Here is a 54,857-nt window from a genome sequence, read left to right on the forward strand (position 1 = left end):
GTCAGGCACAGACAGGGACAGGAAAAACCGCTGCGTTTGCCCTGCCCATGTTGGCAAATATCGATCCTGAGCAACGTAAGCCGCAATTACTGGTATTAGCCCCAACTCGTGAATTAGCTATTCAAGTTGCAGAGGCATTTCAGGTTTATGCGAGCTTTAGTCAAAAAATTAAAGTACTTCCAGTATACGGCGGTCAGTCTTACGACAACCAAATTCGTCAGCTTAAGCGCGGCGTTCAGGTTGTAGTAGGTACTCCAGGTCGTATCATTGACCATATTAAGCGCAAAACATTGGATTTAAGCGAACTTAAATTCCTTGTGCTTGACGAAGCTGATGAAATGCTTCGCATGGGCTTTATTGATGATGTAGAGCTTATTCTAAGCCATGCACCTGCCGAGCGGCAGACGGCGTTATTCTCAGCAACAATGCCTGGACCAATCAAAAAGATAACACAGCGTTATCTCAAGGATCCAAAACACGTAAAAATTGCGTCAAAAGTTAGCACGGCGAGCACCATTCGTCAGCGCTTTTGCCAAGTTGCTCCTCACCATAAACTTGAGGCGCTTACGCGTATTATGGAAGTCGAAAAATTCGACGGCATGATTATTTTTGTTCGCACCAAAACAGCCACTGTTGAATTAGCAGATAAGCTTTCAGCACGCGGTTTTGATGTAGAGCCACTGAATGGTGATATTCCACAGTCTGCCCGTGAGCGAACTGTTGATAAGCTAAAACAAGGCCAGATCGATATTTTAGTAGCTACTGATGTTGTTGCACGTGGTCTTGACGTTGAACGTGTTAGTCACGTTATTAACTATGACATCCCGTATGACAGTGAATCTTATGTTCACCGTATTGGTCGTACAGGTCGTGCTGGTCGTCAGGGTGATGCGATTCTGTTTATCTCTCACCGTGAAAAACGCTTGTTGTTCTCTATTGAGAAAACGACGAAGCAGGCTATTGAAGCAATGCCTATTCCTTCAATTAGCGAAATCAACCAGACCCGTCTTACGCGCTTTAAGCAGTCGGTAATGGAAGCAACGCAAGACGATAGCATTGAATCGTTGATGCCAATTGTTGAGATGGTTAAAGAAGAGAATGAAGCTTCTCCAGAAGTCCTTCTTGCTGCAATGATCAAAATCGCTCAGGGCGACGAGCCTCTGGTGCTTAAAGAATCTGATCGTCCAGACCTCAACAGCAAGCCGCCTCGCGATAGTCGTGAGCGCAATGATCGTGGTGGTCGTGAAAGTCGCGATAGAAAGCCAAGAGCGCCTCGTGGCAATCGCAAGCCAGATGAAGGTATGCAACGTTTTCGCATAGAAGTAGGCCATGTACACGGTGCTAAGCCGGGTAACATTGTTGGCGCTATTGCGAACGAAGCTAACATTGACTCGAAGAACATTGGTGCTATCGAGATATATGACAACTTCAGTACCGTTGACTTGCCAGGCGGCATGCCTAAAGAAACCCATTCTACGCTTCAAGCGACAAGAGTGGCGGGGCAACGCCTCAACCTTCGCGAATGGTCGGATACACCGCCACCAAAACGTGAGCGTGGTGAAAACCGCAGTCGTGATAATCGCGCACGTCGCAAGTCGTAAGATCGAAATAAAAGCAACTTCTGCCTTTATATAACGTTGTGGAATATAAAGGCTGATTTCGTTGTTTCTAATTAAAAAGAATTAGCGCAAAATAGCGCTAGTTCTTTTTTTTTATGTGCCCCTTGATGGATTACTTTCCCTTATTTTTAGATGCTCGTTCGCTTGACTGCCTTATTGTTGGTGCAGGTGAAGTAGCCGCCCGCAAACTTGAACTGATCATGAAAACGCCGGCAACCATTACCGTGGTATCGCCGTGGGTATGTGATACGGTAAAAGCCCTTGCCAAGAGTGACAAGGTGACTTTAATAGAACGTGAATTTATCGATAGTGACCTAGCGCATAAAGACATGGTGTTTATTGCTACCGATAAACCCGATGTAAACCAATACATTCACGACCTAGGACGCGAGCAGAAGGTACTGGTGAATGTGGTTGACAATACACCTTTATGCCAATTTATTACACCTTCCATCGTAGACCGTTCTCCTATTATTATTGCCATGAGTAGCGGTGGTGTTGCCCCTGTATTGTTACGTTATTTACGCCAGAAATTAGAAACCGTTTTGCCCGCCAATCTTAGTAGACTCGGTTCATTTTCTGAGAAGTTCAGAGACAAAGTGAAACAGGCGCTGGATGGCGTCACTGCCCGTCGGTATTTCTGGGAAGATGTGTTAGATGGCGACATTGCCGAGATGGTTGAAAAAGGGCAAGACGAAAAAGCAGACAACGCCTTTGAAATTGCCTTACAAGCAGCCGCAGAGAATAAGGAAGTGACTGGGCAAGTGTACCTTGTGGGAGCAGGTCCTGGCGATCCGGACCTACTCACTTTTCGCGCACTGCGTTTAATGCAAAAGGCTGACGTGGTGGTTTACGACCGCTTAGTGTCACCTCAGATTTTAGAACTGGTGCGCAGAGATGCTGAAAAAATCTATGTGGGAAAAGCCATGAGCAATCATACCCTCCCTCAAGATGACATTAATCAGTTGATGGTGGATGAAGCGAAAAAAGGCAACCGCGTTGTCAGATTAAAAGGCGGCGATCCGTTCATATTTGGGCGCGGCGGTGAAGAAATTCAAACCCTTATTGAGCATGGCATTGAGTTTCAGGTAGTACCGGGGATTACCGCGGCAAGTGGCGCTTCAAGTTATGCAGGCATTCCGCTTACTCACCGAGATCACGCGCAATCGGTGGTGTTTGCTACAGGTCACTTGCGAAACGGTACCATCGACTTGAATTGGTCTGCACTAGCCCACAAAAATCAAACCGCAGTGTTTTACATGGGGCTAACCGGGCTACCAATTATTTGCGAAAAACTCATAGAGCATGGCTTACCTGCTACTATGCCTATCGCCTTGGTACAGCAGGCAACAACCGATGACCAACGTGTGCTTATTGGCACACTAAGCGACATATGCGCTAAGCAAAAAGAAGCGCAGTTAAAGCCGCCTACACTGGTTATTGTAGGTAGCGTCGTAAATCTGCATGACGAGCTTAACTGGTTTCAACAGTAGTCAAAACGGGCGGCTACTCATTTAAATAGGCTTGTATTTTCTGGCATGAACGACATACTCAGTAAACGAGAGTAATACTCTGTTTCTTGAATATGTCTGTTATGGCGAAGAAATGACAAATTTATATGGCTTTTTATCTGTGTCTGTTTACCCCCGCGTGTTAGTCACGCTAAAGCTGCTCTTGCTGCTTGTTGTTTCAGTTGCCGTCGGTGTGAAAGCCAGCGCCGAGCAACTTGATTTTAGCATCACAAATAAACAAGACAGCGTGCGTTTTGACTACACATGGACAGACAGACAGCAAACCATTCACTCAATTAGCTTTGCACTTCCTCGAGAAACGATTAAACAAAACCCCACGCTGCAACCAAATTATAAGCCCAAAATAGCCCAGCGCTACGTAATGGTGGCCCTTTTAAAAGAAACCCAAAAATTAAACCCTAAAGAGGCCCGCGTTAACCTTAAACGCCAGCAAGATGCCATTAACATTGAAGTCAAATCATCAGACCCAGAGAAAGCTGCTGAGGTACTCGATAACTTAAAAACCGTGCAGCAAGCGGCGTTTGATGACTACCTTGCCACTCACTACTTTACCCGCTTCACCACCCTATTTAATCAAAGGGCGGTTAAACCCGACCATCTGCGCTACATCAACGAATCGGTGAAGCCAATGGTGCCCGTATCTCAAGCGTTTTATGAAAAGCTAGCACCGCAATCTAATTCACGAGACTACTTTGCGCTGCTGCTCAGTTGGATCCAAAGTATTCCTTATAACGCCATGGACAACAGAGCGGCCAGTAATGGTTCAGGCTTTGCGCCCCCCATCGGTTTATTAATGCAAAACCAAGGCGATTGCGACAGCAAAGCTGTGCTGGCATCGTCTATGGTGAGAGCCTTTCTACCCACAACGAAAATGATCATGGTGCTTTTGCCTGAACATGCTCTTCTTGGCGTAGCACTGACACCCATGGCTGATGACGAAACCATTGAGTTTGAGGGAAAAGAGTATGTGCTTTACGACCCCACAGGACCTGCTCTTATCCCTTTTGGTGAGGTATCACAAAGCACTAAACAGTTTATTGATACCGGTCGATTTCAAATAGAATTAGTGGAATAGCACACCGGTATCTCCGGTGCGCTCTTTATCTTTAAGTAGAAGTTTAGACAAGGTAACGGGTACGCTTGCCTCTAAGAAGACTAGCAACGTAAGCAGACTGGTATAATGCTACAAGTTCTCTTCCGCAAAACTTGCAAGACGGCTTCGTACCACACCATCAAGGTTAATGGTGGCGCTACCTGAGAAGTCTTTAAATTTCTCGACTAAATACGTTAAGCCTGACGTGACGGCGCTAAGGTAGTTACTGTCTATTTGCGCTAAATTTCCACCTACAATAAGTTTCGTTCCTTCACCACAACGGGTAATGATGGTTTTAAGCTGTGATGCCGTTAAGTTTTGCGACTCATCTAGAATAACGATGGCGTTTTGAATACTGCGGCCACGCATAAAATTCACCGATTTATACTGAATATTCGCCTTCTCCATAATGTAATTCATAGAGCCTTTCGTATTTTCATCATGCTTGTGCAGCACTTCTAATGAATCGGTAATAGCGGCCAGCCACGGCAGCATTTTCTCTTCTTCCGTCCCTGGTAAAAACCCAATAGATTCTGCAATTTCAGGGGTACTACGAGTAACGATGATTTTGTCATACATATTGCGCTCAACCACCATCTCAAGCGCAGCAGCTAGGGCTAAAAGCGTTTTACCACTGCCTGCAGGCCCGGTGAGAATACACATATCAATATGAGGGTCTAGCAAGGCATGCAGCGCCATACCTTGACCTATATTCTTCGGTGTTATACCCCATGCATGGCGACTCATGAGGCGTTCGTAACCGAGGTCGAGCACTTCCAAATGGTCATCAGAAATTTCTTCAACAAGGCCAGCAAACTCTTTACTGTCATCAAGTAAGAATTCGTTAATATAAGCTTCTGGCAATATTGATTTTGGCACGGTGTGAATGGTGTCCCGCCCCTCGGTTCGGCTATCCACGCTTTTAACGTTATCCCAAAAATTACCTTCAAAGGCGTGAAAGCCTCGAGACAAGTACTTAATATCAGTAATAAGTTGGTCGGTGCGATAGTCTTCAACATGCGCTAAACCGGCCCCTTTCGCCTTTAAGCGCATATTCAAATCTTTTGTCACTAACACCACTTTTTGCGGTGCGTAAGCCTTTTGAATATGAAGGGCAACGTTAATAATGCGATTGTCGTTTTCGTTGCTCGTAAAAACCTGCTGCGCCTCAGCCATATTCAAATCGGCAAATATCGATAGCTTTCCAGTAGGTGCGGTATCGCCCGCTCCTAGTCCCTCCATCGAAACACCTACAAGCATTTCTTCAGGCGTGGCCTCATGCAGCAAGTCTTCCATTGAACGAATGGAGACACGTGCGTCCCGTGCAACGTCTTTTTTACTGTCTTTGATGTAATCGAGTTCTTCAAGAACCGTCATGGGAATAACAACATCGTGTTCTTTAAAGGAAAGAAAAGCGTGGGGTTCGTGAAGCAAAATGTTGGTATCGAGGACGTATATTTTCGTTTCGGTAGAGTTTCTTCTTGGCATCCTTTACTCCGTAAAATAAAGCCAAACTAGCCGTTAATTGGTAATGGCTAGCGAGCTACAGCTGGGCAACTACAGGGATGCCGCTCGAAACAGGACATCTCCCCTACTCGCGTCGACTGAGAAGCAGCAATAACCCGCTGCTTCAAGCGTTTGATAACGACTTCCTAAACGCTAATTCCACCATAATCCAGAAATACAGATTTCGCACTGTTTTTATGGTTTTATTTTTTCAAAGAGTGCGACCAAGCCCTCCACACTTTCTCGGAGAATCTCTGTCCTCGCAACGCATAGTAAATTGAAAGCGTTGCTGCTCATTAACAGGTGCCATTCCCGCTGAATAAACAGAAAAGCGTGCCAAATAAGCTAGTATTAATGACTTATTATCATGCAATGCGTACAATACCGCCCCCGCAAAAAAGGTTAGTGATTTATGAGTTCAGACAGTCAATTTTCTATTGGTCAGCGTTGGTTAAGCAATACAGAAACCGAATTGGGATTAGGCGCCATTGTTGGCATTGATTTCCGTTCAGTTGAAGTGCTGTATCCCGCCACTGGCGAAGCGCGTATCTATACAAAAACAGAAGCGCCGCTAACGCGACTCACCTTTGAAATTGGCGACACCGTAAAAAGCCAAGACGGCTGGGAAATGACGGTGACTGAATCCGAAGAAAGCCAAGGGGTGTTCATCTATCACGGTCTGCGGGAAGATACGAAGGCGCAGGCAAGACTGCCAGAAACCATGCTAGACCATCACATTCGCTTGAACCAACCTGAAAAGCGTTTGTTTAGCCAACAGCTCGACCACCCAAAATGGTTTGATTTGCGAGAAAGCGCGTTGCGCTATCACTATGAATATCAGCGCTCTAATACGATTGGCGTGGCTGGAGCTCGAATTTCACTTATTCCCCACCAATTGCACATTGCCTCTGAAGTAGGTGGCCGCCACGCGCCGCGGGTACTTCTTGCCGATGAAGTCGGTTTGGGAAAAACCATTGAAGCTGCGCTAATCATTCACCAACAGATAAAGACTGGCCGAGCATCTCGCATTCTCATTTTAGTTCCAGATTCACTCATGCATCAGTGGTTGGTAGAAATGCTTCGTCGCGTTAACCTGCCTTTTGCTATTTTCGATGAGAGCCGCTGCGAAGCGCTGGACGAAGAAGATATAAACCCGTTTGACAGTGAGCAACTAGTTCTGTGCAGCATCGATTTTTTAAGCAGCAGTGAAAAACGACAGCAGCAGGTTCAGGCCGCAGATTGGGATTTAATGGTGGTTGATGAAGCACACCACCTGTCTTGGTCGCAAGAAGCACCGTCGCAAGAATACCTCTGTGTTGAGGGGCTTGCCCAAAATACGCCTGGGGTGCTTCTTCTAACGGCTACACCAGATCAGTTAGGTCACGAAAGTCATTTTGCTCGTCTGCGTTTACTCGACCCTGCACGCTTTCACAGTTACGAAGAGTTTCTAAGAGAAGAATCGCAATACAGTCAGCTTGCCGATGCGGTTGCTCCGTTATTGTCAGACGCTGAGCCGAACGAAAAACAGCGCGCTACCCTTTGCAACTTTGCACCTGACGTTATGGAACACGCTGGCGACCTCATCAGCTCTAAAAACAGACATGAACTGTTACACCAACTCATAGACTGCCACGGTACAGGCCGTATGCTGTTTAGAAACCGTCGCGCCAATATTGAAGGCTTCCCCGAGCGCAAACTGTCTGCCTACGAGCTTGCCATGCCACAAGAGTATGAAGCGGCCGTGAACAGCGACGATTTGCTCAACGCGCTTTATCCCGAACGTGTGCCAAGCTTGGTAAACAGTTGGACTAAACTAGACCCCCGCGTTAGCTGGCTTGTCGATTTCATGCAAGACGTTAAGCCAGAGAAAATATTGCTTATTTGCGCCAGCGCCCGCACGGCGCAAGAACTCGGTGAAGTTATCCGCACGCAAACGGGCATTAGACACAGTGTGTTTCACGAAGGCATGAGTATTGTTGAGCGCGACAAAGCCGCTCATTATTTTGCCGATGAAGAAGATGGCGCACAAATTTTGCTGTGTAGTGAAATAGGCAGTGAAGGGCGTAACTTCCAGTTTGCCCACCACCTAGTGCTGTTTGATTTACCCATTACACCTGATTTATTAGAACAGCGTATTGGTCGCTTAGACCGAATAGGTCAAACGCAAACCGTGAACATTCATGTTCCCTATCTCGCGAAAAGCTCGCAGCATGTGTTGCTCGACTGGTATCACGAAGGCTTAAATGCCTTCGAAAAAACCTGCCCCACAGGGTCTGGCGTATTTGAAGACGTTAAGCCATTATTGATGAGTGCATGCTTGCACCCCAGCGACATGACGGCAAGAGACGAACTGATTAATTTAAGTATTAAACTTAATAGTCAGCTGGTTGCTCAGCTTGAAGCAGGTAGAGATCGTCTACTTGAGCTAAATGCATCGGGTGAAGGCCGAGTTGAAGCACTATTAGAGGACATTATTACTCTTGATAGTGAGCAAGACCTTTCGCGCTTTATGGGCCGTGTTTTTGATGCCATTGGCGTTCAGCAAGATGAGAAAGGCAACGACTGCTTTATTCTTATGCCAACAGAGCAAATGGTGAGTCAATTACCTGGGTTAGACCCTGAGGGAATGACGGTAACCTACAGGCGCCGCGTAGCAACGACGTTAGAAAATGTGCAGTTTTTAAGTTGGGACCACCCTCTTGTTCACACCGCGATTGACGTTGTTCTTACTGATGTACACGGTAAAAGCAGCATGGGCTTTATTGCCGACCCCGACCTGCCTAAAGGCGCTTATTGGATAGAAGCATTGTTTGTGCTTCATGCTCAAGCACCGAAAGCCCTTCAGCTAGGCCGTTTTCTTCCGCAAACGCCGGTACGCATATGCCTTGACGCCCAAGGAAACCCTGTTGATTTAAGCTTCGATGTAAAACGAAAAGTAGGGCGAAAAATATCGTCACAATTGCTAAAAGCATTACAGCAGCCCCTTAGCATTGCGATAGAAAATACGCGCAAACTTGCACACCAGGCAGCAAATCAAAAGCTACACGATGCGCTTAACACTATGCACACTACGTTAAACGGTGAAATACAGCGATTAAAAGACTTACAGAAGCGCAACCCTGCCGTACGCGACAGTGAGATAGTGTTTATTGAGCAGCAAATGAGTGCGCTAGATAAAGTTATTCAAGGTGCCGATGTGCAGTTTGATGCCATTCGTATCATAGTGAATAATCCCTAATGGCCAATCCACCGTTTGTATACAACCCGCCTTACACGCCGTATCTCAACTTCCTGTACCGAGATGACTTTATGGTGGTTGCCCTTAAGCCAAGCGGGTTGTTGAGTGTACCAGGTAGAATAGAAGCGCATAAAGATGCGCTTATTACTCGGGTTAATAAAGTACTGCCTACTGCTACTGTGGTACACAGGTTAGATATGGCGACATCTGGCATTATGGTGATGGCACTGACTAAGTTTAGTCATCGCGCCATCAGCAAGCAGTTCGAGCTTAGAGAAACGAAAAAGCGCTATTTCGCCAGAGTATACGGCCATGTTGACGACGACAGCGGAGAGATAGATTTACCGCTTATTGTCGATTACCCGAATCGACCGAAGCAAATGGTTGACCACGAACGGGGAAAGCCATCGGTAACACACTTTGATGTGATAACCCGTGCACATGATAGCGAAAATAGGCCTTACTCTCTGGTTGCGCTACGCCCCATTACCGGGCGTTCTCATCAGCTACGCGTGCACATGCTCTCACTCGGCCACCCCATTTTAGGGGATAGGTTGTATGCTCACGACGCCGCATTAGCCATGGCCCTCCGCCTGCAGCTGCACGCGGAAAGCTTAAGTTTAAAACACCCAAAATCGAACAACTGGCTCAACTTTCAAAGCACTATTCCATTTAGTGACTACAAGCCAACGCCATTAACCACGTTTTCATCGGTAAAGCTTTTCGGGTAGAAGGCTTTTCAGGCAACAAGCTTTGTAGGAAGCAGTCTTTTTAGGAAATAGGTTATTTAGGAAGTAGGCGTTGTAGATAGAAAGCCTATTCAAAAGAGGCTTACTGAGTAAAGGACTGCCTAGACAACCAACTTGCTGGATAAAATACGCTTTGGTGTTTAGATTTTGATGGTTTTGCCGATACACTGATATCTAATTGCTATTGTGAGCCGAAAGGTTTTTTGAAACATGCGTAAATGTATTGCCTTCATATTGTGTCTGCTTGCACTGGGCTTTTCGCCTAAAGCGGTCTTTGGCGATTACTTTACCGATATCAGTCACGGGTTTGCGTTAGGCGAAGTACAAGAGCTTTTGGTGGGCGAACGCGTAGTACCTATTATCGAAGTTGAACCTCAAACCCCGTTATCACAAGGCGTTGCCGTTATACTGGTTGAGCCTTTTCTCTCCAGTTTTTCACTCTCTCAAAGCAAGGAGCTTGCGGGTTATCTCTCAGAGAAAGGATGGCGCGTCGTCATAAGCCCTTTTAACTTCAATATGCTGCCAACAAAATCTGGCATAGAATCAGCCAACACTTCTGGGCAAGGGGCTGATGATCAGGGGGGTAATAATCAAGGCACTGGTAATCAAAGCACCGATGCTCAGGCGGCAGCAGATCCATCAGCAGCAGAGCAAGCGCCTGCCAGCAGCGGGCAAAGTAGTAGCGTTATTCATCCGCGAAGTACAAACCTCACCCAATACTTTGATTTTGAACAAACGTCAGACAAGTTAACTGAGCAGCTTATTGCCTTAAATAACCGATTGCAGAACGTGCAAGGCTATCGGCTAGTTGTTGCGCAAGGTATGCTAGCTGCTACATTTTTGGACGCCACCAGCAATGATGTGGCATTTGAGCCAGATAGCTTAGTCACGATTTCTCCCTATTGGCCACAAGCCGATGTGAATAAAAGTATTAGCGACTTAGTGGCTAATTCTTCGTTCCCCGTACTCGACCTTTCTATAGACGGATTGAGCGATTGGGAACACAGTACAGTTGTGATGCGCAGAAATCGCGCTAAAACCAGCTTAAAACTGCATTACCGACAGGTGCTACTCCCCTCCTCTAATTCAGTCTTTAGTCTAAATCAAAATCAGAAAACCCCGTATATACAACTAGTTGCAAATAACACTATTGGATGGACTCGTTATTTGGGCTGGTAATTTTCAAAATCTACTATTAGTCTAAAAAAATCCGCATATCAGTTACATATCGATAACATCGTAAAAAGTAACCCTAACCTAGAGCAGTAGTAATGTAATGGGCTATAATACGCTGAGTAGTAAAAAAACGGTTGGCCCATTATGACTGTCAAAGATTTTGTTGATACTAAGTCAAAACAACTGTGTTTTTACCTAAATGCTTTTTGGAATGAAGGCTTACCGGTTGAAGAGATCGAACTCTTTTTTTGGGACTGCATGGAAGAATGGGGTCAGGTCAATTGCACACTTACGCAGCCTTACACGCAAAAAGAACGAGTATTCTGGCATGTGCTGCATCAAATTCACTATTGGAGCGAAGAAAAACTAAAAGACGACCGTATTTTAGTTGATGAGTTACGCACCTGTGTCAAGTTTCTCGAGGACGCAGGCACGTGTCCCATAGACTGTGTAGGCATAAGGCCCTAGCAAGGCCTTACCTCCTGTCGTTCTTTTAATTCTGTAAAAAAGCCTGCACACATCAAGCACAAACTATTTCGACCGTTCTGCTCCACATTTTCTCTTTCATAAGCACATACACATTTATAAAGGATCCATATCAAAATAAGGCACCTGCAAATACGACTCATATGTTGCCATTTCATTGATTACATGGCTCAATACCAAGCCTTGGAGCATCACTAGGCAGTATTTTGTTAAGCGCAATAAAAACATATAACGACAAACGCTTTTTGAGTATTTTCTGTTTCGGGATTGCCAGTGGCTTTCCTTGGATAATGATTGGCTCAGTGCTGTCTGCCTGGCTAAAAGATGACGGATTATCGCGCTCAGCAATCGGCTTGTTTGGCATTATCTTCGCCACCTATTCAATTAACTTTCTTTGGTCTCCGCTGGTAGATAAGTTAAAGCCACCAAGATTAGGTCAGCGCAAGGGATGGATTTTTTCCATGCAAATAGGCATCGTCTTGTGCTGCCTTGCGATGTCTCAGCTAACCACAACGTCTCATCTTTTCTATATTGCATTAGTCGGTTTACTCACCGCTATTTGCTCCGCCACGCAGGATATAGCCATTGATGGCTTTCGCATAGACTGTATTGCTGAAAACGATAAAGACGGAATGTCAGCTGCGTCTTCGGTAGCAACCGCGGGTTGGTGGACAGGCTATGGTGGCTTAGGTGCTATTCCTTTTTTTCTCGCCGACCTTACCGATTGGAGCTGGGCTAATATCTATCTATTGCTCGGCGTATTAATGGCCCTTCTTGCTATAGCCACGTTACTTGCCAAAGAGCCAGATATCGACAGGAGTGCGCTGCTTTACCACATGGATTCTGAGGGAACTGACGATGCCAATGCAAACGCCAGCGCTCAAGACAAGATTGCACGCTGGTTAAAGAGTACGTTAATCAGCCCATTTTCTGAATTTTTTGCCCGAAACGGCGTGAAGCTTGCGCTTTCCTTCTTGTTGTTTATTTTTCTATTTAAAATAGGTGAAGCCTTTCTCGGACGCATGAGTATTGTCTTTTATAAAGAAATTGGCTTTACCAACAGTGATATTGCTACCTATTCAAAGCTACTGAATTGGTGGGTAACTATTGTATTCTCGCTGTTGGGGGGAATTGTAAACATACGCTATGGCATTTATCGCGGCTTGATGGTAGCGGGCGTTGCTATGGCGGCGTCTAACCTGCTATTTGCAGTAATAGCACAAACAGGGCCTTCTACTTCTTTACTGGCCTTCACCGTGATTGTAGACGGTTTTACGGGCGCTTGGAGCACGGTAGCCATGGTAGCGTTCATATCGCTACTGTGTAATCGCGCCTTTAGCGCCACGCAGTACGCCCTAATGGCATCTTTAAGTGTGGCAGGAAGGACATTTGTCGCCTCTAGCAGCGGAATTGTTGTAGACAGTTTGAATGGAAACTGGAGTCTATTCTTTACACTCACTGCGGTGATGGTGATTCCAAGTCTCGTGTTCCTCTACAGCATTCGCGAACACATTAAAAACGTGCAGAATCCGCTAGCGCCGAAAACGTAAATCTTTTACTTACGAGGCGATTACTAGCACGACACATACTGACATTGTCGGTATAACCCATACCGCACAAGTTATGCAGAATCTGGCCTACGCTGCATTTTTAGCTAGAGTTCTGGCTAGGGCTCTGGCTACGACTCTAACTAAGACTCAACCTCATGAACGCAATACTGATTACGCCCGCTTTCCTTCGCGCGATAAAGTGCTTGGTCGGCCTGCTCTAGCCATTCCATAGGGCTTTTCACATTCTGCTCAAATTGTGCAAGGCCTAAGCTAACGGTGAACGTAATGGTTTGCCCATCGTGCTCCACTTCAAGACGCTCGGCTAGGGCTCGTATTCTCTCGGCAACATGAGTAGCACTTTCTGAGGTGGAGTCGGTGAGTATAATGGCAAATTCTTCGCCGCCGTAACGCCCTGCCAGGTCAGTTTCCCTTACGCAACGCTTGATAAGCGCGGCCAGCATTTTAATGACCTTATCACCCGCTTGGTGACCGTAGGTATCGTTGACCCGTTTGAAATGGTCGATATCTAACATCATTGCGGTACTGGGTTTGTTTCTGCGTTTTGAGAGCTTATAAAGCTCTTCAAACCGCTCTTGCCAGTAACGTCTGTTGTACAGCCCGGTTAAGCCATCTACCCGACTTGTAATTTTAAGCTCTTCATTAAGGTTTGCCATGCCTCGTTTACCAAGGGCCTGCTCTGTCACGTCGTAAACCAAAATACAGAACTTTTCTACACTGCCGTTATCGCCAACAAGAGGAAACATAGTGACGTTTTGATACATGTGCGACGCCGCACTCGTTACTGGCCTGCTGCAACCGAACTTAAATAAATACGGGCGCTGTTCCCAAATAATAAATACAGGGCTTTTAAGACTGAAAACCGGATCTACTTTTGCCGTTAGCCACTGCTTATCTATTTCGGGAAAGTGTTCAAATAGTGAGGTACCCAACAGCGACGATTCTCGTTTGCCGCTGTGGTTTGCCATAAATTTATTCCACACTTCAACTTCGAATTGCTTGTTGAGAATAACAATACCCACTTCGATAGAGTCTAGTAGTTCATCAACAACATTAGGCGTGGAAGAAAGAGTAACACTGCTATGCATCGCTATTGACGCTCCCTGTCGGTGTTCATTAATCGCGCATTAATTTGATTCATTGCATCGCCTGGAAACAGCAGTAATAAATCAAAAGAAATATCCTTGGCTTTTATGGCATAGCCAATTTCAACGGCCATGACTTTGCCCCATTGATGCACATTGTCACTTAACAGCGTAGAGAGGCCTTGATGCTGTCCTAGCAATACGGGATGAGTGTGACTAAATGCCACTGCCAGCTGTTCTGACAGACCGTTTAAACAGGCACCAATAAGAATATTAGACACATCCATGAGTGCCTCAAGCTCTAGGTTTTCAGATGATGCAGATGGAGCGTACTTCAGTAATTCAACGATATTCTGCGACTTCGTGTCGTTAAATATCACCAAGGCTTCGCCACTTATTCCCTCACTAACAAACCCTTTAGACACAGCAGAAACCCGATCGCTTCGGTTAATGTCTGCAACGGCCATAGAGAGTTCGTTGCTCTCTATTAAGTTAACATTGGGAATAGGTAAATCGATAAACTCACCTAGCAGCTTAGCAAGGTCTTCACCTGCTCGTCCCATGGCAACGTTCACCATCTCGCGATAGGCGTCTAACTTCTCTTCTTCAGTAACTACCGCTTCGCTTTTCGCTGTCGCACTTGCTTTACCAGTGTTATTTTGGCTTGCGCGACCAGTGGCAAGGCTGTCGCCGCTATAAATACCGTAGGAGGTAAGTATGTGCATAAGCTTAGCGTTATCAATGGGCTTACGGATAAAATCGATGGCGCCCAAAGCCAGCATTCGCTCTCGTGCTTTTTCCTGAACATCCCCTGACACCACAATAACCAAACAAGGTAGATCTTCTTTGCGAATGATCTCCATCGTCTCGTAACCGTCCATCACCGGCATATTCAAATCTAAAAAAAGCACATCGCCTTTTCCCTCTCGAATCTGGGTTAAGGCATCTTTTCCATGTTCGGCAAACGACACCTCAACATCCCAACTATCGGGAATACTGCGGGCCATTTGACGCCTTGCGAAACCGGAGTCGTCGCAAATCAATATGGGAGTACTCATTGCATCTCCTCAGATAGCGACGGGGGCTTTTATATGCGGATGAGATTGATAGTTTTTAAGTTCAAAGTCTTCGTATTTGAATCCAAAAATATCCTTAACGTCTGGATTGATTGCCATAGTCGGCCGTTCAAACGGTTCCCGGCTTAACTGCAATTCCACCTGTTCTAGGTGGTTTGAATAAAGGTGCGCATCGCCTAAGGTATGAATGAAATCACCAGGCTCTAGGTCACACACTTGTGCAATCATCATCGTTAACAACGCATAGCTTGCAATGTTAAACGGCACACCAAGAAAGATATCTCCACTGCGCTGATACAACTGACAGCTTAGCTTACCATTTAGCACATAAAACTGAAACATGGTGTGACAGGGCGGAAGTGCCTGTTTGCCCATTTCGGCATTTTCTTTTGGCGAATACTGCGTATCAGGTAGAGCGGCTGGGTTCCAACCACTGACAATAAGACGTCTTGAGTCGGGGTTATTTTTAATTTGTTCGACCACATCGGCAATTTGATCGATAGATGTGCCATCACCACAATCCCAGCTTCGCCATTGCTTGCCATATACCGGTCCAAGCTCGCCCTCATCAGTGGCCCACTCATCCCATATGCGAACGCCGTGTTCTTTGAGGTAGGCAATGTTGGTTTCGCCTTTAAGGAACCACAGCAATTCGTGAATAATAGACTTTAAATGACACTTTTTGGTCGTTACAAGAGGAAAGCCCTCTTGTAAATTAAAACGCATTTGATAACCAAAAACGCTGAGCGTTCCCGTGCCTGTGCGGTCTTCCTTTTTTACACCTGTATCGCGTACGTGGCGCATGAGAGCGAGATATTCTTTCATCGTTTCTTATATCTTCTTAGTTTTATCTTTATTTTTGGTGCCCATATAAGCACGTACAATCAATCCTAATCCTAAAGCAATCATAGGTAAACAGAGAAGTTGCCCCTGGCTAAGACCCATTTGATATAGACCAATGTGTGCATCGGGCTCTCTGAAAAACTCCACAATAAAACGGAAACTGCCATAGCCGAGCAAAAACAATCCGCTTACAGCACCAACAGGTCGTTTTTTCGCTGAGAAAAGCCACAGAATAATAAATAGAAGCACCCCTTCTAGGGCGAATTCATAAAGCTGAGAAGGATGGCGAGGCACATTGCCCGCGCTGGGGAAAATAACAGCCCACGGCACATCGGTTGTTCTCCCCCATAATTCGGCATTAAGGAAATTTCCAATGCGTCCGGCGCCAAGACCAATAGGCACAAGGGGCGCTACAAAATCTCCAAGCTCCAAGAACGTGGCTTTCATGCGCTTAGCCTGCCATGCGAGGGCAGCTAATACACCGATGAGACCGCCATGGAATGACATTCCACCAGCCCAAATTTTAAATAGATAGAGAGGGTCGTCTAGGAACAGATTAAACTGATAGAAGAATACGTAGCCAATACGCCCACCAAGAATAACGCCGACAAAGCTCCAAAACAGCAAGTCGCTTAGCTGATCTCTATTCCAAGGCGTTTGCGATAAACGCTTTTGTGCCAGTAAAAATGCGGCGATAAATCCAACGAGATACATTAAGCCATACCAGCGTACGCTCAATGGTCCCAAGCTAAAAATAATGGGGTCGATACTGGGGAAAACCAGATAACTGCTCTGTTCCATTTTATTATTCAATTCCTAAAATCATTCTAATACTTACCAGCACTAGCAGGCAGGCTAGCATGGCTTTCAATACGCGAACATTCACTTTTTGGCCGAGTTTAGCACCGATGTTCGCGGTAATCATCGACGTTGTTACAATTCCAGCCATTGCGGGCAAATATACGTACCCTAAGCTGTATTGAGGTACATCTGGCGCATCCCATCCAGTTATGACAAAGCTTGCAGTACCAAATAAGGCAATAACCAACCCGCATAACGCCGCACCGCCGATAGCTGAACGCACGTTTACTCGAAACCACACCAATGCAGGCACGAGTAAAGCGCCGCCCCCAATACCCATCAAAGCACTTATCAAACCGGTTCCACTGCCCACCGCGGCAAGAGAAAAACGAGTAGCGGTGTTATCAGACGTCTTCTGTTTGCCGAAGATCATTTGCGCCGCAATCAGCATGACAAGTACCGCAAAGATGTCTTTTAGCAGCTCACCAGATATACGACTGGCTATCTGCGCGCCCAATATGGCCCCAACGGCAATACCAATGCCGGTGAACAACACGATGTTTTTTTGGATATTGCCCAGCCGGTAGTGTGCAAATGCAGATGACATACTGGTAAATATAATGGTGGAGAGTGATGTGGCAATTGCCACCGGCATCACCGTCTCTGTCGTCATTCCCAGTGTATGCACCAGTAAATAAGACAACACAGGTACAATAATTAAGCCACCACCAATGCCCAACATACCCGCTAGTAAGCCCACTATTGCCCCTAATAATACGCAGCAAATTATGATGATAACGACGGGTTCCATTCAGTGTCCTTCACTTCTTTAACGTTGATGAGGGTAGCATAATTGCACCCTCCTTGAGCAGGTAAGCCAAAGCCCAATTCTGTGACTTCATGGAAAATGATTTTATTGTTGTAGTGCTGTTCTACCTAAGTAGCTGACTATCACAAGACATAGCTATCGAAACACTCGCTGTAGGCGTGTTAGTAACAAGCATCTTAGTTTCAGGTTTCATAAGGCACAGCTTTCATAAGGCATAGATTTCAAAAGCTAAAGGCCTGCTAGGCGCCCGCGCGAATGAGCCCAGCCAGTTCTTTTGTTTCTAGGTATTCATTAATGTGCGTGAATACCTCTTGCTGCGAGGACGACGTTAACGCGAGAGAAAGCAGCTGCTTACACTCTGATAGCGTTACTTTACGCAACAGCCAATTGATTTTACGTAAATTAAACCCGTTCATACTTAAACGGCGGTACCCCATTCCCATTAGCAATAAAGCGCCCGCTGGCTCACCGGCAATTTCTCCACAAATAGTGACCGGCGTTTGACTGGCATTCGCTTTTTGCACTATGTCGTAAAGCGCACCAAGCACCGATGGATGATAGCTATTATACAGGCTTGCTACCCGTGTGTTATTTCTATCAACGGCCAACAGGTATTGGGTAAGATCGTTACTTCCCACTGAGAAAAAGTCGACGTATTTAGCTAGCTGCGGCAACTGATACAGTACCGATGGCACCTCTAGCATAATGCCCAACTTAGGACGACTGATCACGTTATCAGTGCCTGAGGCTTCGTCAGACACTTCTAGAAACGCTTGGTTGATTAACCGCTTTGCTTCAACAACTTCAGATACCGTTGAGATCATGGGCAGCATAATTTGCAGGTTGTTAAGCCCAATATTGGCTCGCAGCATGGCACGTATTTGAACTAAGAAAATCTCTGGGTGATCAAGAGTGAGGCGAATGCCCCTCCAACCCAGAAACGGGTTTTCTTCGTTAATTGGAAAGTAAGGCAACGGCTTATCGCCGCCCACATCGAGAGTACGCATGGTAATGGGTAACTCAGGCGCGGCTTCGAGTATTTGTCGATATAAGGTAACTTGCTCTTGTTCTGACGGAAAGCGCTCGCGAAGCATAAAAGGAATTTCAGTACGATAAAGCCCTACGCCCGCACCTATTTGCCCGGCATCAAGTTCAACCTCTGCAGACAACCCCGCATTAATATACAAAGACATTCTGCAGCCATCGATACTTTCACACGGTTTATCGGCTTCAGCCTCAATCTTTTCTGTGATTGCTGACTCTTCTTCAATCAGCTGTATAAAGTCAGCTTTTACCTCGCGTGCTGGCGAAATGATGACCTCACCAGAGTAGCCATCGAGCAAGATTTCTTTATCTTCAAGCAGCGCTGGCGATACGCTCTGACACCCCATAACCGCCGGTACGCCCATGGCTCTGGCTAAAATAGCGGCATGGGAATTATTCGAGCCGCGAACAGAAATAATGCCCTGTAATTTATCTCGAGGGCACTCGGCTAACATGGTAGCTGACACTTCGTCTGCCACTAAAATGCACGGCCCCGAAATGGCTTTTTCCGCTATTTTATGACCGTTTTGCTCTTGAAGAATGTTAACCAGAATTCGGTCTGACAAATCAATAATATCAATGGCCCGCTCCTGCATGTACGGGTCTTCCATCGCGCGAAAGCGAGCAGCATAATCTTCTACTACCATTTTCAATGAAGAGGCGGCATCCCACCCTTGGCGTATTTTTTCTTCTACTTCGCGGCCAAGACTGTTTGCATCTAAAAGATGGTGATAAAGCTGGAAAATTGATTTTACGTCTTCAGGTAACCCATCATCTAAACGCTGAGAAAGCGTATCGACATGTCCACGGGTTACCTCAACACCTTTTCGATACAGGGCTATTTGCTCGGCCGGCGAGCGGGTTTGCTTTACTACCCAGTTTTTTAAGTTTATTGATTTGTCAGGTGAAAAGCCTGTGCCGATAGCTAGCCCAGGCGACCCCGCTATACCGCGAACATTCTTTTGCTGAGCAATATTACCCGCAGTATGGGATAAGGTGAGTGCACCACGAATATCTGCATTCGTGATTTCAAGAGCAAGCTGAGCCGCTAGCGTCACTAGGAATGCTTCTTCGTCTTCGCTGAAGCGTCGCAGGTCGGTTTGCTGCAGCGTAATAACGCCAAGCACTCGCCGCTGATTGGTAATTGGAGTGCCGAGAAACGCGTTGTAGTTGTCTTCTTTAACTTCAGGATAGTGCTTAAAGCGGGGGTGGTGCTGCGCATTAGCGATGTTAAGGGGTTCTTCGCGCTGCCCCACTAGGCCAATGAGGCCTTCGGTAAAACCAATGCGAACATTTTCAACCGCATCAGGGTGTAAACCATCGGTGGCCTTGAGTATAAAAGCTTTCGCTTCGTTGTCGGCGAGATAGATAGAACAGGAGTCGACATTTAATGTCTGCTTCACCCTAGATGCAAGTCGAAACAACGCGGTATCAAGTGCAGGAATTTGATTCATTTCCTGCACGATACGCTTAAGCGTGGTTAGCATTGCACCTGAGTTACTAGGGGTATTCACCGGTTACTCCTGTTTGTTTATCCACGTCTTCGTTTTTTGCCGCGTTTAGTCGAGACGTTGCCCTGACGCTGGGGAGCACGTTGTTGTGCAGACATAACAACAGGAGAAAACTCCTTCATTACTCTGCGATATACATCACGCTTGAACGACACAACATTTCTTATGGGGTACCAATAACTTACCCACCTCCAGTCATCAAATTCTGGGTGACCAGTCTTTAATACGTTGACATCACGATCCTGACAATCGAGTTGCAGTAAAAACCATTTTTGTTTTTGTCCTATACAAACAGGATTACTACCTTGTCGAATTAATCGCTTTGGCAGCTTATATCTAAGCCAATTACGGGTAACACTTAAAATAGTCACGTCTTTAGACGTTAATCCTACTTCTTCGTGCAGCTCGCGGAACATGGCTTGCTCGGCAGTTTCCCCTTCATCAATTCCGCCTTGAGGGAACTGCCATGAATGTTGGCCATAACGTCTTGCCCAAAATATTTGACCCATTTTGTTGCAAATCACTATACCCACATTCGCACGGAATCCATCGGCATCTATCACATAGACTCCCGGGTACGCAATACTGGTAATATGTTTTCATTCTTCCACAAACTATGCTCCAATCATAGTGTTAATATTCAATGACTCAGCTCAACGAAGGAATTTCTGATAACAATGCTGCCTCCTAAGTCGCCGCCTAACACTCCCGACGAATTACTCACTCGATGTCAGGCTATAGCGGGTCTTACTCTAGGTGAACTTGCTCGTATGGCAAATGTCGCTATTCCAGCCAACCTGCAGCGCCATAAAGGCTGGCCTGGAATGCTGATAGAAAAATGGCTAGGGGCTAGTGCAGGCTCTAAGCCGCAGCAGGATTTTCCAGAGCTTGGCATTGAGCTAAAAACCATTCCCATTGATGCCGCCTTTGCGCCTCTTGAAACCACGTACGTGTGCTTTGCTCCTTTACTAATGCAGCCGGGCATCACGTGGGAAACCTGTAATGTGCGCAACAAATTGCAGCAAGTTTTGTGGCTTCCTATCGAAGGGGACAGACGAATCCCCCTTTCAGATAGACGGGTCGCCACAGGATTTTATTGGCGACCTAGCGAAAAAGAAGACGAGATACTCAGGCAAGACTGGGAAGAGTTAACAGAACAAATAGTCACCGGGCATGTGGAATCGATAACGTCAAAGCAGGGCACGGCACTGCATATACGCCCAAAGGCAGCAAATGGTAGCGTACTCACTGAGGCCAGGGGAGTAGAGGGTGAGAAAATTAAAACTCGACCGCGGGGGTTTTATTTACGCAAAACCTTCACCCACCACATTCTTACTTCGGCGTTTGGTTACTAGAAGGCCAATTTACGCTGTTAATAGAGCAGTGCTTACCGCGCCCCTTATTGTCCGCTGCCGTTTTTGGTTAAATGTTTAACTAGGTAATCGCTTAAGAACTTTTCTGAATTCAAACCTAAGCGTTTCGCTACTGCTGCTACCTTGGTGTCGGTTCGCAATAGCACCTTCTTGGCGTACTCTAAGCGAAAATGGTAAATAAACCGTCTAAAGCTCTTTTTATCAGACACCCTTAACGCAATCGCAAGAGTCGTTGCATCTAATCCGGCCTCGTCACAAAAATGAGCAATGGTGAGCCGCCTAGCCTTATACGCTTTGCTGTCGATAGTGTGACGCTCAGCCTTAGAGATTATACTGCTCATTTCGTAAGGCGTTGCCTTTCCCTCGTCCAAACGTTCATGATCAAACGGGGATGGCGACGTATTGCGAGCAAACAGTAACGACACCAATATCGATAGCAGTGCCGCGCCTAACATGAGATGGTAATAACTCTCCCACGCCGCAAGCTGAAAAAAGCCAAAGGTGGCTGCAGTTACCAGTAGAATACTCATGAAAGCAATGCCCACCGTAATGCCCATCACGCTGGCAAGGCCTGTTACTTTAAATTCACTAATATCCACCGCTTGCTCAGGTAGGTGTCGGTGGTAGGTTTGCATATGTTCAGTAATCAATATCCCAATTAACAACACGCTAAAGCCTGCTACTAATGGTGCCGCATACGCTGGCCATAACACTAACGGGTCGCCAATGGGAGATGCCATCAACCACCTTTGTTTTTCTGTTGCGGGTATGAGTAACGCCGCTACCTGAAGTAGCGCAGTGATACCCGCAGGCAGCCACAGCCGTTTTTTTGCAGAAGGTTGAAGGTACAGCATTGGCTTTATGGCGCGGTAACAACACGTAATAGCAATAACGGCGAAAACATCAGATAAACCATACAACACAGCAAGCTCATTGAGCCCGCTCATCCTTAACCATTCATCGGTCATAAATAGCGGCCAGCACAATAGCGCTGCCAACAGCCATCCGGCGCCCTTATTATGCCTTTGCTGGCGTAAAAATAAGCCCAGGCTTAACAGGTAAATAACCAGCAGCAAAAGCACACAATAATCTTGAATCGAAAAAGTCATCACTATCACCTGTCCGTGTGAATCAAAGAAAAAAGGATCTGCGGATTGCACACAGAGAGCTAACTAATGCACGCATTACCAATACACGTCTCGTTGCATTGCTACTTTTCGCGTACGCTCCATAATAATAATAAGTGTTGTCAGTTTCTGCGCCGTCCATTTGCGCAACTCATCTTGAGACTCAACCTCGGCATCATCGATAGATTTATGTAACATTAATAAGGCGTTTAACTCGTCAATACCGGTGAGCAAATCAAGCCACGGCGCTCTGAAATTGCCCCGCTCTTCTACAAATAAGTCGCCAAGTAAGAAACCACTCCACAGGGTTTGACGAAGCATGACTTCCACCGCGGAATAATTGGCCGGCCCCATGGTTTTATTTAGCGGCATGCTTTGCTGGACAGTCTGCCACCCTTGAGATAACCACCCTTTAGCGTGATCTAGTACTCTATGGTCGTAACCGGTAGAGCGTCCCTGCCAAGGCTTTTGCTGCACCAAACGAATAGCTTCAATTTTAATATCGGTAGCATCGTTATCGAAGAAAAGTTGCTTTGGCTCATGGGCATGCATCAGGCCTGTTTTTCGCCCTTGTAAATAACTCACAATGGCAGGATGTTTACTTAAGGTTTTGCTGAACAGACTTTTTTTAGATAGCAAGTAACGAAGGCTTTGCAGGTCATCTTGCCAGCTCCATTGTTGCGCATAAGCAATCAGCTTTTTGTGCAGGGCTAGCAGTTCTGGGCATTGCAATATTGGCAAATACAGCGATACGCTTTGCAGTAATAAGTGAATGCTTTTCGCTACCTCAGCCAGCATCTTAATAGAGCCGCTTTCGCAAAACACATGTTCGTGATGTTGCCAATGTGCCAGGGCTATTTGCACAGCAAGACAGAACGCGTCTTCGGTGGAAGTTGCATCTTCTAGCGAAAGAAAATCGGGTAATGGCCGAATTTTCGCATTGAAGCCATGCAGCAATTGATATCCCTGAGCGGCCTTAGACACATCGCTTAGCCGCACTTCCATATTGCTGTTTATCAATAGCGCTAGCGTGAAAAGGCTGTCCACATCACCATCGAGCAATTCTAACTCTATCTCATTAATGGGAGAGCTGTTTTTGTCAGTCAGTGCCTCACCGCAATCGAGCACAATCTCGACCCGGCTGCCATCAACCTCAACTTCATAGGCATGGCGAGTGAAGTGCGTACTAAACTGGCGTGAAAGACTGGCATTCTTGCTAGCAACATCCCAGTTTTGCGGCCAAACCGAGGCATCGAACAGGCTTAAATCTGGCTTTGGGCTTTGCAAATCGACGTTATATTCCGAACGGGTATGAAGCCCACCACTCACTACGCCGTTAGTTTTTAGGGTTTGTTCGTAGCGACCGTTATTTCCTCGCACGCGAAATCCCATTTTCTTTTGCTGAAAATCAAATTTCTCAGTGTCGTAGTAGTCGTTTTCCAATCGCATTTCTTTGTGCGAGATTACTGTGACCTGATGCTTGTCAAAAAGCGGGAGTACGCGCTCAGAAAACTGGCGCTGCGCGTTTGCACCAGTTACAAATTTCAATTCTATTTCGGACATTGTTTTTTATCGGTCACTTTGTCGGTCATGTTATTTAAAGCATGGCTTATTTTCGGAAATCTCTGATTTCCATTTACAGTGGCTCTAATTTAAAAAACCACGCTACATGGAAACGTTATGCGTTTGACAATACAGGTATGCAGGTACATCTGAAGATACAACACCTTACCCTTGTCGCTACTTTTTGGCAATATTTGCAGGCGTTATTCAATACTCAATGCATGAACAAACTTGCCTTTATGTCAGTCAACCAATACCATCTTTAAGATTTCAACGAGCAATTGGACTTCATATGATTCGAAAGTGGTTAGCCGTAGCCCTCTTCACGTGTTCTTTTCAAGCCTTAGCGCTGCAAGACACCCCTGAATTGGAAGCATCATCATCTCACTACATCAAAGATGATTTGTTCATTTTTATGCATACGGGACCGGGCAGAAACTACCGTATTCTTGGCTCAATAGAGGCAGGGACACCAATAACGGTAGTATCGACAGATAGCGATGCTGAATTTACCCAAATCACCGATGATGATGGTCGCGAGGGATGGGTAGAGAGCAAGTTTGTATCAAATACAATGTCGCGAGCAGAAAAGCTGCCTATTATCAGCGAGCAATTGACTGAGAACCAGGCTGAACTGCAAGCATCTCAATCGGACAATGCGCGCCTTCGCCAGCAGTTAAATGATGCTCGCCAGCAGATTTCTCAACTCTCTACAGAGAATGAAGCTCAGGCCAGTGAAATTGTTAGCTTGGCCGACAAGGTGGAAAGTGCCAACAAAGATGAGTTGGTCATGTGGTTCACGCGAGGTGGCTTTGTTGCTGGTGGCGGTATTTTATTAGGCGTACTACTCACCTACTTCCCCAAGCGAAAACGTCGCAGTAGTGAATGGATGTAGTTATCTATGCGGGCCGGTATTATCTGATATCACGCTTTATGACATAAAAAAGCCAGCTTACGCTGGCTTTTTTGTCTCTTTTGTATGTGCACATAACATGCTGTAGATTATCGACTACTCGTCATCTTCTACCATTGTCATTAACGATGTATTACCACCTGACGCTGTAGTATCGATACTAATAGCTTTTTCCGTTACCAAGCGCTGGATCAGGTTATCGTTATACTCCGCACTGATTACCGGCAATATTGCACCTTCTCTTGAAGAGAGCATTGCAGTGATACGAGCTGTTCGCTCTGTGCTTGAGTCGACAACCACACCCGACAAGTCTTCGTCCATCAGTAGCGTGTCTAAGTGTGCAAGACGTGCCACCTGGAAAAGCCCTTTAGGCGCGCCAGTGGCTTCAAACTTGTTCTGAATCTCTACGGCTTCTTCGTAGAAGATTTTAGACACTACTGACACAACAGGGTTACCTGTTGATAATGCCGTGACGATAGACAGTAACCAGTACTCAAAGGTCACTTCTTTATCGGCGAAACAGACAAGAATTCCACGCGGCTCTAGGTATAGTCTATTCGACTCGCCCGTTGGCCCTGGTAACTCCTGCGGCTTAGCCAACTTGCGTTCGATGCTGGTTAACTGCTGACGTGCTGTTGCTAACGTTCTGTTCAAATCGTCAGCTAGGTCATCAACAATATCTACTTTAGCAATTTTGGCTAAAAGCTGACGAACCATAGAAATACGGTCGTTTAGTGCAGTATGACGCCACTGAATTTCCACCGCTTTCGCTTTGTCCATCATCACGTGAGCACGCTCTGCAATTTGCTCATCGCCCACAAGAGCTTCATCGGTACCGTCAACATCGTCGATATGCGATGGTTTAGGTGTTGCACGCTCCATAAGTAGACGGGGCAAATAGTTAGGCCCACCTGCTTTTGGACCCGTACCTGACAGACCGCGACCACCGAAAGGCTGCACGCCAACAATGGCTCCAATCATATTGCGGTTAATATAAACATTACCCGCACGGCTCTTCGCAGCGAGCTCATGGGCACGCTCTTCAATACGCGAGTGAATACCCATGGTGAGTCCGTAGCCCGTGCCGTTGATTTGCTCTAGTACGTTATCTAAGTTTTTAGACTTGAAGCGCACCATATGCACCACAGGGCCAAATACTTCTTTTTCAAGCACGTCGATATTATCAATTTCGTAAAGCGTTGGCGCAAAATACGTTCCGTTTTCAACCCCTGCTGGAATGTCATTACGGTGCAGTATTTTAGCTTTGCCTTCCATATATGACGCATGATCGGTAAGACTCTTCAGCGCTTTTTCATCAATAACTGGGCCTACGTCGGTAGACAGCTGACTTGGCTCACCAACGGTAAGCTCTTTCATTGCGCCCACTAACATTTCAGTTAGCTCATCAGCAATATCTTCTTGTACAAATAACACTCGAAGTGCTGAACAGCGTTGACCCGCACTCTGGAAGCCCGAATGAATAACGTCATCAACCACTTGCTCTGGCAGTGCAGTGGAATCCACAATCATGCAGTTCTGACCGCCGGTTTCGGCAATCAGCGGCACCTGCTCACCACCACGTTCGGCAAGCATTTGCGAAATTAATGTACCGGTTTGAGTAGACCCAGTAAACATTACCGCTTTCACTCGCTCATCAGGAAGCAGGGTGTCACCCACTTCTTTTCCTGGCGAAATAATAAGTTTAAGGGCATCTTCTGGAAGCCCTACAGAATGCATGATATCTACAGCACGCTTAGCAACCATACTGGTTTGCTCGGCCGGCTTAGCGACAACCGTGTTTCCGGTTACCAGTGCAGCAGCAACTTGGCCTAAGAAGATGGCCAGAGGGAAGTTCCACGGGCTTATACACAGTACAACACCACGTGGTACTAAGCGCTGATCTTCGGCAAGCTCTCTGCCTCTTACCGCGTAGTAACGACAAAAATCTACTGCTTCTCGCACCTCATCAATGCTGTCTTGGGCAACCTTGCCCGCTTCGCGCATACAAATAGCGATGAGTTCCGCCATATGACGCTCTAAGGCATCGGCAGTTCTATCTAGTATTTCTGCACGTTCGCTAACGTCTGTTTTCGACCAAGCGTCAAACCCAGCGTTGGTGGCATCAAGGGCTTTAACCATGTCGTCAGACTTAGCGTAATAGTGATAGCCCACGATATCGTTTTTATCTGCTGGGCTTACTACCGCTGTTGCGCCCTCGGGTACACCATCAGTTACCTTGTAATAATCTTGCCAGCGCTCTAGCTCATGCTTAAGTGCGGTGACGGCGTTAGTATCTGTTAAATCCAAACCCCGCGAGTTGTCTCGCTCTGGGGCATATAAACCGCGAGGTGTTTTAATGAGTTTGTTGTAGCGTACTTTTAAACGCTGCGTTTTCTCTACCGGGTCCTCTAACAAAGTCTCTACCGGTTTTTCATCATCAACAATTGCATTTACAAAGGATGAATTAGCGCCGTTTTCTAGTAGCCTGCGCACGAGGTACGCCAACAAGTCTTCATGCTCACCGACTGGAGCGTAAACACGGCACTGTATTTTATCTTCTTTCACAACTTGGTCGTACAAGGTATCGCCCATACCGTGAAGACACTGGAATTCAAACCCTTCTTTGTCGTCCCCTGCAAGTTCGATAATAACCGATGCAGTATAGGCGTTATGCGTTGCAAACTGAGGGTATAGCGTCTCGCGATACTCTAGCAGGCGATTGGCACATGCATGGTAAGACACGTCTGTTGACGACTTACGTGTAAATACAGGGAACTCTTCTAAGCCCGCCTGCTGGGTCATTTTAATTTCTGTGTCCCAGTACGCCCCTTTTACTAGGCGAACCATTAATGGACGACCCACTTCAAGGGTAAGCTCTCGCAAATGTTCAATAACGTGAATTGCGCGTTTTTGATAAGCCTGAACGGCTAAGCCAAACCCTGTCCAGCCGTTTAAATCTTCATCGCGGAAGACGGCTTCAATGATATCCAGTGACAGCTCTAGGCGGTCTGCTTCTTCAGCATCCACAGTAAGGCCAATGTCGTGCTCTTTTGCCATTAAACACAATGCTTTCAAGCGCGGAGGAATTTCTTCCATTGCACGTTCGCGGTGAGAGAATTCAAAGCGAGGGTGAATAGCAGATAACTTAACTGAAATGCCCGGTGAACGTTTCGGGCCTCTGCCTTTAGCCGCTTTACCGATAACCTTAATAGCCTGCACGTACGCGTCGTAATAACCGTCTGAATCGCCCATTGTGCGAGCCGCTTCGCCAAGCATGTCGTATGAATATACGTAGCCTTTCGTTTCTTTCTCTTTCGCTCTTTCTACTGCATCTTCAATGGTTTCGCCCATAACAAACTGACGACCCATTACGCGCATCGCAATGTTCATTGCGCGGCGGATCACCGGCTCGCCTAAACGGCCCAGCGTTTTCTTCAATAAGCCGAATTGTTCGGTCTTACGCTTATCTGCATAGTTCACCATATTACCTGTGAACAACAATCCCCATGCAGATGCGTTAACAAATAGAGAATCTGAGTTCCCTAAATGCGGTGTCCACTGCCCTTTCGACAATTTGTCGCGAATAAGCTCATCTTGTGTGTCTCTATCTGGCACACGTAATAGCGCTTCGGCCAAACACATTAACACCACACCTTCTGAGGTGGAGAGCGAATATTCGTTTAACAGTGCGTCTACACCGCCGTGCCCCTGCTGTTCGCGGCGGATTTGTAGCACCATCTTTCTTGCTCGTTCCCACGCCCTACTTCTCGCGCGAGGATTAACCTCTGCAATAGGTAGAATTTGGTCGACTGCTACCGACTCGCTGATGCGGTAGTAGTCTCTGATACGCTGGCGTAGTGGCGAAGTTGTATGGAGTGTATCGTTTATGAGCATTGCAACCCTTTCGTAGAAATAGCTGTAACAAGAAAAGCGTTTCCGCCGTAAAATATCACCTACGGTTACATGGAAAACGCGAGAAAACAAGTGAAGTCGATACTTCACTTTTTAGCCTATATGGTGTTTAAACTTCACACTGTGCAATGAAGATCAAGGTGACAACCAATTTCGGCGGATAATAGCACATAAAAAAGCGGCACAACGCCCTGTTTACGCTAACTTTAATACAAACTATCGCAGCGTATTTGCCACTCACCGTTATAGCTCGAAAAGACCCGCCATTAAAGTTTCAGTTTCAATTTAATTACAAATATTAATAGTCTCAAAAAAAGCGACTACACTTATTTATCAGGTGTTAAACACACCGGATAACACAATCATCGCAAGGCAGACGGGACGCCGTGAATACTGTGATAACAAACGCCAAAAAATAACGTAGAAATGGTACAGGTATTATGTGGTTAAGAAACTTTAGTTTATTTCAGCGTCTTGGAATGATCGTTGTCCTAATTGCACTTTTATTCATTGTTTTAACGGGCATTATTTTAACGAAGCACTACGATGCCCTAAAACAAAAATCCTATGATGAGAATAAGCACTTGGTTGAGGTTGTGCACACCATGCTTGACACCTTTGCCGCAATGGAAACCGATGAGTCGGTAGCCAAAGAAAAAGCCCTTGCCGCGGTGAAAGGGCTAAGGTATGACAAAGGCAATTACTTTTGGATCCAAGACACCACACCCACCATGGTGATGCACCCGTTAAAACCACAGTTAGACGGACGAGACCTTCGCACTTTTAAAGACGGCAACGGCAAAGCATTTTTTGTTGATATGGCTAACAGTGTAAAAGCACAAGGCGATGGTTTTGTCGATTACGTTTGGCCTCTCCCTGGTGAAGATGCGCCCACAGAAAAGATTTCGTATGTGAAAGAGTTCGAGCCTTGGGGCTGGACGATCGGCTCGGGCATTTACCTCACACATTTAAATGAAGAATACGCCCATATGCGAAACCTCATAATCGTGTTTTGTATTGTGAGCGTGATTTTGGTGGTGACCTTGGTGTACATCATAGGCGGTAGCATTGCTAAACCGGTGCAGGAAATTACCGAACGTATGAAAGACATCTCTCAAGGTGAGGGAGATTTAACCCGCATGCTGCCTGAGAGTGGTCAAGACGAAGTCACTCGTCTTGCTCGTTATTTTAATCAGTACACCGATAAAATGCGCCAGTCGCTGATTGGAATTCGCGACAATATTGCACTGCTTAATGAGCAAGCTGAGCTCGTGCAAAACTCCAGTGATAGCAGTAATCAACAAGCCCAAACGCAAAACGAAAATATGATGCAAGTGGCTGCTGCTATGGAAGAAATGACCACCCAAATTAATGATGTCAGCTCAAACACAGACTCCGCTGAAAAAAGCACGAGTAGCGCCAGAAGCAATGTGCAGCACGGCGCCTCGGTGGTGGAAAGTACTGTTGATGATATTCGCTCCCTCACCGCCGATATCGAAAGTGTGTCGAACGTAGTGACTGAACTTGCAGCCCAAACCGAGAACATTGGTGCTGTGCTTGACGTTATTAGAGGCATCGCTGATCAAACCAACTTATTGGCACTTAACGCTGCGATTGAAGCGGCTAGAGCCGGCGAACAAGGCAGAGGCTTTGCCGTTGTGGCCGATGAAGTTCGTACGCTAGCGAGTAGAACGGGCCAAAGTACCGATGAAATTCAAACCATGATTGAGAAATTGCAGCACCATGCGAAAAGTGCGGTAAACGCCGTAACGGTCAGTCAGTCGGCATCGTCAAAAACAGTAGAAAGGGCCACACAAGCCAACCAAAGTTTACAAGAAGCAGACCGATTAATGACAGATATTACAGATATGAGTAGTGAGATCGCTCGCGCGACCGAACAACAAGCCGAAGCGGCAAACGAAGCGAACATGCGAATAAACGCCTTATCGGGGGCTGCTGACAGTAGTCTTCGCACAGCCGACGAACTAGCGGCATCGAGCCAATCTTTGCGTGCCAGCTGTTTGGCAATAATGGAAATAGCCAACCGATTTAAACTGTAATATTTGCTTTTCGATAACATAAAGCCTACCTAAATCGCACGGTTGATATGAGCACTTATATATGGAAGTGAGATAGGTAGTGCTTTACACTAACTAAACAAGGCTTTTTCTTCGTCAGCGTAGTGTTATCAAGGAGTGGAATATGAGTAGCAGTAGTAAGGGCAAATCAGTATTAAAGTGGATTGCTGGTTTTTTTGTGGTTATTTTTGCGGTGTACTTTTTGTTCGCCAACACCATTATAAAAGCAGTATTAGAATCTAAACTCGGTGAATCTTATGGTGCCGAAGTGAATATCGACAGTTTCGATCATTCGCTATTTCCAACCACTGTTTCCCTTAAAGGTATCGCCCTTACCAATCCTACTAAGCCCGCTCGCAATCAAGTGTTCGTAGGCGACGCGAATGCCGATGTTGAGCTAGCCCCCTTGCTAAGCGACCAAGTCATTGTTAACAACCTCAATTTACTCAATGTTCAATTTGACACTGAACGCCCTTCTCCAGGTGAAGTATATCGCGTTCCTGAGCGCTCTCTGTCATTTGATGAAATGAAAGCAAAAGCAAAAGATGCAGTGCCGTCGGTAGATGAACTTCTTGAGCGCAACCCATTAAAAACAGCTGCAGCAGTAAAAAATGCTCGCGCCGCTTACGACACCTACGGTGAAGCATTAAAGACTGATTACGCGTCGTTGCCTGACAAATCGCGAATTGATTACTACAAAACTCAAATCGCTCAGCTACAAGAAACCGACTTCAAAGATCCACAGGCCCTTGTTCAAGCAAAGTCAGCTTTCGACAAATTGAAGGCAGAAATGCAGGCAGATCGGGCTCTTATCTCCGACTTTACCGAAAAAGCCTCGAAAGCGAAAAGCGTCCTTAGCGAAACTGCCAGCGCACTAAAAAATGCACCGCAAGAAGATTATGCCTTACTGAAAGGGGTGATTGCAGGCGACCAAGAAGCCTTGTCTCAAGTTACCTACTTTGTATTTGGCGATAAGGCCGCTGAGTACACTGAGTACTTAATGGCTGCCATGCAAATTGTTATGCCGCTTATTCAAGGTGAAGAAAAAAGCGAAGCGCCCGCGGATATTCCATCCATATTGGTAAAAGAAGCGAATGTATCGGTGCTGTGGCAAGAAGAATCCATTACAAGTAAGTGGAATAACATTACCAACGTACACGATGTGTTTGGTAACCCAACCACCTTTACTATTGAGGCCGCTGGCGAGTTATTGAAATCATTTACCTCAAGCGGTGAATTTTATATTGATGGTGAGGGTGTAGACGCGAGCCAACAATGGTCTCTTGCCGGCGTAAACATGGCCAACATACCGTTGTCTGGCAATGAGTCGCTATCTGCAGTGTTGACTTCAGCATTAATGAAAACCGCGGGCTCAATGCAAATTACAGATAACAAGCTGACTGGTTCAGGAACCGTTGATTTGCAACAACTTGTTATGCAAGCAACTGGCGAGAGCGACACCACAAAGGTAATCGCCAAGGCTCTGCAATCGCTGTCTAGTCTTAATATGGACATGTTTCTTGAGGGCACATTGTCAAATCCAGACTTTAAAATTAAATCTAACTTAGACAATCAACTCGCTAACATGGCCCTATCTGAGCTTACCGCGTCACAGCAAGATAAGCTGGATGAATTAAATCAAAAGCTCAACGCCATGATAGGCAATGAACAGTCGCTGATAAACGGCGAGCTGGGCGATGTAAGCAGTATGCTTAGCGCTGCTCAAGGTGATAGCGCAGCGATAGAAGAGCTTCTTAAGTCTAAGCTGAACAACGTTGTTGAGCAGCAAAAAAACAAATTATTAGACAAATTAAAGGGCAAATTTGGGCAAGATGAGTAAAGCGTCTTTGACTCGACGCTGCTAAGCGGCATAATAAGAAAACGCAGGCGAAGACCTGCGTTTTCTTGCGCTCAATTAACTGTCAGGTGAACGTGTGTTAAAAGGTAAATGGCTTCCCATCGTGCTGTTATTATTTTTTGGACTTCTGCAGTACCGACTTTGGTTCGGTAAAAACAGCATTCCTGATTATTACAGTCGCAAGGCGGAAGTTAAAACACAGGCCCTTCAAAATGCCAACCTCTCTCAACGAAACGCACTGTTAAACGCTGATATTAACGATTTAAAGATTGGCTTAGAAGCAATAGAAGAGCGCGCCAGAAATGAGCTTGGCCTAATTAAACAGGGAGAAACCTTTTACCGAATTCTGCCTGCAGACACGAAATGAATAGAATGACAAAGCCCCGTGTTATCGCGGTTATTCCGGCTGCGGGCGTTGGCAGCAGAATGCAAGCCGACCGCCCAAAACAGTACCTTACGATTGCGGGCAAAACCATATTAGAGCACACCCTTGATGCATTATTAGCCCACTGTGACATTGACCGCGTTGTACTTGCTGTTAGCCCTGATGACGCTTACTTTCCTACGCTTGAGCTAACCAGCGATGAACGGGTGAGTGTTGTGCATGGCGGCGAGGAACGAGCAGACAGCGTGCTAAACGGCATTAAAGCATTACACGGTGATGAGTGGGCACTTGTTCATGATGCAGCCCGCCCCTGTGTGTCACAAGACGATATTTCTGCGCTGCTTAATGTGATAAACGACAGTACCGTGACTGGCGGCATACTTGCTACGCCGGTGCGAGATACAATGAAAAGAGCAGTTTCAAATCAGGAATGCTCCACTAGTCCTGCTAACCCCTCACTCAGCGTGGTGTCTCACACTGAAAGCAGAGCCAATTTGTGGCATGCTTTAACACCACAGCTATTCCCAGCCCCCCTTCTGCTTAACGCATTGAAAAAAGGTTTATCCGACGGCGTTGAGATTACAGACGAGGCTTCAGCCATGGAGTATGCGGGATACAAAGTAGGTATGGTCAATGGCAGCCCGGCGAATATTAAGATAACGCACCCGGCTGACCTACCATTAGCAGAATTCTATCTACATCAAAAATTAAAGGCACCTTTTGCATGCGAATAGGACATGGATTTGACGTACACAAATTTGGTGGCGAAGGCCCCATCACCATTGGTGGCGTTAGTATAGAGCACACTCAGGGGCTAGTTGCGCATTCCGACGGAGACGTATTACTCCACGCGCTGTGCGATGCCATATTGGGTGCTGCGGCACTTGGCGATATTGGAAAGCACTTTCCAGATACCGATGATGACTATGCTGGCGCAGACAGCAGAGTGTTGCTGAGACACGTTGTAAGTGTAGCGCGAGATAAAGGCTATCTGGTGTCTAATGCCGACATGACCATTGTTGCGCAAACGCCAAAGATGGCACCACATATTGATGAAATGCGTGCACGGATTGCAGAAGACTGCAATGTTGATATTGACGATATTAACGTTAAAGCCACCACCACAGAAAAGCTTGGATATACAGGCAGAAAAGAAGGGATTGCATCACACGCCGTGGTGTTATTAAAAAAAGCATGAAACCATTAGATACCGAACACTGGCAGTATTATTTTGCCAAACCCGTCTCCACCGGCATTTTTAAGTTTCAGGCAGATGATTTTCAAGTCGTTGAAGACTTAGGCTACGAGCCATGCGGTGAGGGCGAACATCAGTTCATCTTTATCGAAAAGACGAATACCAATACTGCTTTTGTTGCTGAGCAACTGGCCAAATTTGTCGAGCTACCGCTTAGACAAATAAGCTACGCAGGTCGCAAAGACAAATACGCCGTCACGCAGCAGTGGTTTGGCATTCACGCTCCGGGTGTGGAAGATTTTGACTTTAGCGATTGGGATTTGGAAGGGGTAAGAGTGATAAAGCAGTCTCGGCACAATAAGAAGCTGCGTACGGGCCAGTTAAAGGGCAATCACTTTACCATTACCCTTAGACAAGTAGTGCACCCTGAAGCCATTACAGAACGTCTCGAAGAAATTGTAACACATGGCGTCCCCAACTATTACGGTGAGCAGCGTTTTGGCGTCATGCGCTTAAACGACATGGGTGAAGTACAGCGCGGCGGCAACTTGGTGATGGCCGAACGCATGATTAACGGCGAAACCATACGTCATAGAAACAAGCGCTCTATGGCGTTATCTGCCCTTCGCAGCTGGCTATTTAATGAAGTGCTTTCTCAGCGACTAGAGCATAATGTGTTTGATACCGCCCTTGCTGGTGACGCGCTTGTTTTATCAGGCTCAAATAGCTTTTTTATCAACCGTGACGATAAAGAACAAAGCCAATCTCGTTATGTTGCAAAGGATGTGTGTCCCTCAGCCCCACTTTGGGGTAAAGGCAAACTTGCCACTGAAGAGGATGCAGCAAACATTGAAAATACCGTAGCGGCAGCTCACCCAGAAGTCACCGATTTTCTAAGCGAATGTGGGTTTGAACAAGAAAGACGTGCTATCAAAATTTGGCCTTCAGACTTAACATGGCAGAGTAAAGGCGATTCGTTTACTATTTCATTCGGTTTGCCTAGCGGGTGTTTTGCAACATCGGTTTTGCGTGAATGTGTAGAAACGCTGTCTCCTATTAACCGAGTATAAAATAAGCGTTTGCCCCTGTCGCAATGCGACCATTGTGTGATGCATCATCACCAGCGTGGCGAAAACTAACAATATAGGAAAGTACGCAACATCATGAGAGCTTCTAGAAAAGGAGACGCATTAGCACAGCTGCTTTACAACGAAGGAATACGTTCACAAGCTGTGTTAAATGCTATTGCTGGCACGCCGAGGGAAGCGTTTCTTCCGGACGCTTTGCAACATAAAGCATATCAAAACACGGCCCTTCCCATCGGTCAGGGGCAAACCATTTCGCAGCCTTACATTGTAGCGAAAATGACCGAACTTCTGTTAGAAAGCCCAAACAAGCCAGAACGTGTTCTGGAAATTGGCACTGGTTCGGGCTATCAAACCGCGATTTTGGCACAGCTTTTTAATTATGTGTTTAGCGTGGAGCGCATCAAGTCTTTGCAATTTCATGCCAAGCGTCGCATGAATCAACTCGACCTACACAACATCGCTATGAAACATGGCGACGGCTGGAAAGGTTGGGAATCTAAGGGTTTGTACGATGCCATTATTGTTACTGCAGCTGCCGCTAGCCTACCTCAGTCATTGTGTGATCAACTGAAAGAAGGCGGCAGGCTAATTATACCTGTTGGAAACGAACAGCAATCGCTTCTTTGTATCGACCGCGTTGATGGTGAACTGCAAACCACCACAATAGAATCTGTCCGATTTGTACCCTTGGTTGCAGGAGACCTAATGTGAAAATTTTTGAGCCATGCTACGACATGGCCTTGCGATGGGCTAAACACAAGCATGCTTCCAAATACCTCGGTGGCCTAAGTTTTTCTGAATCTGTGTTCTTTCCTATACCTCCTGACGTTATGCTTGCGCCCATGGCAATGTCGCAACCTCACAAAGCGTGGCGATTTGCTCTTATTACCACCATCGCTTCAATTATTGGCGGAATAGCGGGTTACTGGCTGGGATACTTTGCCTTTGAAGCTTGGTTGGCGCCGCTTATCGAAAAATGGGGTTATACACACAAAATAGACACCGCTACGGGATGGTTTGAAACCTACGGTGTATGGATAGTGTTCTTAGCTGGCTTTTCACCTATCCCCTATAAAATCTTTACTGTTAGTGCAGGCTTCCTGCAGATGGCGTTTTTACCTTTTGTCCTTGCTTCTGCCGTTGGGCGAGGTGCACGGTTTTTCTTAGTCGCAGGGCTGATGCGATGGGGAGGCGCACCAATGGAACAAAAGCTCAGGCAGTATGTTGAATTTCTTGGCTGGGCAGTCGTTGTTATCGCCGTTATTGCGTATTTAATTTTGCGATAGAATGAAAGCCACTTTTTTCCGCTACCTACTTGTTTACACATTATTAACATTAATAATTGGGTGTGCGGGAAGATCTGCCCCTGCCCCCGTAGTATTGCTTAATAGCCAGGTTGAAAGTGGTAGTGAAGAGTATACCGCTAGCACATATGAAGTGCGGCCAGGTGACACCCTCTTTGCCGTAGCCTGGTTTACTGGAAACGACTATCAAGATATTGCAAAATTCAACAATATTTCAAAACCTTACACCATATTTCCGGGTCAAAAATTACGACTAACAGCGCCTGTTAGCAAACCCTCAACCACCAAGCGTTCTAATGTTACGACCACTCGGTCTACAGATCCGACCTCCCCTCCTATAGCCAAAAGAGTGATTGACCAGTCGAAACCGCAGGCGTATGTTGAACGTGAACAGGATGTTAAAGCACAAAAAAACACGAACGTCAAGAAGTCGACAAGCATTGTCAAAAAAGCAGCGCCAAAGACATTTCCTGACAGAGTGGAAAAGTGGATTTGGCCAGCAGAAGGTAAGCTTGTAGGTACGTTCAGCAAAGCGGAATCGGGAAACAAAGGAATTGATATAGCTGGTGCGCGAGGTAGCAATGTCGTTGCAGCTGCTAGTGGTAAAGTCGTCTACTCGGGTAATGCACTTAGAGGGTACGGTAGGTTAATTATAATAAAGCATACCGACACATTTCTAAGCGCATACGCATACAACGAGACCATTTTGGTAAAAGAGCGAGAATGGGTGTATGCTGGTCAGAAAATAGCCACAATGGGTAGTAGCGGCACTGATTCGGTAAAACTTCATTTTGAAGTTAGGTATCGCGGGAAGTCTTTAAACCCATTGAGATACCTGCCAAAAAAATAAAATAAAAAAAATAAATAATAATAATAAGAGACAAAGGAGAAACGTCATAAGGTAAACCTTTAAGCAGGAGATTCACCATGGGTAAGTCAAATAAAGCCTTAGAATCAAAATCTCAAGATGACTTAAACGTCATTGAAGTACCAGAAGAAGTTAAAGAAGATGAAACAGTATCAAACGATACTGATGCTGAAAGTAATGACACCGTTTTTAACAAAAGCGAGCAACCGAAAAATTTAGACGCAACACAACTATATTTAGGTGAAATAGGCTTCTCACCACTGCTTACGGCAGAGGAAGAAGTATACTTTGCCCGCCGTTCACTGAAAGGCTGTGAAGCCTCCCGCAAACGAATGATTGTCAGTAATCTTCGCCTAGTGGTGAAAATTGCACGAAGATATAACAACCGCGGTCTTGCTCTTCTCGATCTTATTGAAGAAGGTAACTTAGGCCTAATCCGCGCTGTCGAAAAATTTGATCCCGAACGAGGTTTTCGATTCTCCACGTATGCTACGTGGTGGATAAGACAAACTATCGAACGCGCTATTATGAATCAGACGCGAACTATTCGCCTCCCCATCCATGTTGTTAAAGAGTTAAATGTTTATCTACGAGCATCAAGAGAACTCTCGCAGAAACTTGACCATGAGCCAACCGCTGAAGAAATAGCGCTGGCGCTAGACAAGCCTGTTGAAGACGTAACCAAGATGCTGCGTTTGAACGAGCGAATTACATCGGTAGACACCCCCATTGGCGGTGAAAGTGATAAAGCGCTTCTTGATATCATTGCTGATGACAAAGAGTTCAGCCCTGAAGAGACACTTCAGGATAACGATATTAAAGGCAACATTGTTACCTGGCTTGAAGAGCTAAATCCGAAGCAGCGAGAAGTACTTGCACGACGCTTTGGCCTATTAGGCTACGAGCCCTCGACATTAGAGGATGTTGGTGCCGAAATAGGGCTTACACGAGAGCGTGTACGTCAGATACAAGTAGAAGCATTACGTAGATTGCGTGACATGCTTAGCCATCAGGGGCTGTCTCTTGAGAGCTTATTTGACCAAATGAAATAAACACAAGCTAGTACTCAATTAGGAGCTAGCACGTAAAAATAAGATGATAGTAAAATGCCGAGCTCATTTTGAAATGAACTCGGCATTTTTGTTTTATAGCGGCGAACTCACTTGGAATATGCCCACCAATGACAACCTACTTGCACTCACGCTGAAAGGTGACAAAGGTATAAGCGTGCTTATTCTTTTCATCGCTTTTGTGTGGCTCTCTTTGTGTTTCTATCCAGCTTCCGTTAGCGTGAAAGTCAGGGAACTGAGTGTCACCGCTTACCTGTAAGTCGATAAAGGTTAAATACAGCGTGGTGGCTTCAGGTAAAAATGCATCATAAATAGTTCCGCCGCCAATAATCATAACCTCATCGATATTATCGGCAGACTGTGCTATTGCAGCTTTTAAGGCCTCAGCTTGGGTGTGCACTACTGTGGCGTCTGCCAGCGTATATTCTTTGTTGCTGGTCATTACAATATTCGGTCTGCCAGGTAACGCGCGTCCTATAGACTCATAAGTTTTTCTGCCCATGATGACCGCCTTGCCCAAGGTTACAGACTTAAAATGCTTTAAATCTGCAGGCAAGTGCCACGGCATGTCGTTATCAGCACCGATAATACGGTTTTCTGCCATTGCGGCAATCATTGCTATTTTCATCAATATCTCACTACAAGCATACGGTTACTAAATGATATGTACAAAAAAGCACGACAATCATCGTGCTTTTGCGCTTTCAACTATAAGGGCGTATTGACCTTCGTATTAACGACGGTATTCCACGTCTACATCGTAATCGTCTTCGTCCCAGTCTTCATCGTCGTCTAAGTCATCGACCAAATCATCATGGGCTTCAAGGGTATTACGGTGATACGTATCCCACTTAAACTCGACGTCTTTCTTGTCACCTTCTTCCTCTACTTCCCCAGGAAGGGTTTCAATAAAGTTCATCACATCTCTACATAACGGATCGAGGTTAAGCTTTTGGAACGCTGATATTTGATATACCGGGCCTTCCCACTCTAGCGAGTCTACCACCTTCTGACAAATTTCAGCGGCTTCTTCCTCAAGTAGCAAGTCGACCTTATTAAACACAAGCCAGCGCGGCTTGTTGGCTAATTTAGGGCTGTATTTTTCTAGCTCTTGAACAATAGCTCGGGCATTTTCTGCTGGGTCGGTTTCATCAACCGGGAATATATCAACCACGTGCAATAGAATGCGGCAGCGTTCTAAGTGCTTTAAGAACTGAATACCTAAACCAGCACCTTCCGCAGCGCCCTCTATTAGACCGGGAATGTCTGCAACAACAAAGCTACGCTGAGCGTCTTGACGAACCACACCAAGGTTTGGCACCAAGGTGGTAAACGGGTAATCGGCTACTTTTGGTTTAGCCGCAGACACTGAGCGAATAAACGTGGATTTACCCGCGTTTGGCATGCCTAATAAACCTACGTCTGCAAGCAGCATAAGCTCTAGCTTAAGATTGCGAATTTCACCTGGTGTACCGTTTGTTTTATGGCGTGGTGCACGGTTAGTACTGCTTTTGAAGCGCGCGTTACCAAGACCGTGAAAGCCGCCCTGAGCCACCTTAAGCTGCTGACCATGACGAGTAAGATCACCAAGCATCTCACCAGTGTCTACATCGGTAGCGCGCGTTCCTACTGGAACACTTACATTGAGATCTTGGCCTTTTCTCCCGATACAATCGGAGCCTTGACCGTTTTTGCCGCGCTCGGCACGATGGAATCGCTCGAAACGATAGTCGATCAATGTATTTAGGTTTTCATCAGCAACTAAGAAAACGCTGCCGCCGTCACCACCGTCGCCACCATCTGGTCCGCCTTTAGGTACGTATTTTTCCCTTCTAAAGCCAATTACGCCGTTTCCGCCATCTCCGGCTTCAACACGAATTTCAGCTTCATCTACAAATTTCATTTATCACTCCGGGCAATGTTGCCTTGGGTTATTGCTTAACACTAAGAACCTTAAGTTTACACTACAATACGCACTTTCGCGTAGTGGCAAACTCAAGGATATAAAAACAAATGTCGCCTGCATATGGAATGTGAATACCGCTATATGCACATAGGCAAAAGGGACTGCACCAATATCAGGTCTCATAAAACAAAAAACCCCGCAAACGCGGGGTTTTTGAAAGCTTTCTTGGCTAGTTAGCGTAATGCTTACTCGCCGATGATGCTTACAAACTTACGGTTCTTCGGTCCTTTAACATCGAACTGAACTTTACCGTCTTTAAGTGCAAACAACGTGTGGTCTTTACCGATACCCATGTTGTCACCAGCGTGGAAACGAGTACCACGTTGACGAACAATGATGTTACCAGCAAGAACAGATTCACCACCAAAGCGCTTAACACCTAGGCGTTTACTCTCTGAATCACGACCGTTTTTGGTACTACCACCAGCTTTTTTGTGTGCCATGTGTTCGTGCTCCTCTTATGCGTTGATACCAGTGATTTTCACTTCCGTGAACCACTGACGGTGACCAGCTTGCTTGCGAGAGTGCTTACGACGACGGAACTTAACGATAGTTACTTTATCGCCACGACCGTGTGTTACCACCTCTGCAGTCACCTTACCACCAGCAACGTTTGGTGTGCCGATTTTTACGTCGTCACCGTTGCTTACCATTAAAACTTTGTCAAATTCAACCGTTTCGCCTGGGGCTACTTCGATTTTTTCAAGACGAACGGTTTGGCCTTCGGCCACACGGTGTTGTTTACCGCCACTTTGGAAAACCGCGTACATAGTTAACTCCGCTCTGCGTCCACTGACGCTTCAATTCAAAAAACAGGGCGCAAATTCTACGTGAAACATCTGTAAATCACAAGCCCGATTCGTAGAAAAAATGATTATTTTTCCAACATGGGTTGGATTATGCCTCAATTGCCCATTTGATGCAGCTTACAATCACATAAATATGGATAAAAAATGAAAAAAATATGACATGGCGCTGTTTTTAAACCGAGTTTTATCGCAAATTTGCCACCTGAAGGCTCTGGCGATCAATTTCGCTTCGTTAGTTTTTGCTTCTACGATCGCGCTAAGCCAGCACCTTAACCCGCTATGGGATCTCAATATCGATCGCACGCGATCCCTATGAGCAGCCCGATATAGCTAAATGGTAGCGACGGTGTGTAGATGCTAAAACTGGTCTTACCCAATACTCTTTGATTCTCAGCCCGTGCTAAGTATAGACAAAAGTAGTAGTAAATTAGGCGCATACGCTTTTTTTGAACTAAGAAAAATAAAGAAAACACCGGCTTTGACAAGAAAAACAACGAAAGCAGCTAAATTTTACAATATCTGATATTACGGCATGCCATGTAGGGTACATGTTGTGTAAGCACAGCAAGCGCTGATATAAGCGTTTGAATCTTCAAGCGCAAAACGTGCGTGTTAGTTTGCGACATAAGGCGGTTTTAACCTTTACATTTCAAATGCGTTAAACTGTGATTTTTTGGGACAATTTGGTGGATAGTATGTGGCATTAAGGTACAATCGCCCTCAATACAGCACCAATCGTAAGAGTAAGTATTTATTGCCATGCCTATGGATATAGACCAAATTCGCGCACTGTCTAGCGACGATATGCAAGCAGTCAACACATTGATTCAAGAACAAGTGGACTCTGACGTTGCACTTATCAATCAGCTTGGCTTTTACATTGTTAATAGCGGTGGCAAGCGCTTACGCCCTCTTCTTACTGTACTTAGCGCGCGGGCAATGGGTATTGAAAATAACGAGCATCACACGCTAGCCGCTATTGTTGAATTTATTCACACCGCGACGTTACTTCACGATGATGTTGTTGATGAATCAACTATGCGCAGAGGTCGTGAAACAGCGAACGCGGTTTTCGGTAACCAAGCATCTGTCTTAGTTGGCGATTTTTTATATACCCGCTCATTTCAAATGATGGTAAGCCTTAAGCGCATGCGCGTTATGCAGATATTGTCTGAAGCGACAAACCAGATTGCCGAAGGCGAAGTGCTGCAGCTCATGAATTGCAACGACGCCAACACAACGGAAGCCCGTTATTTTGACGTTATTTACGGTAAAACCGCTCGGTTGTTTGAAGCTGCCACACAACTTGCCGCAGTATTAACAGACCAAAGCGAAGCCATTGAACACGCCATGCAAGAATACGGCAAGCACTTAGGCACAGCCTTTCAGTTAGCTGATGATTTGCTTGATTACATGGCAGACAGTGAAGAAATGGGTAAGAACGCAGGTGATGACCTAGCCGAAGGCAAACCCACCCTGCCCCTACTATACGCCATGTGGCATGCCCAAAACGACGACGATAAAACACTTATTCGAGACGCCATTGAACAAAGCAATGGCTTGGCCCACCTCACTCGAATTCAAGGGATCATGGAAGCCACCGGCGCGCTGGATTACACCAGACAGTGCGCACAAAACGAAGTTGATATGGCAATAGCAAGCCTTGCTTCTATCCCAGATTCACAATACAAAGACGCATTAATCGCTCTCGCTCATATCTCAATAGAGCGCACGAGCTAGCTGATTTTTTTGTTCTCTGAAATGGTAGCTGGTTTTTATGCAGCTACCTTTCCAACACATGCCCAATAATACCCACCAGAAAACCCAACGCTTTCCCTAGCGGCAGTAGCCAATGGCAACTGAGAGGCTTAAGCGGATTAGTTTAGATCGAGATCCCGCGTCATATTTTCGTTCTTATCGCGATGCACAATAATATTGTCTTCAATTCGAATACCGCCAAATGGCTTGTACTTATCTACCGTGTCCCAGTTGATGTATTTTGACGCTGGCGTTGCTTTTAAGTCTCGCAACAAGCTTTCAATAAAATACAAACCTGGTTCAATAGTAAATACCTGACGAGGCTCTACGACACGAGTACAGCGTAAAAACGGATGATCTTCTGGCGCCGTTTTTGGCGTGCCTCTATCATCATTAACAAGCCCGCCTACATCGTGTACCTGTAGCCCAAGGAAGTGACCAATACCATGTGGGAAGAAAGTACGTGTTATTCCCATTTCAACAATGTCTTGAGGCTTTAAGTTAACTACCCCAGTGTCGTGAAGAATTTGCGCAATACCGTCGTGGGCCAGTAAGTGAATATCGGTATATGCCACACCAGGCTTCAGGCTATCTGCTAGAGTAAGCGTGACGTTGTCTACCGCTTTAATCAAATCTGCAAATAAGGATGAGTTTTGACTGTAGGTTCTAGTGATATCTGCTGCGTAGCCGTTGTAAGTGGCGCCTGCGTCAATAAGAAACGAGCGGGATGTTTTTGGCGCAATATTGTCGCACTGCATGTAGTGCAAAATAGACGCGTGTTCGTTTAATGCAACAATACTGGTGTAGGGCACGTCATTATCGCCCTGTCTGCACGCAGCGGCATACGCCAAGTTGATATCAAACTCGCTCTTACCTTCGCGAAACGCTTGTTCTGCGGCTCGGTGACCGGCCACGGCAAGCTTATTCGCTTCACGCATACAGTCTAGCTCGTAATCTGTTTTGTAAGCGCGCTGATAGTGCAAGTAGTGCAGCACTCTGTCTGGATTCACGTTATCGAAGCCAAGGGCTTTCGCCACCTCGATATATTCGCCAATATACGCCATACGAGATTTATCGTAAGGAAGGTGCTTTTCTACGGCATCGGCCTGTTGTAGCAATACAATGTTAAAGCTGTCTGTCCAGAAATCATTGGGCTCTGGCGGCACTTTATGCCAAAAATCCTCAGGGCGATAAAAGATAAGTGTTGGCTTATCTTCACCGTTAACGACCAACCAACAGTTTGGGTTATCTATTACCGGCAACCACGCTTTAAACTGCGGGTTCACTTTAAATGGATAGTGGTTATCATCTAAAAATAGTCGCTTGCCTTGGCCTGAGTGAATGACTAAACCGTCTAGTCCCTCACGCTGCAATGCTTCGCGTGTTCTAGCTTGTAACTCTTCTATATGCTGTTCGTAGGTTGCTTTATGGTGCGACATAGCCCCTCTTATTTTGTTCGTTGTTAGTTTTCTAATGTTGTATTGCTGACATTTACTCTAGGACGAGTATACCATGAGCCTGTGCTCTTATTGATACCCCTAAGATAAACTGCAGCCCAGCAGTGTTAACTTACACCTGACAGCGCCCTTATTTTGGCGCTAACTGCATAACACCGGTTACTGGATGTGTACTCACCGCGTCTGCCGATGGGATCATATCCGAAGTAAGCTGAGGAAATATGTTGTTGCTGCTGCCAAGCTGCTGCTCGTATATATGTTGATACGTCATTACCGCTTTTACGTAAGCGCGAGTCTCTTTGTAAGGGATATTCTCAATCCAGATGTCCACCGGCAGCGCTTCATTCACGGGCAGCCACTCTAACACTTTTCTCCACCCGGCATTGTAAGACGCCGATACCAGTACCGGGTTGTTATCCAGTTTATCCATCAAATAGCGCAGGTACTGCACGCCATACTCTACGTTATCATTTACATCAAAAAGCTGACTGCGACTGACTTTAGTTTGCGCTACATATTTTGCCGTACCGGGCATTAACTGCATTAATCCTGCGGCGCCAACAGGCGATACAGCATCACTTCTAAACGAGCTCTCTCGCCGAGCAATCGCCATCGCAAACGAGGTAGAGATATTGTGTGCTTCTGCCTTTTCACTAAAAACGTCGTTAAAGGCAAGAGGGAAGCGTCGCTCTACATCATCCCAGTAGCCACTTCTTGCGAAGCTACTTATTGCTTGGTCGTATAACCCCCACTCGTAGGCCAATATTCCTGCGTCGGTTATTTGATTATTTGGTATGTGAGTTAGCAAGTAATACCACTCTCGTCTTGCTTCGGTCGCGCGGTCAAGACGAAAAAACTCTACTGCCCGCAAGGTGGCCGGTGTTACTGCAAGCTTGGCGATAGCGTTGCTATTTTTAGGTGCTGGGTTGTTTTTTAGCGATGGAGAAGTGTTGATATGCGCACTTGCCATAAACCCATAGTAATGTCGCTCTTGTGCTAGCTGTTGATAAAGCACAGTGGCGCGCATGGGCTGCTCAGATTGTTCTAGCGACCGCGCAAGCCAATACCGATAATTGGCTTTACGTTGTAACGCTTCTGGCGCGTTTTCAATAATTCGGATGACCTCGTCAAACTGCTTTGTACGAAGAAGGTGTGATACATGCCACAGCGTTATGTCGTCGTTAGCACCGGGGGCATCCGCTCTCTCTAACCAATGGTGGGCTTGTGGCGACTTTTCTAATGTAAAACTAAGCGCAATTGCACGATTTATAACATGGCGCTGCGCCTGTGAAAATACGCCTTGTTGATCATATCGCTCGTACACCTTTGCCGCAGTGGCTGGCTGTTGCCACGCCAGCTTTTCAAGAGACCATACCAGCGCTTCTCGCTCGCTTTGCACGTTCTTTAAGGGAAATAGCCTACTCTTTTGTACGCTGCTGACATTTCGCGTAACCGATAGCCAAATATCTGCAATGTACTGATCGCTTGCGGGAAGTTGACGCTTTAGATACGGAATGATGCGTCTGTTCTTTTCTTTAGCCGCAATTTCAATGCGCTTAATCACCATAGTAGGCGACATTAATCCTGCTTTTTTCCACTTTGCAAAAAGCGGATCGCATTCATCAGGTTGAGACTGACCGTGCAGCCACAGGGTGTCTACTTCTCGCAGCACTTGCTTTGCTGGCTCGCCATTTTGTAAACGGTAGTTCAGTGAAATACAAGTAAGTTTTGCCCCCATGCCGCTACTATAGCTATCGAGAAAGGCCTGTTGGTGATTGCGTTTGGCCAAATAATTAAGCCATTTGTATCGCAAGCCATAACTCACTGGCTGCCCGCGGTAGTCGTGCAGAAACTGCTTCACGTCGCGCTTTGTGCGAATAGACATGGTGCGCTCTAGTTTTAAGCGCAGTAAATAAGGGTACAGGGGATAGTCTGCCAGTGAGTAAATTTCACCGTCGAAGTCGTTAATACGACGACGTGAATACGTACGCAACTTTTCTTCTAGCGTAAGAAAATGCTGGCGTTTTTCAGCGTAGATGTCTGGCGGCAAGGTAAGTGATTGGGCTTGCGTTTGCTGCTGAGCGGCATGCAAAGAAGAAAATGGCAGTGCACAAAGCACTAGCATGGCGCAATTTAGTAAAAAAACGGGCCGCAATAGTTTATTAGCCCGCAATGCGTGCATGCCAAAAGCGGTGTCACGAAGACGATATACGCGCGACCAAAAGTTAAATATAGACACAAATAGCCTCCTACCCTGAATTGAACTCAACGTGTTTTTCACTAGCTTCGCACTAACGTGGAAAACGCCGAGTTGCTCGTTATACCTAACTCATAGAAATGGCAATGGCCGTTCATGAGTGGCATATGTTGCTGTAATGCGCGTTAACAGCTTGGCTCCATGCCATTGAAGATGTTGTGCCGACTGCCCCTATTCATGTTTTACATCGTTAGCAATGCTTTACGAACATAGGCAGACTTATTGTCGATTATTCTTATATTGGATTGGCGCTTTGCGCCGATTATGCTCATTATACAACCACCAATACCGAAATGAAGCGTGAATTCACTATTTACTCTTGAATTTAAGTCATCCGACCACTACCTTATGACACATTGAAACAGATGTTTGAATTTTTGTTGAAATTTTGTGTGGCTTTGTAAAACCTGTAGCCACCCTAACGCGTTAGTAAATTGATACTGCCCTACAACACAGTTGGATTTAATTTACTAACATCCTGGCCAATGCCGAAGGAGATGATAATGATATACACAGGCAAAAGTCTTTCCGTCAGTCCGCTAGATGACGGCTTTGCTGAGCTAGTATTCGATGCTGAAGGTTCAGTAAACAAGTTTGACCGTCAAACGGTATCTGAACTTGACGAAGCAACTAAAGCGCTCGTTGCCAAAGGCGACGTAAAAGGCTTAGTAGTTCGCTCAGCAAAAAGCACCTTTATTGTGGGTGCTGATATTACCGAGTTCACTGGCCTTTTTGCCATGGACGATGCAGAAGTACTAGAGTGGGTGGCTAACACCTCACAAGTATTCGATCGCTTTGAAGATTTACCTTTCCCTACAATTGCAGCGGTAAACGGTTTTGCACTTGGTGGCGGTTGTGAAATGGCGCTAGCCTGTGACCTTCGCGTTGCTGACACGACTGCAAGCATAGGTTTGCCAGAAGTAAAACTGGGCCTTATGCCTGGATTTGGTGGCACAGTGCGTTTACCACGTCTTATTGGTGCCGATAATGCATTAGAGTGGATGACAACGGGCCGCGACAGAAAAGCAGCCAAAGCAATGGCCGAAGGCGCTGTTGATGCGGTAGTGGCACCAGAAGCTCTCGCAACAAGCGCGCTGTCGATGCTAAAAGATGCAGTGTCAGGCGACCTAAACTGGGGCGCTCGTCGTGCTCAGAAAAAAGCGCCACTTCAACTGAATAAAAACGAAGCCATGATGAGCTTCTCTACCGCGCAAGCCATGGTGTTTGCACAAGCAGGTAAACATTATCCTGCGCCACATAAAATGGTAGAAACCGTACAAAAAGCGGCTGGCATGGACCGTGACGGCGCACTTAAAGTTGAAAATGAAGGCTTTGTAGCACTGGCAAAAACTGATGCGGCGAAAGCACAAATTGGTATTTTCCTAGCCGACCAGCTAGTAAAAGGCAAAGGCAAGAAACAAGCAAAAGCCAGCAAGAAAGACATCAAGCTTAACGCGGTACTAGGCGCCGGTATTATGGGCGGCGGTATTGCTTACCAAAGTGCCGTAAAAGGTATGCCGGTAGTGATGAAAGATATCAATACTGATGCACTCGACCTAGGCCTTAATGAAGCGGCCAGCATTCTAGGTAAAGGCATGAAGCGTGGCAAAGTAGACGCGTCTAAAATGGCGAAAACACTGAACGCTATTACGCCAACCCTTGAGTACAGCGCCATAAAAGATGCTGACCTGGTTATTGAAGCGGTAGTAGAAAACCCGAAAGTGAAAGGGATAGTGCTTAAAGAAACAGAACAAAACGTTGCCGACGACGCAATTATTTGTTCTAACACATCAACTATCTCAATTAACCAACTAGCAGAAAGCTTAGATAAGCCAGAGCGTTTCTGTGGTATGCACTTCTTCAACCCAGTGCACCGCATGCCGCTTGTTGAAATTATTCGCGGTGAGAAAACGTCTGAAGACACTATTAATGCTGTTGTGGCAACAACACTACGAATGGGTAAAACGCCTATTGTAGTGAACGACTGCCCAGGCTTTTTAGTTAACCGCGTATTGTTCCCTTACTTTGCTGGCTTTAGCCAACTATTGCTTGATGGCGCAGACTTTGTCGCCGTTGATAAAGTAATGGAAAAACAATTCGGTTGGCCAATGGGCCCTGCTTATCTTATGGATGTAGTAGGCATTGATACTGGCGATCACGCGGCTGACGTTATGGCTGCTGGCATTCCTGAGCGTATGGCACGCCTTGGCGATGACCCAGTAACCGTACTTTATAAAGAAAAGCGTTTAGGCCAGAAAAACGGCAAAGGGTTTTATAACTACGGCAAAGACAAGCGTGGTAAGCCAACGAAAGTGGCTGCCGATGAAGCATATAGTCTGTTAGCTCCTATCGTTTCTGAGAAGAAAGATTTTGACGCACAAGACATTATTGCTCGTCTTATGGTGCCAATGGCTAATGAAGCTATTCGCTGCCTAGAAGAAGGTATTGTAGACAGTGCCGCAGAAGCAGACATGGCGCTACTATACGGCTTAGGCTTCCCGCCGTTCCGCGGTGGTGTTTTCCGTTGGATTGAAACAATGGGACTAGCAAACTTTGTTGCACTTGCAGACAAGTACGCTGACCTTGGCCCGATTTACCAAATTTCAGATGGCGTTCGCAAGATGGCCGCTGAAGGTAAATCTTACTTCGCTTAATCCTTAGGAGAATATAAATGAAAGACGTCGTAGTAATCGATTGCGTACGCACCCCTATGGGACGCTCTAAGGGTGGCGTATTTAGAAATGTTCGTGCAGAAGACCTTTCTGCTGCACTAATGACTGCGCTATTAGAGCGCAACCCAAATGTAAACCCAGCTGACATAGAAGATATTATTTGGGGCTGTGTACAGCAAACCAAAGAGCAAGGCTTCAACGTTGCACGTAACGCACAGCTGCTTACACAAATTCCACGCACCACAGGTGCGGTAACCGTTAACCGTTTGTGTGGCTCTTCAATGCAAGCCCTTCACGATGCCACAAGTGGCATTATGAGCGGTCGCGGCGATATTTACATGATTGGTGGTGTTGAACACATGGGTCACGTGCCTATGAACTACAACATCGACTTTCACCCAGGCCTTGCGAAATACACCGCAAAAGCATCGGGCATGATGGGTATGACTGCAGAGCTGCTTGGTCGTCAAAACGGTATTAGCCGTGAAATGCAGGACGCCTTTGGCGCTCGCTCTCACCAGCTAGCACACAAAGCACACCTTGAAGGCCGCTGGGCCAATGAAATTGTGCCTGTGGAAGGTCACGATGCAGACGGCACGCTTAAGCTAATTAGTCATGACGAAGTTATCCGCCCTGAAAGCACAGCAGAAAGTATGGCGGCCCTTCGCCCCGTATTTGACCCTGTGAACGGTACGGTAACGGCGGGTACATCTTCGGCGCTGTCGGACGGTGCATCAGGTATGCTGCTTATGTCTGCCGATAAAGCAAAAGAGCTAGGCTTAACGCCACGTGCGAAAATTCGCGCAATGGCAGTAGCAGGTTGTGACGCCGCAATTATGGGTTACGGCCCAGTGCCGGCAACACAAAAAGCACTTAAACGCGCTGGTTTAACGATGGACGACATTCAGTTGGCCGAGTTTAACGAAGCGTTTGCTGCCCAGGCACTATCTTGCGTTAAGCAGTTAGGCTGGATGGATAACTTAGATGATAAAATTAACCTTAACGGCGGCGCTATTGCATTAGGTCACCCATTAGGTTGTTCAGGTGCTCGTATTTCAGGTACCTTGATTAACCTGATGGAATCGCAAGATGTAGAGCTAGGCTTAGCCACCATGTGTATTGGTTTAGGCCAAGGTATTGCTACTGTATTTGAACGCGTTTAATAAGTTAAACACGTTCTATTGAAAGGGCCTTCGGGCCCTTTTTTATTGCCTGCCTATCATCTTCATTTCAATACTCTAGACAGTGGACTAACCACACCTTGCGCGCCTTGTTGCAGAACATGAGTATAAATTTGTGTGGTTTTCACGTCAGAATGACCTAATTGGGTTTGCACAGTACGAATATCAGCGCCAGCTTGTAATAGGTGCGTAGCGAAGGAATGGCGAAGTGTATGCGGCGTTACCTTTTTTTTAATGTCGCACACTTTCGCCGTATTTCTAATGGCCTTTTGAATACTTGATTCGTCGATATGGTGTCGACGCACTTTCTTATTTTCCGGGTCGATGGACAGCCGCGATGAAGGAAAAAGATAGTGCCAGTCCAACTGCTTTGGTGCGCCTTTATATTTATCGCGCAACCTATGCGGCAAATAAACACCTTCATATTTGGGGTTTTCTAAATCAGCGGACAAGTAATTTTCAACCATTCCGATTTGGCGAGTAAGGCCTGGCTTTAATTCAGAGGCCAAGGTAACAATGCGGTGTTTGCCGCCCTTTCCATCCCAAATGCGAATAGCGTTGTAGTCGAAATCTATATCTTTAACTCGTAGCCGAACCGCTTCCATTAAACGCAACCCGCTTCCATACAATAACGAGACAGGAAGCTTTACATTTGCCGGTATTCGAGTGAATAACGATACAACCTCATCTTGCGTAAGCACTACTGGTAACTTGGCCTGCCTGCGGCTAGCAACAAAGTTGAGCTCTAACGAGAGCGGACATTCCAAAATATCGCGATAAAGAAACGCCAATGCATTTAGCGCACTCGCTTGTGTAGCCGGCGCAACGTTTTTAGCATTCACCAAATGTGATAAAAACGCTTCAACTTCAATATCACCCATTTGTGAAGGATGCCTACTATTGTGAAAGCGAATAAAGCTGATGATCCACTTACTGTAGAGCTCTATGGTGCGTTTGGCGTATCGGCGATTACGCATATGCTCGACCACCATTTGCATGAACATTGATTTCATTTTTTTATTTATTTTATTACTGGAGATAAACACAGCATTACGAGTTTTTAAGCTTTCGTAAAATAAAAAGGATAGATTCCGTACTTTAGTGCAGGGTTTTCCGATACAAAGTATAGGATATTGATGTTACGGCAATTACATGCGAAGGTATTTACATCATTAAAGTGATATACGGATTTATTCCACCTTGCATAAAGGATTTTTTCCGTACATTAAATTGTTAGGCGTCATTTACTTACAGCATTTAAAAGTGGGCTCAACCGTGACATTAAAGCATCAAGGTTGTTTCGCTAGGTTGTCTTCGCGGCTAGCTTTCTCGGTTTTTTAAACGACTTTAGCAACGCACTTTTCATCAGCATCGTAACGCCAACATTCAACACTACGAGTTGTCTAAACCCGCTCTTTTATCCAGCATTACCGTTAACATCTGGCTTTTCGCACAGGGTTGTTTTATCTTAAATTCAATAATTTAAACACGCGGTCTATTTGGCTAGTGGTGGCAGCAAAGCTGCGTACTTTCAGTTGTACGCCTAACAAAACGCTGTTGGCACTCCCTTCGGTCGCTGGGACGCTAACACGTGGGCTGACTCACTTCGTTCGGATTTTAGCCCACGTGCTAGCGCCCCAAAGCTTAAAGTTATGTGCAGCAGGAGATTTAGCGCAATGAAAAGGAAGTTCTTAGCTTTTATTTTTGTTATTTTCGGTTTTCAACATGCTGCTCTGGCATCAGAAACAGCAACGCAACCAACCATTTCAGAATTAGAGCAAACAATTAGTAACCTTCAGTCGAAAGTGAGAAGTTTGGAATATGCGCAAACCAGTACAGAAACAGCCATTTCAAAGTTACAAAAGGCTATAAATAGTAATGGCCTTGCCATCGTATTTTTTGGTTTCTTCTGTGCATGGTGGGCAAAAACAACTGGGCGCAGTGCTTTGGGGTGGTTTATATTGGGGCTGCTTTTTCACGTTTTTACAGCAATCGCACTTTTAATAAAAACCGAGCGCGGCACATAACAAAAAAATTATGTCGCCCGCAGGCGGGCTGGGACACAAACAAGCAGGCGGCTTCGCCATTGTAGCCTGCCTGTTTGTGCCCCATATTTAAAAGTTATACGCAATTGGTCAGAACAACTTTTTAACATCGCGGTAAAAGTTTTCATGTGAACCAAGAGCTATTAATTCAAGAATTACAGTGCCGTCCTCGTAGCTGTAACCTAATAAGGTTAGCTGCTTAACCATCTTGAACTTGTACACGCGAAGAAAAGCTAGGTCGCCTTTTTTCTGTTCTCCTAGAAGAGGATCGTCCATCAATTCCTTTACAGCTTTATCCAAGTCTTTTTTCTGATTCTTATGTAACTTCTTTACTGCTCTCTTAAAATTAGCTGTCTGTAAAACACTCGTAATCTTAGCCAAAATCGTAAGGCTCCAATTTACCTGCCTCTTTTTCCGCTTTGGAAATAATTGCTTGTTTCACGAATTCGTATGGTAAATCAGGATTATCTTCCATCATTTCACCTATTTTTGCCCAATGCTCAATCTGTTTAGGCATCGTTCGGTTTAGTGCTTTACCCATAATGGTAGCTTTCTCAACTAGATCTTGGTCTAGTCTTACGCTCGCGGTTGCCATAATATGTCTCCTTATAATTCTTTATCACATTGTAGCAATGCGCTACAGGTGTGGCAAATTGCGTATAACAAACGCATCAACTCAGTCGCTAGCGCTCCTTGGGACAAAAACACGTAGGCTCCCTGCGCTGCGCTTGGTATTCTAGCCTACGTATTTTTGCCCGTTATGCGGGCCGTTAGGCGTCATTTACTTACAGCATAAAAAAGTGGGTTTAAGCGTGACATTCCAGCATTAAGGTTGTTTCGCTAGGTTGTATTCACAGCTAGCTTTCTCAGTTATTTTAACGGCTTTTGCAACGCGCTTTTTATCAACACCGTAACGCCAACATTCAACATCACCAGCTTTCTAAACTCGCTCTTTTATCCAGCATTAACGTTAACATCTGGCATTTCGCACTAGGTTGTTTTATCTTAAATTCAATAATTTAAACACGCGGTCTATTTGGCTAGTGGCGGCAGCAAAGCTGCGTACGTTCATTTGTACGCCTAACAAAACGCTGTTGGCACTCCCTTCGGTCGCTGGGACGCTAACACGTGGGCTGGCTCACTTCGTTCGGATTTTAGCCCACGTGCTAGCGCCCCAAAGCTTAGCGTTAGAAGACTAGCGATGATTTATGAGCCTAAGGTTGTAAAAGTAGAGACTGGTTTCGAATCAGACTCTACAGTAGACATTGACGAAATTACATTCGACAAAGAATGCTTAAACATTGCTGTTAAATCGAAGAGTTGGAGTATAAAAGCTCATTTCGATGCTATTTATGGTTTCAGAGTGCTTGATGAAGGTGATTTAGGCGAGTTTTGGAGTGAATGTAACTTAAAAACTGGTTGGTGTTTTGAAGTAATCGACGGTGGCTGGAATGCACTGGAAAACACCAGAGAACACTTCATTACTGGTAAGCTATATCAGCCGAGGGAATACCTAATTATTGGTTTAAACGAGTGTGTTTCGGTTTTAGCTTTTGAGCAACCAAAGGTAGTAGAAACATCGTCTTCTAACAAACCACTGTAGTCACTCGCTGGCGCTCGTTGGGACACAAACACGCAGGCTCCCTTCGCTTCGCTCCGTATTATAGCCTGCGTATTTGTGCCCCTAAGTGGGGCGTTAGGCGTCATTCACTTACAGCATTAAAATGTGGGTTCAGACGTGACATTTCAGCATCAAGGTTGTTTCGCTAGGTTGTCTTTACGGCTTGCTTTTTCGGTAGTTTCATCGGCTTTAGCAACGCCC

Annotated in this window: 45 protein-coding genes (1 of these 45 only partly in view); 25 read left to right on the forward strand and 20 right to left on the reverse strand. The window is 45.9% G+C overall.

Features of this window, described 5'->3' with window-relative positions; all coding sequences use genetic code 11:
• The 3 genes from GTQ48_RS15760 to GTQ48_RS15770 all read left to right on the forward strand — a co-directional run.
• Nucleotides 1-1,601: the 3' portion of a DEAD/DEAH box helicase gene (locus GTQ48_RS15760; protein WP_163107524.1), read on the forward strand. It extends 145 nt beyond the left edge of the window; only the last 1,601 of its 1,746 coding nucleotides appear in the window; its start codon lies beyond the left edge, outside the window; its stop codon occupies nt 1,599-1,601.
• Nucleotides 1,602-1,726: 125 nt separating this feature from the next.
• Nucleotides 1,727-3,112: a siroheme synthase CysG gene (gene cysG / locus GTQ48_RS15765; RefSeq protein ID WP_163107525.1), complete on the forward strand. Its 1,386-nt coding sequence runs from the start codon at nt 1,727-1,729 to the stop codon at nt 3,110-3,112.
• Between the two features lie 112 nt (nt 3,113-3,224).
• A complete protein-coding gene (locus GTQ48_RS15770; RefSeq protein ID WP_163107526.1) occupies nt 3,225-4,226 on the forward strand; it encodes a hypothetical protein in 1,002 nt (333 codons plus the stop codon).
• A gap of 108 nt (nt 4,227-4,334) precedes the next feature.
• Here the strand turns inward: GTQ48_RS15770 and GTQ48_RS15775 are convergent, their stop codons facing one another.
• Entirely contained in the window at nt 4,335-5,732 is a 1,398-nt protein-coding gene (locus GTQ48_RS15775) for a PhoH family protein (protein WP_163107527.1), read from the reverse strand.
• A 430-nt stretch (nt 5,733-6,162) separates the two neighbouring features.
• Between GTQ48_RS15775 and rapA the strand changes: the two genes are divergently transcribed.
• The 5 genes from rapA to GTQ48_RS15800 all read left to right on the forward strand — a co-directional run bounded on the left by rapA (nt 6,163) and on the right by GTQ48_RS15800 (nt 12,949).
• Nucleotides 6,163-8,988 (forward strand): RNA polymerase-associated protein RapA, encoded by a 2,826-nt coding sequence (gene rapA, locus GTQ48_RS15780; protein WP_163107528.1) that lies wholly within the window; start codon nt 6,163-6,165, stop codon nt 8,986-8,988.
• The gene (locus GTQ48_RS15785; protein WP_163107529.1) at nt 8,988-9,719 is read left to right on the forward strand and encodes a pseudouridine synthase; all 732 of its coding nucleotides are present in this window, start codon (nt 8,988-8,990) and stop codon (nt 9,717-9,719) included. The genes rapA and GTQ48_RS15785 overlap by 1 nt, the downstream gene beginning before the upstream one ends.
• A gap of 228 nt (nt 9,720-9,947) precedes the next feature.
• A complete protein-coding gene (locus GTQ48_RS15790; protein WP_163107530.1) occupies nt 9,948-10,916 on the forward strand; it encodes a DUF3530 family protein in 969 nt (322 codons plus the stop codon).
• Between the two features lie 141 nt (nt 10,917-11,057).
• On the forward strand, nt 11,058-11,381 hold the full coding sequence (locus GTQ48_RS15795) for a hypothetical protein (protein WP_163107531.1): 324 nt from the start codon (nt 11,058-11,060) through the stop codon (nt 11,379-11,381).
• Between the two features lie 224 nt (nt 11,382-11,605).
• Entirely contained in the window at nt 11,606-12,949 is a 1,344-nt protein-coding gene (locus GTQ48_RS15800) for an AmpG family muropeptide MFS transporter (RefSeq protein WP_163107532.1), read from the forward strand.
• A gap of 140 nt (nt 12,950-13,089) precedes the next feature.
• Here GTQ48_RS15800 and GTQ48_RS15805 read toward each other — a convergent pair whose 3' ends face one another.
• The 7 genes from GTQ48_RS15805 to rppH all read right to left on the reverse strand — a co-directional run bounded on the left by GTQ48_RS15805 (nt 13,090) and on the right by rppH (nt 20,719).
• On the reverse strand, nt 13,090-14,055 hold the full coding sequence (locus tag GTQ48_RS15805; protein ID WP_163107533.1) for a sensor domain-containing diguanylate cyclase: 966 nt from the start codon (nt 14,053-14,055) through the stop codon (nt 13,090-13,092).
• 2 nt (nt 14,056-14,057) lie between these two features.
• A complete protein-coding gene (locus tag GTQ48_RS15810) occupies nt 14,058-15,110 on the reverse strand; it encodes a response regulator (RefSeq protein WP_163107534.1) in 1,053 nt (350 codons plus the stop codon).
• Between the two features lie 9 nt (nt 15,111-15,119).
• A complete protein-coding gene (locus GTQ48_RS15815; RefSeq protein ID WP_163107535.1) occupies nt 15,120-15,953 on the reverse strand; it encodes a thymidylate synthase in 834 nt (277 codons plus the stop codon).
• Between the two features lie 6 nt (nt 15,954-15,959).
• Nucleotides 15,960-16,772 carry a prolipoprotein diacylglyceryl transferase gene (lgt, locus tag GTQ48_RS15820; RefSeq protein ID WP_032095661.1) on the reverse strand — a complete coding sequence of 271 codons (813 nt, stop codon included), beginning with the start codon at nt 16,770-16,772 and terminating at the stop codon, nt 15,960-15,962.
• Nucleotides 16,773-16,776: 4 nt separating this feature from the next.
• Nucleotides 16,777-17,583 (reverse strand): sulfite exporter TauE/SafE family protein, encoded by an 807-nt coding sequence (locus tag GTQ48_RS15825; protein WP_163107536.1) that lies wholly within the window; start codon nt 17,581-17,583, stop codon nt 16,777-16,779.
• Between the two features lie 257 nt (nt 17,584-17,840).
• Nucleotides 17,841-20,132 (reverse strand): phosphoenolpyruvate--protein phosphotransferase, encoded by a 2,292-nt coding sequence (gene ptsP / locus GTQ48_RS15830; protein ID WP_163107563.1) that lies wholly within the window; start codon nt 20,130-20,132, stop codon nt 17,841-17,843.
• Between the two features lie 44 nt (nt 20,133-20,176).
• Nucleotides 20,177-20,719 carry an RNA pyrophosphohydrolase gene (gene rppH, locus GTQ48_RS15835; protein ID WP_163107537.1) on the reverse strand — a complete coding sequence of 181 codons (543 nt, stop codon included), beginning with the start codon at nt 20,717-20,719 and terminating at the stop codon, nt 20,177-20,179.
• 114 nt (nt 20,720-20,833) lie between these two features.
• Here rppH and mutH point away from each other — a divergent pair, with 114 nt between their 5' ends.
• The gene (gene mutH, locus GTQ48_RS15840; protein WP_163107538.1) at nt 20,834-21,511 is read left to right on the forward strand and encodes a DNA mismatch repair endonuclease MutH; all 678 of its coding nucleotides are present in this window, start codon (nt 20,834-20,836) and stop codon (nt 21,509-21,511) included.
• A 44-nt stretch (nt 21,512-21,555) separates the two neighbouring features.
• On the opposite strand, the gene GTQ48_RS15845 is transcribed toward mutH, so the two are convergent.
• Nucleotides 21,556-22,638, reverse strand: a complete 1,083-nt coding sequence (locus tag GTQ48_RS15845; RefSeq protein WP_163107539.1) for a helix-turn-helix domain-containing protein — start codon at nt 22,636-22,638, stop codon at nt 21,556-21,558.
• Between the two features lie 75 nt (nt 22,639-22,713).
• On the reverse strand, nt 22,714-24,219 hold the full coding sequence (locus GTQ48_RS15850; RefSeq protein WP_163107540.1) for a CYTH domain-containing protein: 1,506 nt from the start codon (nt 24,217-24,219) through the stop codon (nt 22,714-22,716).
• 292 nt (nt 24,220-24,511) lie between these two features.
• Between GTQ48_RS15850 and GTQ48_RS15855 the strand changes: the two genes are divergently transcribed.
• On the forward strand, nt 24,512-25,114 hold the full coding sequence (locus GTQ48_RS15855) for a TIGR04211 family SH3 domain-containing protein (RefSeq protein WP_163107541.1): 603 nt from the start codon (nt 24,512-24,514) through the stop codon (nt 25,112-25,114).
• A 114-nt stretch (nt 25,115-25,228) separates the two neighbouring features.
• On the opposite strand, the gene putA is transcribed toward GTQ48_RS15855, so the two are convergent.
• Complete coding sequence (gene putA, locus GTQ48_RS15860) at nt 25,229-29,026, reverse strand: bifunctional proline dehydrogenase/L-glutamate gamma-semialdehyde dehydrogenase PutA (RefSeq protein WP_163107542.1); 3,798 nt, start codon at nt 29,024-29,026, stop codon at nt 25,229-25,231.
• Between the two features lie 458 nt (nt 29,027-29,484).
• On the opposite strand from putA, the gene GTQ48_RS15865 reads away from it, so the two are divergent.
• The 10 genes from GTQ48_RS15865 to rpoS all read left to right on the forward strand — a co-directional run bounded on the left by GTQ48_RS15865 (nt 29,485) and on the right by rpoS (nt 38,872).
• A complete protein-coding gene (locus GTQ48_RS15865; protein WP_163107543.1) occupies nt 29,485-31,104 on the forward strand; it encodes a methyl-accepting chemotaxis protein in 1,620 nt (539 codons plus the stop codon).
• 142 nt (nt 31,105-31,246) lie between these two features.
• On the forward strand, nt 31,247-32,962 hold the full coding sequence (locus GTQ48_RS15870) for a TIGR03545 family protein (RefSeq protein ID WP_163107544.1): 1,716 nt from the start codon (nt 31,247-31,249) through the stop codon (nt 32,960-32,962).
• A gap of 94 nt (nt 32,963-33,056) precedes the next feature.
• Nucleotides 33,057-33,347, forward strand: a complete 291-nt coding sequence (gene ftsB, locus GTQ48_RS15875; protein ID WP_032095651.1) for a cell division protein FtsB — start codon at nt 33,057-33,059, stop codon at nt 33,345-33,347.
• A gap of 5 nt (nt 33,348-33,352) precedes the next feature.
• The gene (gene ispD, locus GTQ48_RS15880) at nt 33,353-34,099 is read left to right on the forward strand and encodes a 2-C-methyl-D-erythritol 4-phosphate cytidylyltransferase (RefSeq protein ID WP_163107545.1); all 747 of its coding nucleotides are present in this window, start codon (nt 33,353-33,355) and stop codon (nt 34,097-34,099) included.
• A complete protein-coding gene (gene ispF, locus GTQ48_RS15885) occupies nt 34,090-34,563 on the forward strand; it encodes a 2-C-methyl-D-erythritol 2,4-cyclodiphosphate synthase (protein WP_163107546.1) in 474 nt (157 codons plus the stop codon). The genes ispD and ispF overlap by 10 nt, the downstream gene beginning before the upstream one ends.
• Nucleotides 34,560-35,630: a tRNA pseudouridine(13) synthase TruD gene (gene truD / locus GTQ48_RS15890; protein ID WP_163107547.1), complete on the forward strand. Its 1,071-nt coding sequence runs from the start codon at nt 34,560-34,562 to the stop codon at nt 35,628-35,630. The genes ispF and truD overlap by 4 nt, the downstream gene beginning before the upstream one ends.
• A gap of 93 nt (nt 35,631-35,723) precedes the next feature.
• Nucleotides 35,724-36,359 carry a protein-L-isoaspartate(D-aspartate) O-methyltransferase gene (locus GTQ48_RS15895; RefSeq protein ID WP_163107548.1) on the forward strand — a complete coding sequence of 212 codons (636 nt, stop codon included), beginning with the start codon at nt 35,724-35,726 and terminating at the stop codon, nt 36,357-36,359.
• Nucleotides 36,356-36,934: a YqaA family protein gene (locus GTQ48_RS15900; protein WP_163107549.1), complete on the forward strand. Its 579-nt coding sequence runs from the start codon at nt 36,356-36,358 to the stop codon at nt 36,932-36,934. The genes GTQ48_RS15895 and GTQ48_RS15900 overlap by 4 nt, the downstream gene beginning before the upstream one ends.
• 1 nt (nt 36,935) lies before the next feature.
• Nucleotides 36,936-37,802 carry a peptidoglycan DD-metalloendopeptidase family protein gene (locus tag GTQ48_RS15905; RefSeq protein ID WP_163107550.1) on the forward strand — a complete coding sequence of 289 codons (867 nt, stop codon included), beginning with the start codon at nt 36,936-36,938 and terminating at the stop codon, nt 37,800-37,802.
• 77 nt (nt 37,803-37,879) lie between these two features.
• Complete coding sequence (rpoS, locus tag GTQ48_RS15910) at nt 37,880-38,872, forward strand: RNA polymerase sigma factor RpoS (protein ID WP_163107551.1); 993 nt, start codon at nt 37,880-37,882, stop codon at nt 38,870-38,872.
• A gap of 136 nt (nt 38,873-39,008) precedes the next feature.
• On the opposite strand, the gene folA is transcribed toward rpoS, so the two are convergent.
• The 4 genes from folA to rplU form a co-directional block, all read right to left on the reverse strand.
• A complete protein-coding gene (gene folA / locus GTQ48_RS15915) occupies nt 39,009-39,518 on the reverse strand; it encodes a type 3 dihydrofolate reductase (protein WP_420837613.1) in 510 nt (169 codons plus the stop codon).
• A 105-nt stretch (nt 39,519-39,623) separates the two neighbouring features.
• A complete protein-coding gene (gene cgtA, locus GTQ48_RS15920; protein WP_163107552.1) occupies nt 39,624-40,793 on the reverse strand; it encodes an Obg family GTPase CgtA in 1,170 nt (389 codons plus the stop codon).
• Between the two features lie 248 nt (nt 40,794-41,041).
• Entirely contained in the window at nt 41,042-41,299 is a 258-nt protein-coding gene (rpmA, locus tag GTQ48_RS15925) for a 50S ribosomal protein L27 (protein WP_032095643.1), read from the reverse strand.
• A 15-nt stretch (nt 41,300-41,314) separates the two neighbouring features.
• A complete protein-coding gene (rplU, locus tag GTQ48_RS15930) occupies nt 41,315-41,626 on the reverse strand; it encodes a 50S ribosomal protein L21 (protein WP_032095642.1) in 312 nt (103 codons plus the stop codon).
• Between the two features lie 804 nt (nt 41,627-42,430).
• Between rplU and ispB the strand changes: the two genes are divergently transcribed.
• Entirely contained in the window at nt 42,431-43,405 is a 975-nt protein-coding gene (gene ispB / locus GTQ48_RS15935) for an octaprenyl diphosphate synthase (RefSeq protein WP_163107565.1), read from the forward strand.
• Nucleotides 43,406-43,542: 137 nt separating this feature from the next.
• Here ispB and pepQ read toward each other — a convergent pair whose 3' ends face one another.
• Both pepQ and GTQ48_RS15945 read right to left on the reverse strand, forming a co-directional pair.
• Complete coding sequence (pepQ, locus tag GTQ48_RS15940) at nt 43,543-44,862, reverse strand: Xaa-Pro dipeptidase (protein WP_163107553.1); 1,320 nt, start codon at nt 44,860-44,862, stop codon at nt 43,543-43,545.
• Nucleotides 44,863-45,010: 148 nt separating this feature from the next.
• Nucleotides 45,011-47,119, reverse strand: coding sequence for a transglycosylase SLT domain-containing protein (locus GTQ48_RS15945; protein WP_338023344.1), 2,109 nt, complete (start codon nt 47,117-47,119; stop codon nt 45,011-45,013).
• 521 nt (nt 47,120-47,640) lie between these two features.
• Here GTQ48_RS15945 and fadB point away from each other — a divergent pair.
• Together fadB and fadA are read left to right on the forward strand one after the other, a co-directional pair.
• Nucleotides 47,641-49,791, forward strand: a complete 2,151-nt coding sequence (gene fadB, locus GTQ48_RS15950; RefSeq protein ID WP_163107554.1) for a fatty acid oxidation complex subunit alpha FadB — start codon at nt 47,641-47,643, stop codon at nt 49,789-49,791.
• A gap of 17 nt (nt 49,792-49,808) precedes the next feature.
• Entirely contained in the window at nt 49,809-50,972 is a 1,164-nt protein-coding gene (gene fadA / locus GTQ48_RS15955) for an acetyl-CoA C-acyltransferase FadA (protein ID WP_163107555.1), read from the forward strand.
• A 62-nt stretch (nt 50,973-51,034) separates the two neighbouring features.
• Here fadA and GTQ48_RS15960 read toward each other — a convergent pair whose 3' ends face one another.
• Entirely contained in the window at nt 51,035-52,003 is a 969-nt protein-coding gene (locus GTQ48_RS15960; protein WP_163107556.1) for an integron integrase, read from the reverse strand.
• Between the two features lie 663 nt (nt 52,004-52,666).
• Here GTQ48_RS15960 and GTQ48_RS15965 point away from each other — a divergent pair.
• Entirely contained in the window at nt 52,667-53,017 is a 351-nt protein-coding gene (locus tag GTQ48_RS15965) for a hypothetical protein (RefSeq protein ID WP_163107557.1), read from the forward strand.
• Between the two features lie 108 nt (nt 53,018-53,125).
• Here the strand turns inward: GTQ48_RS15965 and GTQ48_RS15970 are convergent, their stop codons facing one another.
• A complete protein-coding gene (locus GTQ48_RS15970) occupies nt 53,126-53,416 on the reverse strand; it encodes a type II toxin-antitoxin system RelE/ParE family toxin (protein ID WP_061439355.1) in 291 nt (96 codons plus the stop codon).
• On the reverse strand, nt 53,409-53,630 hold the full coding sequence (locus GTQ48_RS15975; RefSeq protein ID WP_012518669.1) for a TA system antitoxin ParD family protein: 222 nt from the start codon (nt 53,628-53,630) through the stop codon (nt 53,409-53,411). The genes GTQ48_RS15970 and GTQ48_RS15975 overlap by 8 nt, the downstream gene beginning before the upstream one ends.
• Before the next feature lie 606 nt (nt 53,631-54,236).
• Here GTQ48_RS15975 and GTQ48_RS15980 point away from each other — a divergent pair.
• Complete coding sequence (locus tag GTQ48_RS15980) at nt 54,237-54,638, forward strand: hypothetical protein (protein ID WP_163107558.1); 402 nt, start codon at nt 54,237-54,239, stop codon at nt 54,636-54,638.
• The last annotated feature ends 219 nt before the right edge of the window (nt 54,639-54,857 follow it).

This window comes from Alteromonas genovensis (assembly GCF_010500895.1).
GTDB classification, from domain to species: Bacteria; Pseudomonadota; Gammaproteobacteria; order Enterobacterales; family Alteromonadaceae; genus Alteromonas; species Alteromonas genovensis.

Excerpts from the sequence above, each read along its gene's own strand:
- lgt (WP_032095661.1), bottom strand. The coding sequence starts at position 16,772 with ATGGAACAGAGCAGTTATCTGGTTTTCCCCAGTATCGACCCCATTATT.
- ispB (WP_163107565.1), top strand. The coding sequence starts at position 42,431 with ATGGATATAGACCAAATTCGCGCACTGTCTAGCGACGATATGCAAGCA.
- fadA (WP_163107555.1), top strand. The coding sequence starts at position 49,809 with ATGAAAGACGTCGTAGTAATCGATTGCGTACGCACCCCTATGGGACGC.
- rplU (WP_032095642.1), bottom strand. The coding sequence starts at position 41,626 with ATGTACGCGGTTTTCCAAAGTGGCGGTAAACAACACCGTGTGGCCGAA.
- cgtA (WP_163107552.1), bottom strand. The coding sequence starts at position 40,793 with ATGAAATTTGTAGATGAAGCTGAAATTCGTGTTGAAGCCGGAGATGGC.
- ptsP (WP_163107563.1), bottom strand. The coding sequence starts at position 20,132 with ATGCTAACCACGCTTAAGCGTATCGTGCAGGAAATGAATCAAATTCCT.
- GTQ48_RS15850 (WP_163107540.1), bottom strand. The coding sequence starts at position 24,219 with ATGTCCGAAATAGAATTGAAATTTGTAACTGGTGCAAACGCGCAGCGC.
- GTQ48_RS15960 (WP_163107556.1), bottom strand. The coding sequence starts at position 52,003 with ATGAAATCAATGTTCATGCAAATGGTGGTCGAGCATATGCGTAATCGC.
- GTQ48_RS15870 (WP_163107544.1), top strand. The coding sequence starts at position 31,247 with ATGAGTAGCAGTAGTAAGGGCAAATCAGTATTAAAGTGGATTGCTGGT.
- GTQ48_RS15855 (WP_163107541.1), top strand. The coding sequence starts at position 24,512 with ATGATTCGAAAGTGGTTAGCCGTAGCCCTCTTCACGTGTTCTTTTCAA.
- rpoS (WP_163107551.1), top strand. The coding sequence starts at position 37,880 with ATGGGTAAGTCAAATAAAGCCTTAGAATCAAAATCTCAAGATGACTTA.
- folA (WP_420837613.1), bottom strand. The coding sequence starts at position 39,518 with ATGAAAATAGCAATGATTGCCGCAATGGCAGAAAACCGTATTATCGGT.
- GTQ48_RS15815 (WP_163107535.1), bottom strand. The coding sequence starts at position 15,953 with ATGAAAGAATATCTCGCTCTCATGCGCCACGTACGCGATACAGGTGTA.
- GTQ48_RS15775 (WP_163107527.1), bottom strand. The coding sequence starts at position 5,732 with ATGCCAAGAAGAAACTCTACCGAAACGAAAATATACGTCCTCGATACC.
- rapA (WP_163107528.1), top strand. The coding sequence starts at position 6,163 with ATGAGTTCAGACAGTCAATTTTCTATTGGTCAGCGTTGGTTAAGCAAT.
- rpmA (WP_032095643.1), bottom strand. The coding sequence starts at position 41,299 with ATGGCACACAAAAAAGCTGGTGGTAGTACCAAAAACGGTCGTGATTCA.
- GTQ48_RS15980 (WP_163107558.1), top strand. The coding sequence starts at position 54,237 with ATGATTTATGAGCCTAAGGTTGTAAAAGTAGAGACTGGTTTCGAATCA.
- ispF (WP_163107546.1), top strand. The coding sequence starts at position 34,090 with ATGCGAATAGGACATGGATTTGACGTACACAAATTTGGTGGCGAAGGC.
- GTQ48_RS15865 (WP_163107543.1), top strand. The coding sequence starts at position 29,485 with ATGTGGTTAAGAAACTTTAGTTTATTTCAGCGTCTTGGAATGATCGTT.
- GTQ48_RS15770 (WP_163107526.1), top strand. The coding sequence starts at position 3,225 with ATGACAAATTTATATGGCTTTTTATCTGTGTCTGTTTACCCCCGCGTG.
- GTQ48_RS15965 (WP_163107557.1), top strand. The coding sequence starts at position 52,667 with ATGAAAAGGAAGTTCTTAGCTTTTATTTTTGTTATTTTCGGTTTTCAA.
- GTQ48_RS15975 (WP_012518669.1), bottom strand. The coding sequence starts at position 53,630 with ATGGCAACCGCGAGCGTAAGACTAGACCAAGATCTAGTTGAGAAAGCT.
- GTQ48_RS15805 (WP_163107533.1), bottom strand. The coding sequence starts at position 14,055 with ATGCATAGCAGTGTTACTCTTTCTTCCACGCCTAATGTTGTTGATGAA.
- GTQ48_RS15785 (WP_163107529.1), top strand. The coding sequence starts at position 8,988 with ATGGCCAATCCACCGTTTGTATACAACCCGCCTTACACGCCGTATCTC.
- GTQ48_RS15845 (WP_163107539.1), bottom strand. The coding sequence starts at position 22,638 with ATGACTTTTTCGATTCAAGATTATTGTGTGCTTTTGCTGCTGGTTATT.
- ispD (WP_163107545.1), top strand. The coding sequence starts at position 33,353 with ATGACAAAGCCCCGTGTTATCGCGGTTATTCCGGCTGCGGGCGTTGGC.
- GTQ48_RS15895 (WP_163107548.1), top strand. The coding sequence starts at position 35,724 with ATGAGAGCTTCTAGAAAAGGAGACGCATTAGCACAGCTGCTTTACAAC.
- pepQ (WP_163107553.1), bottom strand. The coding sequence starts at position 44,862 with ATGTCGCACCATAAAGCAACCTACGAACAGCATATAGAAGAGTTACAA.
- truD (WP_163107547.1), top strand. The coding sequence starts at position 34,560 with ATGAAACCATTAGATACCGAACACTGGCAGTATTATTTTGCCAAACCC.
- GTQ48_RS15790 (WP_163107530.1), top strand. The coding sequence starts at position 9,948 with ATGCGTAAATGTATTGCCTTCATATTGTGTCTGCTTGCACTGGGCTTT.
- GTQ48_RS15825 (WP_163107536.1), bottom strand. The coding sequence starts at position 17,583 with ATGGAACCCGTCGTTATCATCATAATTTGCTGCGTATTATTAGGGGCA.
- GTQ48_RS15905 (WP_163107550.1), top strand. The coding sequence starts at position 36,936 with ATGAAAGCCACTTTTTTCCGCTACCTACTTGTTTACACATTATTAACA.
- cysG (WP_163107525.1), top strand. The coding sequence starts at position 1,727 with ATGGATTACTTTCCCTTATTTTTAGATGCTCGTTCGCTTGACTGCCTT.
- fadB (WP_163107554.1), top strand. The coding sequence starts at position 47,641 with ATGATATACACAGGCAAAAGTCTTTCCGTCAGTCCGCTAGATGACGGC.
- mutH (WP_163107538.1), top strand. The coding sequence starts at position 20,834 with ATGCTGCCTCCTAAGTCGCCGCCTAACACTCCCGACGAATTACTCACT.
- GTQ48_RS15795 (WP_163107531.1), top strand. The coding sequence starts at position 11,058 with ATGACTGTCAAAGATTTTGTTGATACTAAGTCAAAACAACTGTGTTTT.
- putA (WP_163107542.1), bottom strand. The coding sequence starts at position 29,026 with ATGCTCATAAACGATACACTCCATACAACTTCGCCACTACGCCAGCGT.
- GTQ48_RS15810 (WP_163107534.1), bottom strand. The coding sequence starts at position 15,110 with ATGAGTACTCCCATATTGATTTGCGACGACTCCGGTTTCGCAAGGCGT.